Origin of the sequence: Mycobacterium sp. E3198 (genome assembly GCF_001667015.1) — a bacterium.
Classification (GTDB): domain Bacteria; phylum Actinomycetota; class Actinomycetes; order Mycobacteriales; family Mycobacteriaceae; genus Mycobacterium.
Map to the genome: position 1 here is coordinate 1 of NZ_LZIS01000012.1, position 56803 is coordinate 56803.

General features: G+C 69.1%; 54 protein-coding genes and 2 pseudogenes (1 of these 56 cut by a window edge). 34 read left to right on the forward strand and 22 right to left on the reverse strand.

Features of this window, described 5'->3' with window-relative positions; all coding sequences use genetic code 11:
* Positions 1-45: 45 nt before the first annotated feature.
* Positions 46-1470 (reverse strand): annotated as a pseudogene (locus tag A5673_RS01915) (ATP-dependent DNA ligase); the annotation flags it as partial.
* A 111-nt stretch (positions 1471-1581) separates the two neighbouring features.
* Here A5673_RS01915 and A5673_RS01920 point away from each other — a divergent pair.
* Together A5673_RS01920 and A5673_RS01925 are read left to right on the forward strand one after the other, a co-directional pair.
* Positions 1582-2340, forward strand: a complete 759-nt coding sequence (locus A5673_RS01920) for an SDR family NAD(P)-dependent oxidoreductase (protein ID WP_068226811.1) — start codon at positions 1582-1584, stop codon at positions 2338-2340.
* A gap of 115 nt (positions 2341-2455) precedes the next feature.
* Positions 2456-4621 (forward strand): acyl-CoA dehydrogenase, encoded by a 2166-nt coding sequence (locus A5673_RS01925; protein WP_068226812.1) that lies wholly within the window; start codon positions 2456-2458, stop codon positions 4619-4621.
* A gap of 73 nt (positions 4622-4694) precedes the next feature.
* On the opposite strand, the gene A5673_RS01930 is transcribed toward A5673_RS01925, so the two are convergent.
* Positions 4695-5027, reverse strand: a complete 333-nt coding sequence (locus A5673_RS01930) for a Zn-ribbon domain-containing OB-fold protein (protein ID WP_156747766.1) — start codon at positions 5025-5027, stop codon at positions 4695-4697.
* A 63-nt stretch (positions 5028-5090) separates the two neighbouring features.
* On the opposite strand from A5673_RS01930, the gene A5673_RS01935 reads away from it, so the two are divergent.
* The 4 genes from A5673_RS01935 (at position 5091) to A5673_RS01950 (ending at position 10117) form a co-directional block, all read left to right on the forward strand.
* Complete coding sequence (locus A5673_RS01935; RefSeq protein WP_068226814.1) at positions 5091-6284, forward strand: thiolase family protein; 1194 nt, start codon at positions 5091-5093, stop codon at positions 6282-6284.
* 8 nt (positions 6285-6292) lie between these two features.
* Entirely contained in the window at positions 6293-7735 is a 1443-nt protein-coding gene (locus A5673_RS01940; protein ID WP_068226815.1) for a FadR/GntR family transcriptional regulator, read from the forward strand.
* Positions 7736-7842: 107 nt separating this feature from the next.
* Complete coding sequence (locus tag A5673_RS01945) at positions 7843-8847, forward strand: anti-sigma factor RsbA family regulatory protein (RefSeq protein ID WP_369806453.1); 1005 nt, start codon at positions 7843-7845, stop codon at positions 8845-8847.
* 766 nt (positions 8848-9613) lie between these two features.
* Positions 9614-10117 (forward strand): homocitrate synthase, encoded by a 504-nt coding sequence (locus A5673_RS01950; RefSeq protein ID WP_068226817.1) that lies wholly within the window; start codon positions 9614-9616, stop codon positions 10115-10117.
* Positions 10118-10124: 7 nt separating this feature from the next.
* Here A5673_RS01950 and A5673_RS01955 read toward each other — a convergent pair whose 3' ends face one another.
* Entirely contained in the window at positions 10125-11606 is a 1482-nt protein-coding gene (locus A5673_RS01955; protein WP_068226818.1) for a cytochrome P450, read from the reverse strand.
* Between the two features lie 203 nt (positions 11607-11809).
* Here A5673_RS01955 and A5673_RS01960 point away from each other — a divergent pair, with 203 nt between their 5' ends.
* Positions 11810-12379 carry a TetR/AcrR family transcriptional regulator gene (locus A5673_RS01960; protein ID WP_082958502.1) on the forward strand — a complete coding sequence of 190 codons (570 nt, stop codon included), beginning with the start codon at positions 11810-11812 and terminating at the stop codon, positions 12377-12379.
* An 18-nt stretch (positions 12380-12397) separates the two neighbouring features.
* Entirely contained in the window at positions 12398-13303 is a 906-nt protein-coding gene (locus A5673_RS01965; RefSeq protein ID WP_068226820.1) for an SDR family oxidoreductase, read from the forward strand.
* Here A5673_RS01965 and A5673_RS01970 read toward each other — a convergent pair.
* Together A5673_RS01970 and A5673_RS01975 are read right to left on the reverse strand one after the other, a co-directional pair.
* Positions 13265-14305 carry a DNA polymerase IV gene (locus A5673_RS01970; RefSeq protein WP_231970798.1) on the reverse strand — a complete coding sequence of 347 codons (1041 nt, stop codon included), beginning with the start codon at positions 14303-14305 and terminating at the stop codon, positions 13265-13267. The two genes, A5673_RS01965 and A5673_RS01970, sit on opposite strands and share 39 nt — an antisense overlap.
* Positions 14293-14895 carry a TetR/AcrR family transcriptional regulator gene (locus A5673_RS01975; RefSeq protein ID WP_068226821.1) on the reverse strand — a complete coding sequence of 201 codons (603 nt, stop codon included), beginning with the start codon at positions 14893-14895 and terminating at the stop codon, positions 14293-14295. The genes A5673_RS01970 and A5673_RS01975 overlap by 13 nt, the downstream gene beginning before the upstream one ends.
* 90 nt (positions 14896-14985) lie before the next feature.
* Between A5673_RS01975 and A5673_RS01980 the strand changes: the two genes are divergently transcribed.
* From A5673_RS01980 to A5673_RS02015, 8 genes are all read left to right on the forward strand, one after another.
* Positions 14986-15543: an NAD(P)H-dependent oxidoreductase gene (locus A5673_RS01980; protein WP_369806454.1), complete on the forward strand. Its 558-nt coding sequence runs from the start codon at positions 14986-14988 to the stop codon at positions 15541-15543.
* 531 nt (positions 15544-16074) lie between these two features.
* Complete coding sequence (nrdH, locus tag A5673_RS01985; protein WP_068226823.1) at positions 16075-16314, forward strand: glutaredoxin-like protein NrdH; 240 nt, start codon at positions 16075-16077, stop codon at positions 16312-16314.
* A 33-nt stretch (positions 16315-16347) separates the two neighbouring features.
* Entirely contained in the window at positions 16348-16800 is a 453-nt protein-coding gene (nrdI, locus tag A5673_RS01990) for a class Ib ribonucleoside-diphosphate reductase assembly flavoprotein NrdI (RefSeq protein ID WP_068226824.1), read from the forward strand.
* Positions 16770-18935: a class 1b ribonucleoside-diphosphate reductase subunit alpha gene (gene nrdE, locus A5673_RS01995; protein ID WP_082958498.1), complete on the forward strand. Its 2166-nt coding sequence runs from the start codon at positions 16770-16772 to the stop codon at positions 18933-18935. The genes nrdI and nrdE overlap by 31 nt, the downstream gene beginning before the upstream one ends.
* A gap of 129 nt (positions 18936-19064) precedes the next feature.
* A complete protein-coding gene (locus A5673_RS02000; protein WP_156747768.1) occupies positions 19065-19796 on the forward strand; it encodes a TetR/AcrR family transcriptional regulator in 732 nt (243 codons plus the stop codon).
* Between the two features lie 117 nt (positions 19797-19913).
* Positions 19914-21452 (forward strand): NAD(P)/FAD-dependent oxidoreductase, encoded by a 1539-nt coding sequence (locus A5673_RS02005; protein WP_082958499.1) that lies wholly within the window; start codon positions 19914-19916, stop codon positions 21450-21452.
* Positions 21453-21496: 44 nt separating this feature from the next.
* On the forward strand, positions 21497-21955 hold the full coding sequence (locus A5673_RS02010; protein ID WP_068226827.1) for a universal stress protein: 459 nt from the start codon (positions 21497-21499) through the stop codon (positions 21953-21955).
* Positions 21956-22080: 125 nt separating this feature from the next.
* Positions 22081-23382 (forward strand): threonine/serine exporter family protein, encoded by a 1302-nt coding sequence (locus A5673_RS02015; protein WP_068226828.1) that lies wholly within the window; start codon positions 22081-22083, stop codon positions 23380-23382.
* A gap of 10 nt (positions 23383-23392) precedes the next feature.
* On the opposite strand, the gene A5673_RS02020 is transcribed toward A5673_RS02015, so the two are convergent.
* Genes A5673_RS02020 through A5673_RS02030 form a run of 3 tightly spaced genes read right to left on the reverse strand, consistent with a single transcriptional unit; the run spans position 23393 to position 25997 of the window.
* The gene (locus A5673_RS02020; protein ID WP_068226829.1) at positions 23393-23941 is read right to left on the reverse strand and encodes a TetR/AcrR family transcriptional regulator; all 549 of its coding nucleotides are present in this window, start codon (positions 23939-23941) and stop codon (positions 23393-23395) included.
* Positions 23925-24371, reverse strand: coding sequence for an SRPBCC family protein (locus A5673_RS02025; RefSeq protein WP_068226830.1), 447 nt, complete (start codon positions 24369-24371; stop codon positions 23925-23927). Before A5673_RS02025 ends, A5673_RS02020 begins: the two co-directional genes overlap by 17 nt.
* 33 nt (positions 24372-24404) lie before the next feature.
* Positions 24405-25997, reverse strand: a complete 1593-nt coding sequence (locus tag A5673_RS02030) for an NAD(P)/FAD-dependent oxidoreductase (RefSeq protein ID WP_068226831.1) — start codon at positions 25995-25997, stop codon at positions 24405-24407.
* A 125-nt stretch (positions 25998-26122) separates the two neighbouring features.
* Here A5673_RS02030 and A5673_RS02035 point away from each other — a divergent pair, with 125 nt between their 5' ends.
* The 4 genes from A5673_RS02035 (at position 26123) to A5673_RS02050 (ending at position 29803) form a co-directional block, all read left to right on the forward strand.
* On the forward strand, positions 26123-26731 hold the full coding sequence (locus tag A5673_RS02035) for a TetR/AcrR family transcriptional regulator (RefSeq protein ID WP_068226832.1): 609 nt from the start codon (positions 26123-26125) through the stop codon (positions 26729-26731).
* Positions 26732-26844: 113 nt separating this feature from the next.
* A complete protein-coding gene (gene nrdF, locus A5673_RS02040) occupies positions 26845-27819 on the forward strand; it encodes a class 1b ribonucleoside-diphosphate reductase subunit beta (RefSeq protein WP_197518263.1) in 975 nt (324 codons plus the stop codon).
* 176 nt (positions 27820-27995) lie between these two features.
* Positions 27996-29078 (forward strand): pentapeptide repeat-containing protein, encoded by a 1083-nt coding sequence (locus tag A5673_RS02045; RefSeq protein WP_082958500.1) that lies wholly within the window; start codon positions 27996-27998, stop codon positions 29076-29078.
* 311 nt (positions 29079-29389) lie between these two features.
* Positions 29390-29803, forward strand: coding sequence for a DUF3349 domain-containing protein (locus tag A5673_RS02050; RefSeq protein ID WP_068226834.1), 414 nt, complete (start codon positions 29390-29392; stop codon positions 29801-29803).
* Here the strand turns inward: A5673_RS02050 and A5673_RS02055 are convergent.
* Together A5673_RS02055 and A5673_RS02060 are read right to left on the reverse strand one after the other, a co-directional pair.
* Positions 29798-30838 (reverse strand): NAD(P)-dependent alcohol dehydrogenase, encoded by a 1041-nt coding sequence (locus tag A5673_RS02055; RefSeq protein WP_068226835.1) that lies wholly within the window; start codon positions 30836-30838, stop codon positions 29798-29800. The two genes, A5673_RS02050 and A5673_RS02055, sit on opposite strands and share 6 nt — an antisense overlap.
* A gap of 94 nt (positions 30839-30932) precedes the next feature.
* Positions 30933-31997 carry an iron-siderophore ABC transporter substrate-binding protein gene (locus A5673_RS02060; RefSeq protein WP_068226836.1) on the reverse strand — a complete coding sequence of 355 codons (1065 nt, stop codon included), beginning with the start codon at positions 31995-31997 and terminating at the stop codon, positions 30933-30935.
* A 162-nt stretch (positions 31998-32159) separates the two neighbouring features.
* Here A5673_RS02060 and ctaD point away from each other — a divergent pair, with 162 nt between their 5' ends.
* The 8 genes and pseudogenes from ctaD (at position 32160) to A5673_RS02100 (ending at position 40480) form a co-directional block, all read left to right on the forward strand.
* Positions 32160-33920, forward strand: coding sequence for a cytochrome c oxidase subunit I (ctaD, locus tag A5673_RS02065; RefSeq protein WP_068226878.1), 1761 nt, complete (start codon positions 32160-32162; stop codon positions 33918-33920).
* Between the two features lie 15 nt (positions 33921-33935).
* On the forward strand, positions 33936-35171 hold the full coding sequence (serB, locus tag A5673_RS02070) for a phosphoserine phosphatase SerB (RefSeq protein ID WP_068226837.1): 1236 nt from the start codon (positions 33936-33938) through the stop codon (positions 35169-35171).
* Positions 35172-35176: 5 nt separating this feature from the next.
* The gene (locus A5673_RS02075; RefSeq protein ID WP_197518265.1) at positions 35177-36043 is read left to right on the forward strand and encodes an ABC transporter ATP-binding protein; all 867 of its coding nucleotides are present in this window, start codon (positions 35177-35179) and stop codon (positions 36041-36043) included.
* A complete protein-coding gene (locus tag A5673_RS02080; protein WP_068226838.1) occupies positions 36040-36861 on the forward strand; it encodes an NUDIX hydrolase in 822 nt (273 codons plus the stop codon). The genes A5673_RS02075 and A5673_RS02080 overlap by 4 nt, the downstream gene beginning before the upstream one ends.
* A pseudogene (locus tag A5673_RS02085) lies at positions 36858-37529 on the forward strand (enoyl-CoA hydratase); the annotation flags it as partial. The gene A5673_RS02080 and the pseudogene A5673_RS02085, both read left to right, overlap by 4 nt.
* 22 nt (positions 37530-37551) lie before the next feature.
* Positions 37552-38526 (forward strand): class I SAM-dependent methyltransferase, encoded by a 975-nt coding sequence (locus A5673_RS02090; RefSeq protein ID WP_068226839.1) that lies wholly within the window; start codon positions 37552-37554, stop codon positions 38524-38526.
* A complete protein-coding gene (locus tag A5673_RS02095) occupies positions 38523-39716 on the forward strand; it encodes a class I SAM-dependent methyltransferase (protein WP_197518266.1) in 1194 nt (397 codons plus the stop codon). Before A5673_RS02090 ends, A5673_RS02095 begins: the two co-directional genes overlap by 4 nt.
* A gap of 68 nt (positions 39717-39784) precedes the next feature.
* Complete coding sequence (locus A5673_RS02100) at positions 39785-40480, forward strand: esterase (protein WP_068226840.1); 696 nt, start codon at positions 39785-39787, stop codon at positions 40478-40480.
* Positions 40481-40595: 115 nt separating this feature from the next.
* On the opposite strand, the gene A5673_RS02105 is transcribed toward A5673_RS02100, so the two are convergent.
* Positions 40596-40931 (reverse strand): hypothetical protein, encoded by a 336-nt coding sequence (locus A5673_RS02105; protein WP_068226841.1) that lies wholly within the window; start codon positions 40929-40931, stop codon positions 40596-40598.
* Entirely contained in the window at positions 40928-42232 is a 1305-nt protein-coding gene (locus A5673_RS02110; protein WP_369806455.1) for a PQQ-binding-like beta-propeller repeat protein, read from the reverse strand. Before A5673_RS02110 ends, A5673_RS02105 begins: the two co-directional genes overlap by 4 nt.
* A 103-nt stretch (positions 42233-42335) precedes the next feature.
* Between A5673_RS02110 and A5673_RS02115 the strand changes: the two genes are divergently transcribed.
* Positions 42336-43073 carry an acyltransferase gene (locus A5673_RS02115; protein ID WP_068226842.1) on the forward strand — a complete coding sequence of 246 codons (738 nt, stop codon included), beginning with the start codon at positions 42336-42338 and terminating at the stop codon, positions 43071-43073.
* A gap of 6 nt (positions 43074-43079) precedes the next feature.
* Here the strand turns inward: A5673_RS02115 and A5673_RS02120 are convergent, their stop codons facing one another.
* From A5673_RS02120 to A5673_RS02135, 4 genes are all read right to left on the reverse strand, one after another.
* Entirely contained in the window at positions 43080-43622 is a 543-nt protein-coding gene (locus A5673_RS02120; protein ID WP_068226843.1) for a DUF4333 domain-containing protein, read from the reverse strand.
* A 79-nt stretch (positions 43623-43701) separates the two neighbouring features.
* Positions 43702-45033 (reverse strand): deoxyribodipyrimidine photo-lyase, encoded by a 1332-nt coding sequence (locus tag A5673_RS02125; protein WP_068226844.1) that lies wholly within the window; start codon positions 45031-45033, stop codon positions 43702-43704.
* Between the two features lie 3 nt (positions 45034-45036).
* On the reverse strand, positions 45037-45516 hold the full coding sequence (locus A5673_RS02130) for a TspO/MBR family protein (protein ID WP_068226845.1): 480 nt from the start codon (positions 45514-45516) through the stop codon (positions 45037-45039).
* Positions 45513-47585 (reverse strand): MMPL family transporter, encoded by a 2073-nt coding sequence (locus tag A5673_RS02135; protein WP_068226846.1) that lies wholly within the window; start codon positions 47583-47585, stop codon positions 45513-45515. Before A5673_RS02135 ends, A5673_RS02130 begins: the two co-directional genes overlap by 4 nt.
* 63 nt (positions 47586-47648) lie before the next feature.
* Between A5673_RS02135 and A5673_RS02140 the strand changes: the two genes are divergently transcribed.
* On the forward strand, positions 47649-48131 hold the full coding sequence (locus A5673_RS02140) for a MarR family winged helix-turn-helix transcriptional regulator (protein WP_068226847.1): 483 nt from the start codon (positions 47649-47651) through the stop codon (positions 48129-48131).
* On the opposite strand, the gene A5673_RS02145 is transcribed toward A5673_RS02140, so the two are convergent.
* Positions 48082-50316 (reverse strand): MMPL family transporter, encoded by a 2235-nt coding sequence (locus A5673_RS02145; RefSeq protein WP_068226848.1) that lies wholly within the window; start codon positions 50314-50316, stop codon positions 48082-48084. The two genes, A5673_RS02140 and A5673_RS02145, sit on opposite strands and share 50 nt — an antisense overlap.
* Before the next feature lie 195 nt (positions 50317-50511).
* Between A5673_RS02145 and A5673_RS02150 the strand changes: the two genes are divergently transcribed.
* Genes A5673_RS02150 through A5673_RS02165 form a run of 4 tightly spaced genes read left to right on the forward strand, consistent with a single transcriptional unit; the run spans position 50512 to position 53914 of the window.
* Positions 50512-51102: a heme-binding protein gene (locus A5673_RS02150; protein WP_156747777.1), complete on the forward strand. Its 591-nt coding sequence runs from the start codon at positions 50512-50514 to the stop codon at positions 51100-51102.
* A 2-nt stretch (positions 51103-51104) separates the two neighbouring features.
* Positions 51105-51608: a TspO/MBR family protein gene (locus tag A5673_RS02155; RefSeq protein ID WP_068226849.1), complete on the forward strand. Its 504-nt coding sequence runs from the start codon at positions 51105-51107 to the stop codon at positions 51606-51608.
* The gene (gene fni / locus A5673_RS02160) at positions 51605-52651 is read left to right on the forward strand and encodes a type 2 isopentenyl-diphosphate Delta-isomerase (RefSeq protein ID WP_068226850.1); all 1047 of its coding nucleotides are present in this window, start codon (positions 51605-51607) and stop codon (positions 52649-52651) included. Before A5673_RS02155 ends, fni begins: the two co-directional genes overlap by 4 nt.
* A 15-nt stretch (positions 52652-52666) precedes the next feature.
* On the forward strand, positions 52667-53914 hold the full coding sequence (locus tag A5673_RS02165) for a glycosyltransferase (protein ID WP_068226851.1): 1248 nt from the start codon (positions 52667-52669) through the stop codon (positions 53912-53914).
* Here the strand turns inward: A5673_RS02165 and A5673_RS02170 are convergent.
* The 5 genes from A5673_RS02170 to A5673_RS02190 all read right to left on the reverse strand — a co-directional run.
* Positions 53879-54379, reverse strand: a complete 501-nt coding sequence (locus tag A5673_RS02170) for a MarR family winged helix-turn-helix transcriptional regulator (protein ID WP_068226852.1) — start codon at positions 54377-54379, stop codon at positions 53879-53881. The two genes, A5673_RS02165 and A5673_RS02170, sit on opposite strands and share 36 nt — an antisense overlap.
* Before the next feature lie 170 nt (positions 54380-54549).
* Positions 54550-54771: a DUF2945 domain-containing protein gene (locus tag A5673_RS02175; RefSeq protein WP_068226853.1), complete on the reverse strand. Its 222-nt coding sequence runs from the start codon at positions 54769-54771 to the stop codon at positions 54550-54552.
* A 73-nt stretch (positions 54772-54844) separates the two neighbouring features.
* Complete coding sequence (locus A5673_RS02180) at positions 54845-55216, reverse strand: DUF2784 domain-containing protein (RefSeq protein WP_068226854.1); 372 nt, start codon at positions 55214-55216, stop codon at positions 54845-54847.
* Between the two features lie 47 nt (positions 55217-55263).
* A complete protein-coding gene (locus tag A5673_RS02185; protein ID WP_068226855.1) occupies positions 55264-56256 on the reverse strand; it encodes a DUF5914 domain-containing protein in 993 nt (330 codons plus the stop codon).
* On the reverse strand, positions 56253-56803 hold the 3' portion of the coding sequence (locus A5673_RS02190) for an FAD-dependent oxidoreductase (RefSeq protein ID WP_068226856.1). The gene runs 970 nt beyond the window's last position; only the last 551 of its 1521 coding nucleotides appear in the window; its start codon lies off the right edge, out of view — the gene reads right to left on this strand; the stop codon is at positions 56253-56255. The genes A5673_RS02185 and A5673_RS02190 overlap by 4 nt, the downstream gene beginning before the upstream one ends.

Genomic DNA, 56803 nt, shown 5'->3' on the forward strand with positions numbered 1-56803 from the left:
GTACCCGGGCGGACTGGCGCTGCGGTTCGCCCGCGTGGTGCGCTACCGCGACGACTTCTGCACGCCGTCGAGGGCGATCTCGACCACCTGTTCGGGCCGCACGTTTACCACATACCCGTCGGTGCCGCCGACAGCGAGCTCGCTGAACCGGGCGGTCTGCCAGTCCAGCATGGCGTCGGTCATACCCTTGAAAGTCTTTCCCACCATGACGAATTCGCCGGTGGCGGGATCCCGGGCGCCCAGGTGGATGTTGGAGAGCTTGCCGCGCCGCCGCCCGGAACCCCACTCCACGGCGAGCACCACCAAATCCAGCGTGTGCACCGGCTTGACCTTGAGCCAGCCCGCCCCGCGCCGGCCCGCGAGGTACGACGCGCCCGGCGCCTTGGCCATCACCCCCTCGTGGCCGGCGGCCAGCGTGGCGTCCAGGAAGCCGGCGGCCTCCGCGGGATCCGACGTCATCAACCGGTCCACCCGGTGCGCGGGCGGCACCAGCGCGTCCAGGGCGGCCAGCCGGTCGGTGGTCGGCGTGTCCAGCAGGTCGGAGCCGTCGCGGTGCAGCACGTCGAAAAAGAACACCGAAAGCCGCTGCGCGGCAACCGCGGCCGCCACATCGACCGACCGGCCGAACCGCGAGGCGGTGACCTGGAAGCGGTGCGGTCGGTTGTCGGGCCGCAGCGCGATCGCCTCGGCGTCGGCGATCAGGTCGGTGACCGGCAGCGCCAGCGTCGCCTCGACGACCTCGGGGAGCCGGGCCGTGACGTCGTCGAGGCTGCGGGTGTACACCGTGACCTCGTCGCCGGCCCGGTGGATCTGGACGCGCGCGCCGTCCAGCTTCGCTTCGAAAATCGTTGTGCCGTCGTGGCGTTCGATCGCGTCGGCGACACCCGTCGCGGTTTGGGCCAGCATCGGGCTGACCGGCCGGCCCACCCGCAGGGTGAATGCGTCCAGGGCCGCGGCGTCCCCCGACAAAACGGCCGCGGCCACCGCAGGCAGGTCGCCGCCCAGCATTGCGGCGCGCTGCACCGCCGCGACCGGGATTCCGGCGGCCCTGGCGACCGCGTCGGCCATGATCCCGGCCAGCGCCCCCTGGCGCAGCTCGCCGCCGAGCAGCCGCAGCAGGAAGGCCTGCTCCGTTTCGGTCGCCGCGGCGAACAACGCGTTCAGGAGTTCGGCCCGCCGCGCCTGCGACCCCTTTCCGGACACCGCCCCGATCTCGGAGAACGTGGCGTCGACTCCCGTCACCGTCAGCGCCGGGTCGGACGCCGGCGGCGGCCGGGAGCGCAACGACGCCCAGCCGACGCCGATCTGGCGCTGGCGCAGCTCGCCGGAGAGCCACGAGACGACGATCGCCACCGCCTGCGGGTCGGTGGCGGCGCGGCGCAGCAGCTCGGCGATGTGGCCGATCTTCGTCAGCCGCGACGACGTGCCGCCGACGTTAAGCGACGTGCTTGCGACGTCGAGGAGGAGCACGCAACTCAGCTTGGCATGGCTCGCCGACAACCCCGCCGGGCGGACACGCTAGCGTGCCTAGGAAACGTTACAAATTTCATGGATTCTGACAAGCCTAACGAGGAGGTCCGGATGGAGATCAACGGGAAGAAGGTCGTCGTCATCGGCGGCGCGTCGGGGATGGGTCGCGCCAGCGCCGAATTGCTGCACGAACGTGGCGCGGACGTCGCCATCCTCGACCGCGAGGGCTCCGACGGCAAGACCGTCGCCGAGGCCGTCGGCGGGTCGTTCTACCCGGTCGACGTCACCGACTTCGCCGGCACCGAGGAGACGCTGCAGACCGCGGTCGACAAGCTCGGCGGCCTGCACGTCGTCATCACGACCGCCGGCGGCGGCATCGCCAAGCGGACGATGACCAAGTCCGGCCCGCACGACCTGGAGTCCTTCCAGTCCGTCATCGATCTCAACCTCATCGCCACCTTCAACATCAGCCGGCTGGCGGCCGCCCACATGGCCAAGAACGAGCCCGAGGACGAAGAGCGCGGCGTCATCATCAACACGGCGTCGATCGCGGCGTTCGAGGGCCAGATCGGCCAGGTCGCCTACACCGCCGCCAAGGCGGGCATCGCGGGCATGTGCCTGACCATGGCGCGTGACCTGGGTTCGCTGGGCATCCGGGTGCTGGCGATCGCGCCGAGCCTGTTCGCCACCGGGTTGACCCAGGGCATCCCGGACGAATTTGCCGCGGCGCTCACCAAGGACGCGGCCTTCCCGAAGCGCCTGGGCCGGCCCGAGGAGTACGCGAAGCTGGTGGCGGCCATCGTGGACAACCCGATGCTCAACGGCCAGTGCCTGCGGCTGGACGCCGGGCAGCGGTTCGCGCCGAAGTAGGGCACCCCGGGCGGAGGCCCAGGCCGGGAATGAGTACACTCTTTAGGCAGCCGCCCCGCTCCCCCTCGGAGCGGGGCAGGCAATCACCCCCGGCAGCGGCGCGAGGAGGTCCCTCATGGGTATCGCACTGACCGACGACCACCGCGAACTCGCCGAGGTGGCCCGCGCGTTCCTGACCGCACAAAAGGCGCGCTGGGCGGCCCGATCGCTGCTCGACGCGGCCGAGGAATCCCGGCCTCCGTTCTGGCACAACCTGGTGGAGCTCGGCTGGCTCGGCCTGCACGTCGGCGAAGAATACGGCGGCTCGGGCTACGGGCTGCCCGAACTTGTCGTCGTCGTCGAGGAACTCGGCCGGGCGGTGGCGCCGGGACCGTTCTTGCCGACCGTGATCGCGTCGGCGGTGCTCGCGAAAGACGGGGCGCCCGAGCAGAAGTCGCGGCTGCTGCCCGGGCTGATCGACGGCACCGTCACCGCGGGGATCGGCCTGGGCGGCGAGGTCCGGGTCTCCGACGGCGTAGCGAACGGCAACGCCGGGATCGTGCTCGGTGCCGGGCTGGCCGACCTGCTGGTGGTCGCCGCCGGTGACGACCTGCTGCTGCTGGACCGCGGCCGGTCCGGCGTCTCGGTGGACGTGCCCGACAACCTCGATCCGACCCGGCGCTCCGGACGCGTCCGCCTGGACAACGTCAGCATCGGTTCCGACGACATCGTGCCGGGGGCGCGGGAATCGGCGCTGGCCCGCGCGCGCACCCTGCTGGCCGCCGAGGCGGTGGGCGGGGCCTCCGACTGCGTGGAGGCCGCCGTCGACTACGCCAAGGTCCGCGAGCAATTCGGCCGCACCATCGCGACTTTCCAAGCCGTCAAGCATCATTGCGCGAACATGCTGGTGTCCTCGGAGTCGGCGACCGCCGCGGTGTGGGACGCCTCGCGCGCGGCGGCGGAGGACGAGGATCAGTTCCGCCTGATCGCCGCCGTGGCCGCCGCGCTGGCGTTCCCGGCGTACGCCCGCAACGCCGAACTGAACATTCAGGTGCACGGCGGCATCGGCTTCACCTGGGAGCACGACGCGCATCTGCACCTGCGCCGGTCGCTGGTGACCGCCGCGCTGTTCGGCGGGGACGCCCCGGCCGCCGACGTCTTCGACCGCACCGCGGCCGGCGCCGTGCGCGAGAACAGCCTGGACCTGCCGCCCGAGGCCGAAGAGCTGCGCACCCGGATCCATGCCGACGCCGCCGACATCGCCGCCCTGGACAAGCAGGCGCAGCGCGACAAGCTGATCGAGACCGGCTACGGGATGCCGCACTGGCCCCAGCCCTGGGGCCGCGGGGCCGACGCGGTGGAGCAGCTCGTGATCGAGGAGGAGTTCCGCACCGCGGACATCAAGCGGCCCGACTACGGGATCACCGGGTGGGTGATCCTGACCCTGATCCAGCACGGAACCCCTTGGCAGATAGAACGATTCGTGGAGAAGGCGCTGCGCAAAGACGAAATCTGGTGCCAGCTGTTCTCCGAGCCGGATGCGGGATCGGACGCGGCGTCCATCAAGACCCGAGCCACCCGTGTCGACGGTGGCTGGAAGATCAACGGGCAGAAGGTGTGGACCAGCGGGGCGCACTATTGCGCGCGGGGGCTGGCCACCGTCCGCACCGACCCGGAGGCCCCCAAGCATGCCGGGATCACCACGGTGATCGTCGACATGAAGGCGCCGGAGGTCGAGGTTCGTCCGTTGCGGCAGATCACCGGCGGCTCCGATTTCAACGAGGTGTTCTTCAACGACCTGTTCGTGCCCGACGAGGACGTCGTCGGCGAGCCCAACACCGGCTGGACGGTCGCCCGCGCCACGCTCGGCAACGAGCGCGTCAGCATCGGCGGCAGCGGGTCGTTCTACGAGGGCCTGGCGGACATGCTGATCGAACTCGTCAGGCAGCGGCCGGACCAGTTGGCGGGGGCCAAGATCCGCGTGGGCAACTACCTGGCCGACGATCACGCGCTGCGGCTGCTGAACCTGCGCCGCGTCGCGCGCAGCGTCGAAGGGGCGGGCCCGGGCCCGGAGGGCAACGTCACCAAGCTGAAGTTGGCCGAACACATGGTGGACGGCGCCGCGATCTCGGCGGCGCTGCTGGGGCCCGAGGTCGCGCTCGGCGACGGGCAGGGCGCGCTGGCGAGTCGCATGATCATGGGGGCGCGCGGCATGTCGATCGCCGGCGGCACCTCGGAGGTCACCCGCAACCAGATCGCCGAGCGGATCCTCGGCATGCCGCGCGACCCGCTGATCAACTAGCCGCGAGCGTGCGTGTTTGTACGGAGACACGCCGCGCAGGCCGGCATTCTGCACACGCTCGGCGTGAAAAGAATTAAGCCGGGGCGAATTGGGGGGCGCCGCCGCTGCCCTGCTCGGGCTGGATAGCGACGGGCATCCCGCACGTCACCGAATCCGGGTCGCAGCCAACGATATTGGCCGCCACCCGCAGCCCGTTCTGTTCGGCCAGCTCGACGATGGCGATCACGTACGGGGTCGGGATGTCGGGGTTGTACGGGTGGTGATTGACCGTGTAGGTGAACACGGTGCCGCGGCCGGATACCGGTCGCGCCACCAGTGCGGCCCCGCAGTCGCGGCATTCGCCGGCCGCCGGGTGAACCCAGCGCGCGCACTTCTCGCAGTGTTCGATGAGCAGCTGGCCGGACACGCCCAATACAGTACACTCTATTGATTCGATGCGGGTGGCGGTTCGGGTGGACGGGCGGTGCGTATGACCTATTTCGAAAAGGACGCGATCTTGTGCGGCGTCGGCATCTCGCGGATAGGCCGTCGCACCGGGATTGCAGGCCTGGAGCTGACCATGGAGGCGGTGCGGGCGGCCATCGCCGATGCCGGCCTGGCGCCCGCGGACATCGACGGGATCGCGACCCTCGGCGACACGCCTGCCGCGGACGTCAACGCCCAACTGCGCATCGAGGCGGCCGACTGCGGGGCCGGCTTCGGCACCGGCGGACTGCTGAGCCCGGTGATGTCGGCGTGCCGCGCGGTCGCCGAGCGGCGCGCCCGCCATGTGGTCGTGTACCGCACGATCCAGATGCTCGGCGGCACGGTGCCGGTCAAGCGGGAGGAAAACGCGCCCGCCCAGCCGCTGGCGCGCATGTTCGAAACACCCGAAGGGGAACCGCGCCCGGCCGTCGGAGCGATGGACGACGTCAACGATCTTGTTGCGGCGCACGCCTATTCGGCGGCGAACTGGCTGGCGCTGAACTGCCGGCGGCACATGGAGCTGTACGGGACCACCAAGGAACAGCTGGGCTGGCTGGCGCTCAACGGCAGGCGCAACGCCGCGCTGAATCCGCTTGCGGTCTACCGCGAACCGATGACCATGGCCGACTACCTGGGAGCGCGCGCGGTGTCCACCCCGTTCGGCCTGCTGGATTGCGATGTCCCGATCGACGGCTCGATCGCGGTGGTGGTGTCGCACGCGGAGTACGCGCGCGACTGCCCGCACCGCGCGGTGGCGGTCGAGGCGATCGGCGGATCCGACGGTGCCGGCGGCTGGTTCCACCGCGCCGACTACCCGAAGATGGCGATGTCGGACGCGACCGCCCAGATGTGGTCGCGCACGCAGCTGACGCCGGCCGACCTCGACGTGGCCGAGTTGTACGACGGTTTCACGTATCTCACCCTCGCCTGGCTGGAGGCCCTGGGGGTGTGCGGGGACGGCGAGGGCGGGCCGTTCGTGGAGGGCGGCGCGCGGATCGCCCGCGACGGCCAGCTGCCGCTGAACACCTACGGCGGCCAGCTGTCGGCCGGGCGCATGCACGGCTACTGGGCCCTGCACGAAGGGTGCCTCCAGCTGCGCGGCGAGGCGGGGGAGCGCCAGGTATCGAAACGCCCGGAGGTCGGCGTGGTCTCCGTGGGCGGCGGGCCCGTCGCCGGATGCATGCTGCTGACATGCTGAGATAACCTGTGGCACAGCGCGATTCCGGGCCCGCGGACAAACTCGCCGCACAAATTGCCCGCCGCATCGAAGCGGACATCGTTCGGCGCGGCTGGCCGGTCGGCGAATCCCTGGGCTCCGAACAGGCGCTGCGGCAGCGTTACGGCGTCAGCCGATCGGTGCTGCGGGAGGCCGTTCGCCTCGTCGAACATCACCGGGTGGCCCGGATGCGCCGCGGACCGGGCGGCGGGCTGCTGATCTGCGAGCCGGACGCCGGCCCCGCGACCCGCGCGGTCGTCATCTATCTCGAGAACGCGGGCACCACGCTCGTCGACCTGCTCAACGCGCGCCTGGTGCTGGAGCCCTTGGCGGCCTCGCTGGCCGCGGAGCGGATCGACGAGGCCGGCATCGACCGCCTGCGCGCCGTGTTGCGCGCCGAGCAGCGCTGGCGGCCCGGCCAGCCGGCGCCGCGCGACGAGTTCCACATCGCGCTGGCGGGCCAATCCAAGAGCCCGGTGCTGCAACTGTTCATCGACATCCTGATCAGGCTCACCACCCGATACGCCCTTGCGTCACGGACCGACTCGGCAACCGAGGCCATCGAGGCGGTCGATCACATGCACAAGCACCACGCCGAGATCGTCGCCGCCGTCAACCCCGGCGACGCGGCGCGCGCCAGGTCGCTGTCCGAGCGGCACGTCGAAGCGGTGACCGCATGGCTGCAGCGCCATCACCCCGGCGGCACGGGCCGCCCGCGCGCGCCCCGCCGCCGGCTCGACGGCGATGCCCCGCAGGGCAAGCTCGCCGAGATGCTGGCGGCCGCGATCGGCGACGAGATCGCCGACGGCGGCTGGCAGGCCGGTTCGGTCTTCGGCACCGAGACCGCTTTGGTGGAGCGCTACGGGGTGAGCCGGGCGGTGTTCCGGGAAGCGGTGCGGCTGCTCGAATATCACTCCGTCGCGCAGATGCGCCGCGGGCCCGGCGGCGGGCTGATCGTCGCACGCCCGCAGGCCGAGGCGAGCATCGACACCATCGCCCTGTACCTGCAGTACCGCAAGCCCAGCGGCGAGGACCTGCGCAGCGTCCGCGATGCCATCGAGATCGACAACGTCGCCAGAGTCGTCAAGCGGCGCACCGATGCGGAGGTGGCGGCCTTCGTGGCGGCGCATCGGGGCGCCCCGGAGGGCGGCGTGGGCGAGGCCCCCGCGGCCCTGGCCGACGAGGTCCGGTTCCACCTCGGCCTGGCGCAACTGGCCGGCAATGCGCTGCTCGACCTGTTCCTACGGATCATCATCGAGCTGTTTCGCCGGCACTGGTCCAGCACGGAGCAGGCGGAGCCGACGTGGGACGACGTGGCCGCCGTCGAGCACGCCCATGTGCGGATCCTGGAGGCGATCAAGGCCGGCGACGACAGCCTCGCCCGTCTCCGCATCCGTCGCCATCTGGACGCCGCGGCCTCGTGGTGGTTGTAGGGGCCGCCGCGCCGTGCTAATCCGTTCCGTTCGTCTGCATACCGAAGGTCCTAATCGGGTATGGGGTGGGGGAATGTAGACGGCCGGTCCAGCAGGGGGTTGGCGTAGTGATCGACAGCGACAGCGCTGGAATGCCCGGGGGCTTGAAGGGCACGCGCGCCGGCCACTCCGGCTTCGTCCATGCGGCGCTCCTTTACCGTTCGCAGCAGGAGTATTTGGAATCCGTGTCGCGCTTCGTGCTCGACGGTCTGACGGCCGACGAGGCGGTTCTGGTGGCGGTGCCCGACGACAAGCTGGCCCTCGTGCACGACGCCTTGGCCGGCTCGGTCTCCGGATTCACGGCCGAATTGCGCATGGCCGACATCGCCGAGCTCGGCCGCAACCCGAGCCGGTTCATGGCCGCGGAGGGTTCCTTCGTCGACGACCACCCGGACCGGCGGGTGCGGATCGTGAGCCAGCTGGCCTGGCCGGGACGCAGCGACGACGAGTTCGTCGCGTGTGTGGAGCACGAGGCGCTAGTCAACGAAGCGCTCGACGGCTACCCGATGACGAAGTTGTGCCTCTACGACGCGAGCCGGCTCGATGACGAGTTGCTGGCGGACGCCCGTGCGACCCACCCCTTGCTGTGGAGCGGCGGCGCGCTGCGGCGCAGCGCCGAATACGCGCCCGAGGCCGCCCTGGAGCGCTGCAACCGGCCACTACACGTGAAGCCGGGGGCCGTCACGTACATGGTCAGGAAGTCCGCAGACCTCAGCCCGGCCCGGTCCTTCGCCGTCGACTACGCCGGCTGGGTGGGCATGTCCCAGGACGGGATCGACGATCTGCAGCTGATCGCGACGGAGCTGGCCACCAACAGCCTGATGTATACCGACGGGGCCTGCCGGCTGGCGTTCTGGCGCCAAGACGACCATCTGGTGTGCGAGGCGCGCGATACCGGACGGTTCGACGACCCGCTGGTCGGCCGCCTGGACCCGGGCCCGACCGGGCCCGCCAGCCGCGGCCTGTACCTGGTCAACGCGATATCGGACCTGGTGCGCACGCACACCACGTCGGCCGGGACGACGATCCAGGCCTATCTTCGGTTCGAACAGGCGCCGGGGCCGAACGGCTGACCCACGGGGCTATTGAGTGGTGACCGTCCCGCCCCCGCGGGGGAGTGGGACCGGGTGTAATGACGCTGCGCAGCCCGTTGCCGTCACGGCGAAGACGGCGATCAGCGCCCCCGCCACGGCTATTCGGGCCCTGTTTCTGCTTTTCGCGGTCACGGCCGTGCCTTTCCTTTACCAGTAGGCGAAGTTTGGTTTGCTGAGCCCACTGCCGTCAGATGCTATCGCAATTGCGGGCGGTTAATTTGGGACCAAAATTGCGCGCGGGGCGGTTATCGGTTGCCGGGTGGCAGGCTCACCGGCGCCGGCACGAACGTGCCGGGGTTGTGCGTCGCGCAGCCCGCCACCGAGACCGCGGATAGCGCGGCCAACGCAGCGGCGAACACCCGAACAGGGTGAATTGTGCGGCTAGTTTGCGTTGCGTTCATCCGTGGCGCCTTTCGTTTGCTGGAAGTCCGTGATTCGCGGACACCACTGCCCTCAGATGTTATCGCTGTCGCCGCGCTACCGATACATTTTGCGTTATTGGTGAACGACGGCATGGGCATCGTCGTGGCCGCCCGCGAAAGCGCTTGCCGGCAAGGGCGCACTCGGCCGCGCGAAATGAATTTGCGTTGCCGCCACGCGGGCGTCTATCGTCGCGCTCGTGCGTCTTCTTCAGCGTGCCGTAGTAGCCAGCACCCGCAGCGGGGTCTGATCCCAGACCGACCCCCCGCTGTGGGTCGGAAGCTACTACCGTCGGTCGCCCTCTCGATCAGAGAAGACCGAAACCATGGCTTTATCCCAATCCCGATTCACTTCGGTCCGCGACTGCCCGGCGGCCGCGTGGTTCGCCCACCACTTCGGCGCCGACCTGCCGCGCGGTCTGCGGGAGGAGGCCGAGGCGATGTCCTGGGAGACCTTCCTCGCCACCTACGGTCACAGCGCCGGCCCCGTCCGGCTGGGGCACTTCGCCTGCACCGACGCCGAGCGGCCGGCCGGGCGGCTCGGACCGCAAGCCCGCAATTATCGGGCCACGATCGCCGTCGGCGATCAGCTCGCTACCTGCACGGCCGCCGCCAGCGGTCCGATCGCCGCGCTCACCGCGATGCTGCACGAGCGCGCGATCACGGTGGAGACGCTGAGGTTTCACCAGCTGCGCTCGGGCGTCATCACCACCACATTCATCCACGGCAGCAACGGGATTCGCGCGCAGTGGGCGATGGGCGCCGCGGAGGACCCGACCCAGGCCGCGTTGCGCGCGGTGATCGCGTGCGCCAACCGGCTGGTGATCTGAACGGCCGTCAGAGCGGGCGCAGCATGATCGGCATGCCGTCCTTCGGCACCGGCATGCCGCCGTAGTCCCACTCGGCCTGGTATCCCGGGCGGGGCAACTCGAGTCGATACTTGCGCAGCAGGCGGTGCAGGATCGTCTTGATCTCCAACTGCCCGAACACCATCCCGATGCACTTGTGCGCGCCGCCGCCGAACGGCGTGAACGCGTAGCGGTGTCGCTTGTGCTCGTTGCGCGGCTCGGTGAACCGCTCCGGATCGAATTTCAGTGGGTCTGTCCACAATTCGGGCAGCCGGTGGTTCATGCCCGGGTAGGCGATCACGTTGGTGCCCTTGGGGATGTAGTAGCCCAGCAGGTCCGTGTCGCGCACCGTCTGGCGCATGGCCCACTGCACCGGCGTCACCAGCCGGATCGACTCGTTCATCACCAGGTCGAGCGACTCCAGCTTCTCGAGCGAGTCGATGTCGAGCGGCCCGTCGCCGAGCCGGTCGGATTCCTCGCGGCAGCGCTGCTGCCACTGCGGGTGCGCGGCCAGCTGGTAGGCCATCGTGGTGACCGTCGACGTCGACGTGTCGTGCGCGGCCATCATCAAAAAGATCATGTGGTTGACGATGTCCTCGTCGGAGAACGTGTTGCCGTCCTCGTCCTCGGTCTCGCACAACACGGACAACAGGTCGGTGCCGGGGTTCGCGCGCTGTTCCTTGACCCGCTCGCGGAAGTAGTTCTCCAGCAGCTCGCGTGCCTTGAGGCCCCGCCACCAGGTGAACGGCGGCACGGGAGTGCGGATGATCGCGTTGCCCGCGCGCGTGGTGATCGCGAACGCCTTGTTGACCTTGGTCACCAGTTCGTGGTCGGTGCCCGGCTCGTGGCCCATGAACACCATCGACGCGATGTCGAGCGTCAGCTCCTTCATCGCCGGGTAGAGCAAAAACCGCGCGTCGTTGGCCACCCAGTCGTTGGCGATCGTCTGGGAGACCACCTTGTCCATCTGCTCGACGTAGCTGACCAGGCGGGACCGCACGAACGCCTCCTGCATGATCCGCCGGTGAAACAGGTGCTCCTCGAAGTCCAGCAGCATCAGCCCGCGGTGGAAGAACGGCCCGATCACCGGCACCCAGCCCTGCTGCGAGTAGTCCTTGTTGCGGTTGGAGTAGATGACCTGAGCGGCGTCCGGGCCCAGGGCGGCGATGCCCGGCAGCACGGGCGAGTCCCCGAAGATCACCGGCCCCTTGGTCTGGTACATGTGCAGCAGATAGTCCGGTCCGCCGCGCAGCATCTCGATGATGTGGCCGATGACCGGCAGGCCCGCGTCGCCGACGGCCGCCTTGAGACCACTGCCCGGCGGCGGCTCGGCGAGGGTGCGCTCCGGGAACTGGGTGTTCAGCAGCCTGCGCTCGACGATCCCCATGCCGGGAAAGTTGTTGATCGACGGGGTGAACCGGCGCCGCGCCTGGTCGAGCAGGTAGTGCGGGGTGCTGATGGTGGCGGCCATTGAGGCTCCTTTGCGCTCCTGTGCAGGCCCGGGGGACGGGTGACAGCGGTCACTGATCCACATCCTTCGGGAAAAACTTGACGGCTGTCAAGTTTGCTTTTCCGACGGCGTGGTGCAAGGTCGTGGGGGTGAGCAGCGCCGCCAATCCGCAGCCGGGCGAACCGGGCGCGCGCCGGCGGGGTGACAAGCACCGGCAGGCGATCATGCAGGCGGTGCGCGACCTGCTCGAGGAAAAGCCGTTCGCGGAGCTGTCGGTCAGCACCATCAGCGAGCGGGCCGGGGTGGCCCGGTCCGGCTTCTACTTCTACTTCGACTCCAAGTACTCCGTGCTGGCCCAGATCGTGGCCGACGCGACCGAGGAGCTCGAGGAGCTCACCCAGTACTTCGCCCCCCGCCAGCCGGGCGAGTCGCCCGAGCAATTCGCCACGCGGATGGTCCGCAGCGCCGCCGCGGTGTACGCGCACAACGACCCGGTGATGACGGCCTGCAACGTCGCCCGCTACACCGACATCGAGATCCGCGACATTCTCGAGCGGCAGTTCGAGGTGGTGCTCCGCCAGATCGCGGATGTCGTCGACGCCGAGATGAAGGCCGGCACCGCCAACCCGATCAGCGACGACATCCCCACCCTGGTGCGCACTTTGGCCGGCACCACCTCGCTGATGCTGACGGGCGACTCCATCCTGGTCGGCCCCGAGGACGACGCGGAGCGTCGGGTCCGCGTGCTCGAGCAGTTGTGGCTGCATTCGCTGTGGGGCGGGGGCCAGACGTAAGGCGGTAGGGTCACGGCCATGGCGTCCAAGCCTTCTGGGGGATATTTCACGGGTAAGCGGTGTCTGGTCACGGGTGCGGCCAGCGGCATCGGGCGCGCGACGGCCCTGCGGCTGGCCGCCGACGGCGCCGAGCTCTATCTCACCGACCGCAACGCGGACGGCCTCGAGTCGACCGTGGCCGACGCCCGGGCGCTCGGCGCGCGGGTGCCCGTTCACCGCGCGCTCGACATCTCCGACTACGGCCAGGTGGCGGCGTTCGCCGCCGACATCCACGCCGCGCACCCGAGCATGGACGTGGTGCTCAACATCGCCGGCGTGTCGGCGTGGGGCACCGTCGACCGCCTGACCCACGAGCAGTGGAGCAAGATGATCGCGATCAACCTGATGGGTCCGATCCACGTCATCGAGACGTTCGTCCCGCCGATGGTGGCGGCCCGGCGCGGCGGGCGTTTGGTGAACGTGTCGTCGGCGGCCGGGCTGGTCGCGTTGCCGTGGCACGCCGCCTACAGCGCCAGCAAGTTCGGGCTGCGCGGGCTGTCCGAGGTGCTGCGTTTCGACCTGGCGCGCCAGGGCATCGGGGTGTCGGTCGTGGTACCGGGCGCGGTGAAGACGCCGTTGGTGGACACCGTCGAGATTGCCGGCGTCGACCGCGAGGACCCGGGCGTCGCCCGCTGGGTGGACCGCTTCAGCGGTCACGCGGTTTCCCCGGAACGGGCGGCCGAGAAGATCCTGGCCGGCGTCGCGAAGAACCGGTACCTCATCTACACGTCGCCGGACATCCGCGCGCTGTACGCGTTCAAGCGGCTGGCGTGGTGGCCCTACAGCGTGGCGATGCGTCAGGTCAACGTGATCTTCACACGGGCGCTCAAGCCCGCCCCGGCTCCGCTAGCCGGGCATCACCAACTCGAGGCGCACCCCGAGTAGCCGAACCGGGCGGTCCAGCTCGAAGAGGTCCAGGACGCGCAGGGCGGCGTCGGTGATCGTCCGCGCGTCGGTGGTGGGCGCGGCCAGCTTGCGGATCTTCGTGCGGGTGTAAAACGTGGCGGTCCGCACGGTGACGGCGACGCGGGTGACGACGCGCCCGGCGGCCAGCACGTCGTCCAGGGCCTGGCGCGCCAATGCCGTTACCGCAGCGTCCATTTCGGCGCGATCGGTCAGGTCGCGCGGAAAGGTGATGACGTGGCTGCGGGAGCGCGGGACCCACGGCTCGGCGCTGACCTCGGTGTCGCCACCGCCCTTGGCCAGCAGCAGCAGCCACAGCCCGGTGCGCGGGCCGAACGTGGACGTCAGCAGCTCCGCGTCGCTGTGCGCGAGTTCCCGTACCGAGGTGATACCAAGGGCCGCAAGCCTTTTCGACGTCTTCGGGCCGACGCCCCACAGCGCGTCGACCGGGCGCTCGGCCATCACCGTCATCCAGTTCGTGTCGGTGAGCGTGAAGATGCCGGCCGGTTTCGCGAATCCGGTGGCGACCTTGGCGCGCTGCTTGTTGTCGCTGATGCCGACCGAGCACGACAGCCCGGTTTGCGACGAGATGACCGCGCGGATCTGTTCGGCGACCCCGGTGGGGTCGGCGGCCGTCACGCCGACATACGCCTCGTCCCAGCCCCATACCTCGACCGGGTGCCCCAGGTCGCGCAACAGCCCCATCACCTCGTCGGACGCGGCGTCGTACGCGGCCGGATCCGACGGCAGGAAGGTGGCGTCCGGGCAGCGGCGCGCGGCCGCGCGCAGCGGCATGCCCGCGTGCACCCCGAATTCCCGGGCCTCATACGAGGCGCAGGTAACGACCTTGCGGGGTTCGGCCGGATCGCCGCTGCCGCCGACGATGACGGGCAGCCCGGCCAGTTCCGGGTGGCGGCGCAGCTCGACCGACGCCAGAAACTGGTCGAGGTCGACGTGCAGGATCCAGCTCGTCACCGCCCGCACAGCTTGCGCGCCAGGCTTTCCCACGCCTCCCCCAACGTCTCCAAAGTGTGGCCGCCCTCGTTGAGCCGATGCTCCACGTAGTCCGGGTCGAGCAGGGCCAGCAGCGCGTCGGTCTGCACGCCGAGATTGCCGGTCGTGCGCGCCGACGCCAGCAGCAGCCTTACGTGGGTGCGCAACACCGTGGCCGGCGCGTTGTAGCGGTTGTGCGGATCGCGGTTGGCCTCCGACAGCAGCGCGTGGTGGGTGTGCACGAAGCGGATCCGCTCCCGCCCGAACGCCAGCAGGCGATCCAGCGGCGGCGCGTCGGGACCCAGCGGCGGCGGGCCGAAAAGGAAGGCCTGCTGGCTGGCGCGTTCGTCCTCGTCGAGCAACACCATCATCAGGCCGGCGCGGCTGCCGAACCGGCGGAACAGGGTCCCTTTGCCGACGCCCGCGGCCGCGGCGACGTCGTCCATGGTGACGGCGTCGGCGCCGCGCTCGGCGACCAGGGTGCGGGCGGCCTGCAGTAACAGGGCGCGGTTGCGCGCCGCATCGCCGCGCTCCTGCGGCGCGGACACTCCCAACTCGCCCAACGGCTCGACGGCGCTCACTCCTGCACTTTAACGCCGCCGGAATAAACCGGACCACGGTCCGGTTGGAGCGTGCAAGGATGGGGACCAACGACCGAAGGGAACGAAACAGTGGCAGGGATCAAAGTCTTGGCGTTAGTGGGCAGCCTGCGGGCGGCGTCGATCAACCGTCAGATCGCCGAGCTGGCCGGCTCCGTCGCCCCGGACGACGTCACCGTCACGATCTTCGAAGGGCTGCACGAGCTGCCGTTCTACAACGAGGAGATCGACGACGCCATGAACGCCGACGCCCCGCCGCTGGCCCCGGTGGCCGCGCTGCGCGCCGCGGCGGCCGAGGCCGATGCCGCCCTGGTGGTCACGCCGGAGTACAACGGCAGCATCCCCGCGGTCATCAAGAACGCGATCGACTGGCTGTCCCGCCCGTTCGGTGACGGAGCGCTGAAGGGCAAGCCGCTGGCCGTGATCGGTGGGGGCTTCGGCCGCTACGGCGGGGTGTGGGCGCACGACGAGACCCGCAAGTCGTTCGGGATCGCGGGCGCCCGGGTGGTCGACTCGATCAAACTCTCCGCGCAGTTCGCCAAGCTGGACGGCAAGGCGCCAGCCGATGACGCCGAGCTGACCGCGGGCGTGCGCGATGCCGTCGGCAAGCTCGCCGCCGAAGTGGGCTGAATTTAGCGATACCAAACAAGCCGCTCGCCGCCCACCAGCGCCGTTCCGATCGCCGGATGGCCGAAGCCGCCAGCGCGCGCCGGCGACTTTGCTGGCGGGCCGGTGACGGGCGGCCGCGGGATGTCGAACACACCGGCGCTGTCGGTGGCCGATGCTATACCTGTGCGCGTGGAGCTCCTCGATCGCGATGTGACCTGCGACACGCCGGGCGCGTGCCGGGCGGAGGGCTTACGACCAGCGAATTTCAAAATTGTTATTCAGAACATCTTGTATCTGGACAACTTGTCGGCCACTAGGTGTAGTGTTTCGAGCACCGGCAGACCCCAGGATCCCCAGGCTGACCGGGCTTGGGGAACCTCCCCAAATCGGCTCGAAGATGTCGAAGCACGCTGCTCCGACGCGGACGGCCGCACGACGGGAATGTGGGGCCCTGACGGGCCGCTGAACACAGCGAAGACAGAGTTTGTCGCAGTACCGCAGTTAGTTGCCAGTCCGTACCACGTCCCCACCTTCCGCAAAGGAGCGGCATCCATGACCATCACCGTGTACACCAAGCCGGCATGCGTCCAGTGCAGCGCCACCTTCAAGGCCCTGGACAAGCAGGGCGTCGCCTACCAGAAGGTGGACATCACGCTGGACGCGGAGTCGCGGGACTACGTGATGGCGCTGGGTTACCTGCAGGCCCCCGTGGTGGTGGCCGGCAACGACCACTGGTCGGGCTTCCGGCCGGATCGCATCAAGGCGCTCTCGGAGTCGGCGCTCAGCGCGTAGGCAAGACGTTTAGGTAAGGAAGGTTGCGGTGCCATGGACATCACGGGGCGCAACCTGGTCTATTTCTCCTCCGTGTCGGAGAACACCCACCGCTTCGTGCAGAAGCTGGGTGTTCCCGCCACGCGGATACCGCTGCACGGGCACATCGAGGTCGATGAGCCCTACGTCCTGATCCTGCCGACCTACGGTGGCGGCCGGGCCACGCCGGACCTCAACGCGGGGGGCTACGTCCCCAAGCAGGTCATCGCTTTCTTGAACAACGAACACAACCGGTCGTTGATCCGCGGCGTCATCGCCGCGGGCAACAACAACTTCGGGGCCGAATTCGCCTACGCGGGCAACGTCATCTCCCGCAAGTGCGACGTTCCCTACCTTTACCGCTTCGAACTGATGGGGACCCCGGACGACGTGGATGCCGTCCGCGCCGGTCTCGCCGAATTCTGGAAGGAACAGACGTGCCACCAACCGTCACTGCAGAGCCTGTAGCCGCCGGCACGCATGCGTCGCCCGAGGAGACGGACTACCACGCGCTGAACGCGATGCTGAACCTGTACGACGCGGACGGCAGGATTCAGTTCGACAAGGACGTTCTCGCGGCGCGCCAGTACTTCCTCGAACACGTCAACCAGAACACGGTCTTCTTCCACAATCAAGACGAGAAGCTCGACTACCTGATCCGCGAAAACTATTACGAGCGTGAGGTTCTCGACCAGTACTCGCGCAACTTCGTCAAGGAGCTGCTGGACCGCGCCTACGCCAAGAAGTTCCGGTTCCCGACGTTTCTGGGCGCGTTCAAGTACTACACCTCCTACACGCTGAAGACGTTCGACGGGAAGCGCTACCTCGAGCGCTTCGAGGACCGGGTCGTCATGGTTTCCCTCACGCTGGCCGCCGGCGACACCGCGCTGGCCGAGAAACTGGTCGACGAGATCATCGACGGACGCTTCCAGCCGGCCACCCCGACGTTTTTGAACTCGGGCAAAAAGCAACGGGGAGAGCCGGTTTCATGTTTTTTGCTTCGCATCGAGGATAATATGGAGTCGATCGGGCGGTCGATCAACTCCGCGCTGCAGCTGTCCAAGCGCGGCGGGGGAGTCGCGTTGCTGCTGAGCAACATCCGCGAGCACGGCGCGCCGATCAAGAACATCGAGAACCAGTCCTCGGGCGTCATCCCCATCATGAAGTTGCTCGAGGACTCGTTCTCCTACGCCAATCAGCTGGGGGCGCGCCAGGGCGCGGGCGCGGTGTATCTGCACGCGCATCACCCCGACATCTACCGCTTCCTGGACACCAAGCGGGAGAACGCCGACGAGAAGATCCGGATCAAGACGCTGAGCCTGGGCGTGGTGATCCCCGACATCACCTTCGAGCTGGCCAAGCGCAACGAGGACATGTACCTGTTCTCGCCGTACGACGTCGAACGCGTCTACGGCGTGCCGTTCGCCGACATCTCGGTGACCGAGAAGTACTACGAGATGGTCGACGACGCGCGCATCCGCAAGACGAAGATCAAGGCGCGCGAGTTCTTCCAGACGCTGGCGGAGCTGCAGTTCGAGTCCGGCTACCCGTACATCATGTTCGAGGACACGGTGAACCGGGCCAATCCCATCGAGGGCAAGATCACCCACTCGAACCTGTGCTCGGAGATCCTGCAGGTGTCCACGCCGTCGCTGTTCAACGACGACCTGTCGTATGCCAAGGTAGGCAAGGACATTTCGTGCAACCTCGGTTCGCTGAACATCGCCAAGACGATGGACTCGCCGGACTTCGCCCAGACGATCGAGGTGGCCATCCGGGCGCTGACCGCGGTGAGCGACCAGACCCACATCACGTCGGTGCCGTCAATCGAGCAGGGCAACAACGATTCCCACGCGATCGGGCTGGGGCAGATGAACCTGCACGGCTACCTGGCGCGGGAGGGCATCTTCTACGGCTCCGAGGAAGGCGTCGACTTCACCAACATCTACTTCTACACGGTGCTGTATCACGCGCTGCGCGCGTCGAACCGCATCGCGATCGAACGCGGCACCCACTTCAAGGGTTTCGAGAAGTCCAAGTACGCCTCGGGGGAGTTCTTCGACCGCTACACCGAGCAGGTGTGGGAGCCCGCGACCGACAAGGTGCGGCAGCTGTTCGCGGACGCCGACATTCGCATCCCGACGCAGGACGACTGGAAGCGGTTGAAGGAGTCGGTCCAGGCGAACGGCATCTACAACCAGAACCTGCAGGCGGTGCCGCCGACCGGGTCGATCTCCTACATCAACCACTCGACGAGCTCGATCCACCCCATCGTGTCGAAGGTCGAGATCCGCAAGGAGGGCAAGATCGGGCGGGTCTACTACCCGGCGCCGTATATGACCAACGACAACCTGGAGTACTACCAGGACGCCTACGAGATCGGTTACGAGAAGATCATCGACACCTACGCCGCGGCCACCCAGCACGTGGACCAGGGGCTGAGCCTGACGCTGTTCTTCAAGGACACCGCCACCACCCGCGACGTGAACAAGGCGCAGATCTACGCCTGGCGCAAGGGGATCAAGACGCTGTACTACATCCGGTTGCGGCAGATGGCGCTGGAGGGCACTGAGGTGGAGGGTTGCGTCTCCTGCATGCTGTGACGCCGCATCGAACGTGAAGCTGTTGCGACTTTTCGGCCCGATTTTCGCAACCAGTGCACGCTCGGCGACGGCGAGCCCGCGGCGGCAGTCTGCCCTGGTCAGCGCCCAGAGCGCGGTATGGTGCTTGATGTGGTGAGAATTCCCCGACCGCCGCACCCCAGCGTGAAGCCCGGGGTCAAGGTCGACGCGCGCAGCGAACGGTGGCGCGAACACCGCAAGAAGGTGCGCGGCGAGATCGTCGAGGCGGCGTTCCGCGCCATCGACCGCCTGGGGCCCGAGCTGAGCGTGCGGGAGATCGCCGAGGAGGCCGGCACCGCCAAGCCGAAGATCTACCGCCACTTCCACGACAAGTCCGACCTGTTCCAGGCGATCGGGGAGCGCCTGCGGGACATGCTGTGGGGGGCGATCTTCCCCTCGATCGACCTGAAGACCGACTCGGCGCGCGAGGTGATCCACCGCGCCGTCGAGGAGTACGTCATCCTCGTCGACAAACACCCGAACGTGCTGCGGGTCTTCATCCAGGGTCGCTCCGCGGCGAGTCCCAAGATCCTCGAGGAGGGCCGCGGCATCACCCTGGCCGTGGCCGACATGTTCGACAACGAGCTGCAGGACATGGAGCTGGACCACGCGGCGGTGGAGCTGGCGGGGCATGCGGCGTTCGGCTCGGCCGCATCGGCCACCGACTGGTGGTTGGGCCCCGACGCCGACAGCCCGCGGCGCATGCCGCGCGAGCAATTCGTCGCTCACCTGACGACGATCATGATGGGCGTCATCCTCGGCACCGCCGAGGTGCTCGGCATCTCGATGGATCCTGACCAGCCGATACACAGCGTGGTGCCCAGCAAGCCCGCCGCGAGCTGAGGACTTTCGGCACGTTGACATCGGTCCGCCGATCGTCAACACTCGTGCCATCCGATACCCTGGGTACTGGGTATTTGCGGGAGCCAACAGGAAGAACGATCTACCGTGACCGATGCCATGACACACGTCGAGCCGACTCAGGCACGCGAACCGGTGCACACCCGCGCCCTGATCATCGGGACCGGCTTCTCCGGTCTCGGCATGGCGATCGCGCTGCAGAAGCAGGGCGTGGACTTCGTCATCCTGGAGAAGGCCGGCGACATCGGGGGCACCTGGCGAGACAACAGCTACCCCGGCTGCGCCTGCGACATCCCGTCACACCTGTACTCGTTTTCGTTCGAACCGAAGCCGGACTGGCGCAACCCGTTCTCCTACCAGCCTGAGATCCAGGAATACCTCCAGGGCGTCACCGACAAGTACGGGCTGCGCCGCTACATCGTGTTCGACTCCCTGGTGGATCGCGGCCACTGGGACGACGACGAGAACCGGTGGCACGTGTTCACCGCCGACGGCCGCGAGTACGTGGCCCAGTTCCTGATTTCCGGTGCGGGCGCGCTGCACATCCCGTCGTTCCCCGACATCGAGGGTCGCGACGAATTCGCCGGTCCCGCTTTCCATTCCGCGCAGTGGGACCACTCCGTCGACCTGACCGGCAAGCGCGTGGCGATCATCGGAACCGGCGCCAGCGCGATCCAGATCGTGCCCGAGATCGTCGGGCAGGTCGCCGAACTGCAGCTCTACCAGCGCACCCCGCCGTGGGTGGTACCGCGGTCCAACCCGGATCTGCCGCCGGCCCTGCGGCGGGCCATGGAGAACGTCCCCGGGCTGCGCGCGCTGACGCGGCTGGGGATCTACTGGGCGCAGGAGGCGCTGGCCTTCGGCATGACGCAGCGGCCCAACGCGCTGAAGTTCATCGAGGCCTACGCCAAATACAACATCCGCCGCTCGGTGAAGGACCGCGAGCTGCGCCGCAAACTGACGCCGCACTACCGCATCGGGTGCAAGCGAATCCTGAACTCCTCCACCTATTACGGCGCCGTCGCGGACCCCAAGACCCAACTGATCACCGATCCCATCCGCCGCATCACGACCGACGGGATCGTCACCGCCGACGGCCGGGAGCACAAGGCGGACGTGATCGTCTATGCCACCGGCTTCCACGTCACCGACTCCTACACCTACGTCCAGATCAAGGGGCGGCACGGGGAGGACCTGGTCGACCGCTGGAACCGGGAGGGCATCGGCGCGCATCGCGGCATCACCGTCGCCGACGTGCCCAACCTGTTCTTCCTGCTGGGACCCAACACGGGGCTCGGGCACAACTCGGTGGTGTTCATGATCGAATCGCAGATCCGCTACGTCGCCGACGCGATCAAGACCTGCGACAAGAAGGGCGCGCAGGCGCTCGCGCCCACCCGCGCGGCGCAGGACGCCTTCAACGACGAGTTGCAGCGCAAGCTGTCGCACTCGGTGTGGAACAGCGGCGGCTGCAGCAGTTGGTATTTGGACGAGCACGGCAAGAACACCGTGCTGTGGGGCGGCTACACCTGGCAGTACTGGCGGGCGACCCGCGGGGTCAAGCCGGAGGAGTACCGGTTCTTTGGCATGCGCCGGACCCGCGGTGAGAAGGACCTGAGCGCCACCGGGCAGGCATAAAAGTTCGGGCTCCCTAAGCCGTCCGGCTTTACACTGGGAGGGCAATGAGCGCCTATCAGACCGTCGTGGTCGGCACCGATGGCTCGGATTCGTCGCTGCGTGCGGTGGAGCGCGCAGCCGCGATCGCCGCGCAGCACGGCGCGAAACTGGTCGTCGCGACCGCGCATACTCCCGTCCCCGTGGAGAAGGGCCGCTACGCCATCCCGCCGGGCAGCGACCACGGTCAGGACTACCGGACGGTGGGCGAGGCCCCTTTCTACGCGATCCTGCAGAACGCCAGGGAGCGGGCCCATCAAGCCGGGGCCAAGAACGTGGAGGAGAGGCCGATCGTCGGTGCCCCCATCAACGCGCTGGTGCAGCTCGCCGAGGAGATCGCTGCCGACCTGCTCGTCGTCGGCAACGTCGGGCTCAGCAGCGTCGCCGGGCGGCTGCTGGGATCAGTGCCATCCGAGGTCTCCCGCAGGGCCAAGACCGACGTGCTGATCGTCTACACCACCGGCTGATGCATGCGTCACCCGCCACCCGTCGGGCCGTGTCCGCGTAGCACCCGCGCAAACTGACCGCTTCGCCCGTCGTCCGGGGCGTCGGGCCGCACACCGAGGCGCCGGTGCGACACAATCAGAGCGCTATGTGGACACGTCAGGCCATCCGGGCGAGGCTCGCGCGTCGCGAAGAACCGCCCCCGCCGGTCGCCCCGCCCGACACCTTCGACGATGGCGAGATCGCGGCGATGCTGCGCGAACTCGGGCTCGCGATGATCGAGATGATGCACCCGACGCATCTGGTGCGGGGGCGCCTGCAGCGCATCATCGCCCGCTACACCACCAAAGACGTGCGGATCGTCGTGTTACCGACCGTCATGCTGATCCAGTTGGGCAACGAGAGTTACGAGATCGACGTGACCAGGCCGGCGGGTTTCCGATTGGACCTGGCCGGACGCATCGACGAGATCACCCGCCTGGCCACCCTCGGCGCCATCGCCCCCGCGGACGCGATGGCGGCGCTGGCCGAGGCCCGCGCGATGCCACCGCGCTTCAATCCGTTGCTGACGGTGGTCGGTTACGTGATCACCACGCTGGGCTTCGGCATGATCATCAACCCGACGTGGGCGTCGCTGTGGGGACACGCGTTTCTCGGGGCGGTTGTCGGAGTGATTCTCCTTGCGGCACGGTCGATTCCGGCGTTGAACGCCATCGCGCCGACCCTGGCCGCGATGCTGGTGACGGTGTTGGCGACCTGGTTCGTCGCCGACGCCGCCAACGACGGCCTGATGCGGGTGATCGCGCCCTCGCTGGTGGCGATGCTGCCCGGGCTGGCGTTGACGGTCGGTGCGATGGAGCTGGCGGGATCGGAGATCATCGCCGGCGCGAGCCGCCTCATCTACGGCGTCGTCCAGTTGATGCTGCTGGTGTTCGGGGTGGCGCTCGGCATGGCGCTGGCGGGCAAAGTCGCCCCCCAGCAGCCCTCGCCGCAGATCGGTCCCTGGGGCTTCTATGTGGCGATCCTGGTCATCGGCGTGGGGCTGTACGTCTATCTGTCCGCGCCGCGCGGATCGCTGGTCTGGCTGACCGTGGCGGTCGCGGCGGCGCTGGTCGGGCAGAAGCTCGGCAGTGTGTTTCTGACCCCCGCGCACGCGGGCGCGCTCGGGGCCGCGCTCGTCCTCCCCGTTGCGCTGATCGCCGCACGCCTCAAACACGCGCCGCCGGCCCTGGTGATGGTGCTGGCGGCGTTTTGGTCGCTGGTGCCCGGCGCGCTGAGCTTCGAGACGCTGTCGCAAGCCGCCACCGGCGGACCCGCCGACCTGTCAACGTTGATCAGCGCGGTCGCGACCGTGTTCTCGATCTCGCTGGGCACCCTGATCAGCTGGAGTGTCGTCAACTCCGTCGTACTGGGGCGACGCAGTGCGCGGTCCGGGGCGCAAACTTTGTGAGCGGCGTGCTTTAGGGCCGGCGCGCCAACAGGTCGGTGAAGGCCTTCGCGGCCGCGTCCACGCCGGCCACGTCGTTGGTGGCGACGAGGTCGAGCAGCAGGCCGCGGGTGACGGCCAAGCCGAGCCTGGCCATCGCGCCGTCGTAGGCAACTCCGGCGGTGGCCGACTCGACCTCGCTCAGCCAGCCGTCGACGGCGCCGGGAATCATTCGCGTGAACGGCTTTTCGCCCTGGGCCGCGCGCGAATAGCACTCGAAGAACAGGCGCTCCAGCTGGCGCAGCTCGGGGCGGCGCAGGTCGGCCCACATCGCGGCGAAGCCGTCGGCCGGGTCCGCCGGCAAGCCGGGGACGAGGGCCATCTGGCGGCGCTCGGCCTCCTCGACGATCGCGATCAGCAGGTCTTCTCGAGAACCGAAGTGGTGCAACAGCATCCGGTGGCTGGTGCCGACCGCGGCGGCGACGTCGCGGAGCGAACGGTTGCCGATGCCGTTCGCGGCGAACTCGCCGAACAGCGCGTTCAGTAGTTCGCGGCGTCGCTCGGTGTCAGGCGTGCGGGCCATGGGCGCGGCTGAGCTGCTCAGACCGGGCCTTGAGGCCTTCGGCCTCGAGTTTGAGGTAGCGCTTGGTCCGCTTGACCGTCAACCGGCCGACCAGCGCGCCGAGCGCGCCGCGCTGGTCGAGTTCCTGGCGCACCAGGGTCCGCCCGCCCGGCAGGGCCGTGACGAAATGGCGGGCGGTCACCAGCACGCCGGGCGAGCGGCACACCCACGTCCAGGAGGTGCCGGGGTCGAGCTCGGCGACGGTCCAGATCAGCTTCTGCAGGCCGGGTTGCTTGATCGCGAACCGCCTGCCGACGGCGAGGGTGGATCCGTCCTGCCCGGTCAGCGACGTCACCGACGCCGTCCACTCCGGCCAGCCTTCGACGTCGCTGAAGACGTCCCACACCAGCTGCGGCGGCGCGTCTATCTCGATACTGTCCTCGTTGAACATGTACCAAATGGTACATAAAACGCCGGGCCCTGCCTAGGAAGTCGAAGCGACCCGCGCGTTGAGGTGCTTCAGGGCCGCCTCGGCGCCGTTCCACCCCGGGATGCCGGTCACCCCCGGGCCCGGATGGGTGCACTGCCCGCACAGGAACAGCCCGTCGACCGGCGTGGCGAACTTGTCGGCGCCCTCGACGACGCGGCCCGTCCACAGCTGGTTGGGCTGCAGCAGGCCGTGCGAGTAGTCGCCGGCGTGTGCGCTGAAGGTGCTGCCGAAGTAGCGGTTGGAGAACACGACGCGGTTGGTGACGGAGTCGGCGAAGCCGGGCGCGAACGTGTCGAAGATGCGCACGCAGGTGTCGGCGTATTGCTCCTTCCAGCTTCGGTTTTCGTCGGCGTCCAGGCCGGTGGGGAAGTACGGCGTGAAAATCGTTGCGCTGTGCTTGCCTTCGGGCGCCAGCGACGAGTCGACCATGCTGGGTATGTACAGATAGGTGGGCGGAGCGTCGGGAAGCTGGCCCTTGCGGTATTGCTCCCACGCGTCGCTGATGTATTCGGGTGACGGCGCGTAGGCGACGGTCGGGCACCATTGGCCGTTGTCGTGCATGAAGGGCTGCAGCCGCTCGATCCATTGCGGCGCTTGGTCGATGGTCAAGTGGGCCTGGATGTACCCGAGATTGAAATTGATTTCCTTGACCTTGCGGATGTAGTCGGGCGGAAAGTTCTGCGCACCGGCCAGATTCACGAAGGTGGTGTAGGGGTCGAGCGAAGAGAGCACCACATCGGCCGAAATCGTTGTGCCGTCGCGGAGTTGGACGCCGGTGGCGCGCCCGTCGGTGACCAGGACCCGCTTCACGTGCTGCTTCAGTTGCACCTCGGCGCCCAACGCTTCGGCGCGGCGGCACAGCGCGGCGCTCAGGGCGCCGATGCCGCCGCGGGGCATGATGTATTCGACGTTGCCGCCGCCGATCAGGTAGTGGTACAGCGTCGAGGCATTCGAGCCCGGGGTCCAGGGGCCGCCGTCGAAGGCGTCGATGGACATCGCCGCCAGCGAACCCTGGATGCAGCGGGCCTGGTCGGGCGCCAGGAAGCGCCGGACCGTGTCCATCGTGCTGCCGTACCACATCTGGGCGAAATCGTGGCGGTCTTCCGCTGTGGGCTGGGAGGCGATCACCTCGATGATGTCCAGCGGCGGCCCGAACGCCGAGTCGACGAAATACGGTGCGAATCGGCCGATGTGGGCGAACAGGCCGCCCAGGGCCGCCGCGGTGTCGGCGCCGTGGTCGTCGAGCAGGTGGCGCGCCATGCGTTCCAGGTCGTTGTACATCACGAACGGGGTGTCGGCGGCCTCAGTGCCGGGGCCGAACGTGCACGTCGACGTCCACTGATCCATCAGCTCGAAGCCCCACTTGGTGAGCTCCAGCCGTTCGGTCATCTCCTGACGCCAGATCAACACCGCCCACGCGCCGACGCTGTGCTTGTAGCCGTCGAAGAGTTCGCGGGTGGCGGCCATTCCGCCGAGGAAGTTAGCCCGTTCGAGGACAAGGACTTTCGCGCCGCCCTTGGCCAGCACGTTCGCGGCGACCAGGCCGTTGTGACCCGCCCCGATGATGATCGCGTCGTAGTCCGCCATGGCGACTCCTTCGGTGTGATCCCCCGGCTGACCCGCACAATGTCATAACTGACATTGTTGCGTCAATAGTGACATTCCGTCATCCTGGAGCCCGTGAGAAGCCCCTGTGCGGCTGGCGTGGTCGCATGCTCGAGATGAGCCGCGCCGCGCGCACGCGTCAGGCGTTGCACAAGGCGGCGATGCGCCGCTTCGTCGCCGACGGCGTCAACGAGACGAGCGTCGCCGACATCGCCGCGGACGTCGGGGTCACCGAGCGGACTTTCTACCGGCACTTCCTGTCCAAACACGCGGTGCTCTTCGCCGACTACGACATCGGGTTCGAATGGTTCGCGCGCGCCCTGGCGCTGCGCCCGCACGGGGAACCCATCACCCAGTCGGTGCGAAAGGCCGTGGACGCCTTCCCCTTTGACTTCCGGATGGTCCAAGACGCCGCCACCATTCGGTCGCGCGACCTTGACCAGGAGATCATCACCGGGCACATCCGGCGGCTCCGCGATCAGCTCGCCGCCGAGATCCAGCGCTTCATCAGGCGGCGATCCTCGCCCACCGCCGACGGCGAGATGATCGCCGACATCGCGGCGCACAGCCTGGCCACCGCGGTGTTCGTCGCGCTGGAGACCTGGATGGCCAAGGGCGTGCAGGACACCGACGAGCTGAGCCGGCTGACCGACATGGCGCTGAGCGCGTTGGAAGACGGCCTCACCGAGACGCTGCGCCACGCCGGGCTGGATTGACGGGGCGACACGGCAAACACAACCTCTTGTGTTGCCGCGGGTTGTCGTACCCCAGGGGTAGTGTTTGTGGCCTAGACAGTGAAGTCAAAACCGGCTGGTGAAGTGGGGTTCTGGTGACCGAAAACATGAAGCTGATCGACCGGACCTCGGCGATCAACTGGAACCGGCTGCAAGACGACAAGGACGCCGAGGTCTGGGACCGGCTGACGGGCAACTTCTGGCTGCCCGAGAAGGTTCCGGTGTCCAACGACCTCCCGTCGTGGGGCACGCTGACCGCCGGCGAGAAGCAGCTGACCATGCGGGTGTTCACCGGGCTGACGCTGCTGGACACCATCCAGGGCACGGTCGGGGCCGTCAGCCTGATCCCCGACGCGCTCACCCCGCACGAACAAGCCGTCTACACCAACATCGCGTTCATGGAGTCGGTGCACGCCAAGAGCTACAGCTCGATCTTCTCCACGCTGTGCTCGACGGCCGAGATCGACGACGCCTTCCGCTGGTCGGAGGAGAACCCCAACCTGCAGCGCAAGGCCGAGATCGTCATGCAGTACTACCGCGGTGACGAGCCGCTGAAGCGCAAGGTCGCCTCCACACTGCTGGAGAGCTTCCTCTTCTACTCCGGGTTCTATCTGCCGATGTACTGGTCGAGCCGGGCCAAGCTGACCAACACCGCCGACATGATCCGGCTCATCATCCGCGACGAGGCCGTGCACGGCTACTACATCGGCTACAAGTTCCAGCGCGGCCTGGCGTTGGTCGACGACGCCAAGCGCGCCGAGCTCAAGGACTACACCTACGAGCTGCTCTTCGAGCTCTACGACAACGAGGTGGAGTACACCCAGGACCTCTACGACGAGGTCGGGCTGACCGAGGACGTCAAGAAGTTCCTGCGCTACAACGCCAACAAGGCGCTGATGAACCTCGGCTACGAGGCGCTGTTCCCGCGCGACGAGACCGACGTCAACCCGGCGATCCTGTCGGCGCTGTCGCCCAACGCCGACGAGAACCACGACTTCTTCTCCGGCTCCGGCTCGTCGTACGTGATCGGCAAGGCCGTCGTCACCGAAGACGAGGACTGGGACTTCTAAGTCGCTGGTCAGAGGTCGAAATAGTTGCGGAACCCGACCCCTGACGCGCGACCACCCGAGGGTCACCACCTCTTTACGCGGGGGTGAAAAATGAGCGCGAAAGCTTTAGTGTGTTGCCTGGTTGCATTTCAATTCTTGCGTAGATCTGCCGCGTAGCTCTGCGAAAAGAGGTTGACATGGCAGGAAGCACCCCTCCCGCATCCCCGCCGCCGCAATCCCGGGCAATTTGGTGGGTCTACGTGGCCCTCGGCGTGATCGCTATTACTTTCGTGTCGATGGCCGGCTTGGCAGTCTTGGCCGCGAGGCTCAAATGGGACGGATTTTGGATCCATGCCGGACAACCTTTTGCGACTGTAATCGCCGGGATGGCCGCACTCGGTGCGGGCGGTCTAGCTTTCTATAACGGAGAACGTCAGCGCCTTGCTGAATCCGTGCAGTGGCGCGACGAACAGCGGCGCGAGACCGAGAAAGATATCAATGCCCGGTTCATCGCCGCCGCGGGGCAACTGGCCGACGACCACCCGTCCACGCGCAGCTTCGGTGTATACGTTCTTGCCGGCATTGCCGACGACTGGTACGCCTTGGGCAATCAGACCGAATATCAAGTCTGTATTGATGTGCTCACTGGGTACCTTTTAAATCCTAATCCCGACTATGTCGATCCCACGCTGACCACCGCGGCGAGCGCGGGGGGAGACGGCACTGTCCGGGCGACGATTGTGCGTGCATTGGCCCGGCGGGCAGCCGAGGACGATGACGCCACGCGGGCACCTTTAAGGTATGCGGTCCGGGGTGCAGACTTGCGCGCTGTGCGGTTGGACGGCGCAAACCTTGCATGCGCCGACTTACGCGAAGCGGATCTGTCCGGTGCGATGCTGAGAAGTACAGACCTGCAGAAGGCCAACCTACAAGGTGCCAACCTGTCGGGCGTGGATCTCAGGGGCAGTAAATTGCAGAAGGCCAATCTTGAGATGTCGAAGTTGTCCGACACAATTCTGTATGGGGCACACCTGACTGAGGCCAACTTAGGTGGTAGTGAACGCACTTTATTTGCCGAATTCTTCGGTATCAGGATAGGCAAAGGGACGAAGCTGCAAAATGTGCATCTTGACAAGGTCGACCTGCGTGGCCTTGACCTTCAACAAGTTCAGGAATTTGTGAATATCGACCTGACGGGCTCCCTATTCAATGAAGACACAAAATGGCCGGCTGGATTCACCCCACCCGTACAGGATCTGCCGAAAGAGTCGGCGGTCTAAATCGGCCGAGCCGCCACCTCTGCTCGAGTGGCTGCGAGCGAAGACGGTCCTGCGCGTTGGCCTTTAGCGTGTGCGGAGTGTCGTACCGCCTCTACGCCCAAGCTCTCCGTCGACCACGCCAACGGCTCCAGCCTCTGATCAGCTCGCCTCCACCGCGCAGGGACTCGAGATGCAGCAGTGGCGCTATCGTCCCAGGCGCCTGTCATCGTTGCCCGTCGGGCCTGGCGGTCGAGGTGTTCGGGTCGTGAACGGCGCATGAATTGTGGGTCCGCCGCGACGCCCCGCGAGCGCGCCGACGTGAGACTTAGGACGTGACTTCAACCCACGATTCGCACAGGCACGCCAAGTTTCTCAAGTCGGTGATCCGTTGGCTGGACGTCGGGTACCCCCAGGGCGTCCCCGGGCCGGATCAGGTCGCGTTGTTCGCCCTGCTCAAGAGCACGCCGCTGACCCAGGATCAGCTCGAAGAAGTGGTGCACAACATCATCTCGAAGCACAAGGCCGAGGGCGACGGCGCGGTGGGCCGCGACGAGATCGAGGAGTTCGTCTCGCAGACCACCCACCGCGAACCCGGCCGGGACGACATCATCCGGGTGGCGGCCACGCTGGCGGCTGCGGGCTGGCCGCTGGCCGGCATCGACGTCAGTGAGGTCATTCCGGGAGACGACCACGCCGAGGCGGCCGAAGAGGTTGCGTACCAAGGCGTGTCGAAAACCCCGTCATAGCTTGGAGATGTCGATCACGAAGCGGTAGCGCACGTCGCTGGCGAGGACGCGCTCGTAGGCCTCGTTGATGTAGTCGGGCTCGATGAGCTCGATCTCGGGCGTCACGTCGTGCTCGGCGCAGAAATCCAGCATCTCCTGCGTCTCGGCGATGCCGCCGATGTTGGACCCCGACAGGCTGCGCCGCGCCAGGGCCAGCGGGAAAGCGTGCACCTGCATGGGGTGCTCGGGGATGCCCAGCTCGACGAGGGTGCCGTCGACGTCGAGCAGGCTCACGTAGTCGTCGAGGGGCAGGTTCGCCGAGACCGTGTTGAGGATCAGGTCGAAGCTGCCGCGCAACTTCTTGAAGGTGTCCGGGTCGGCCGTCGCGTAGTAGTTGCTGGCGCCCAGCCGCAGCCCGTCCTCCATCTTCTTCAGCGACTGCGACAGCACGGTGACCGGCGCGCCCATCGCGGCGCCCAGCTTCACCCCCATGTGCCCCAGGCCGCCCAGGCCGATGATCGCCAGCCGCGTGTCCGGCCCGGCCTTCCAGTGCCGCAGCGGGGAGAACAGCGTGATGCCGGCGCACAGCAGCGGTGCCGCCTTGTCCAGCGGCAGGGAGTCGGGGATGCGCAGGACGAAGTTCTCGTCGACGACGATCGCCTGGCTGTACCCGCCCTGCGTCGGCGTGCCGTCCTTGTCGATGGCGTTGTAGGTGAATGTCGCGCCCGGCTTGCAGTACTGCTCGAGCCCGGCCTTGCAGCTGCTGCATTCGCCGCAGGAGTTCACCATGCAGCCGACGCCGACGTGGTCGCCCACCTTGTACTTGGTGACCTCTGACCCGACGGCGGAGACGACGCCGGCGATCTCGTGGCCGACGACCACGGGGTAATGCGGGGTGCCCCATTCGCCTTTGGCGGTGTGGATGTCGGAGTGGCAGATCCCGGCGAACTTGATGTCGATCGCGACGTCGCGCGGGCCGGGGTCGCGACGTTCGATGGTGGTCTTGGTCAGCGGTGCCGTCGGCGAAGTGGCGGCGTACGCCGAAACTGTGCTCATGAAGTATCCCTCTTTGATGTCGATGCGTCCTCAAGAAGTTTAGCTAAGGTAATGTTCTCGGGCCACTTGGCGGGGTCGCGGACCGCTCGCGCGGCTAGTTTATCGGGGCGTTGACCAGGCGCAGGTCGTCGACGATGCCGCGGGCCGCGATCACGCCTTCGCCGGTCTGCCACACCTCGTCGTTGACGACGTACACCCGGTTGTCGCGATTGGCGGACAGCTTGCGCCACGGGTTGCTGTCCAGCACGGCGGCGGCGCGGTCGGCGGCGGCCGGGGTGGCGCACGACACGTACACCACGTCGGCGTCGGCGGCCGAGAGGTCCGGGTTCTTGGCGAGATCGGCGTCGGTGGCCGGAATCTCGACGTAGGGCTTGTCGGTGAACCGCTGGGCGGCCGGGCGGTCCACTCCGACCGCGCCGAGCACGCTCGCCGGGAAGTTGTTGGCCCCGTAGACCCGGATGGCGCTGGTGGTCAGCTGCACGATCGACGCCTGGTAATGGGACGCGTCGTGGCGGCTGCCGATCTGGGTGGCCCGCTGGGTGAAGCCGTTGATCAGCGCGTCGGTCGCGGCGGTGCGCGCCGTCGCCGCGCCCACGCCCCGCACGTTGTCCTGCCAGGCGGCGCCGGGCGCCGCGGTGAACACCGTGGGGGCGATCGCGGCGAGCTGCGGGTAGAGCCTGGGGGTCAACCCCTGCGACCCCAGGATCAGGTCGGGGTGGGCCGCCGCGATGCCGCCCACGTCGGGGTTGCTGCGGGTGCCGACGCCGGGCAGGCCGTGCACCGCGCTGCCCAGGTAGGCGGGCTGGCTCGAGGCGCCGTCCGGCAGCGCGGCCGCGACCACCCGCGACTGCAGGCCGAGCGCGCACAGGGCGTCGAGCTGGTCCCCGGAGAGCACCACGATGCGCCGCGGCTCGGCGGGAACCGCCACCGTGTCGGGGGTGACGCCCGCCGCGTTGCGGGCCTGGCGCGTCGGCGGCCCGGGATCGGCCGCGGCGGCATCGCGCGCGCACGACTCGTCGGGCCGGCGATCGTTGCCCAGCACGCCCGCCCCCGCGATCTGGGTGGTGGGCGTGACCAGCGACCGGGACGACGCCGTGGAGCCCCCCGAACCGCATCCCGCGCACGCCGCCACGACTGCCGCCAGAGCGGCCGCCGTCATGATCGATCGCCTCCCCAGCACGCGTTTCACGCTAACATTCGGCGACTTTGGGCCCATTTACGACAGTTTGTAGGACTGCCCCTGACGGCGAGTTCTTCGGCGGCTAAGATTCGAAGTCAATACTGGGTTCGGGCCCTGTCCGACGATGTTTTGGAGGAGCTGTTGACAGCCGAAGCCCCCCCGCTGGGAGAACTCGAGGCCGTCCGTCCGTACCCGGCCCGGACCGGTCCCAAAGGGAACCTTGTCTACAAACTGATCACCACGACCGATCACAAGCTGATCGGCATCATGTACTGCGTCGCCTGCTTCATCTTCTTCTTCCTGGGTGGGCTGCTGGCGCTGTTCATGCGCACCGAACTGGCGGCGCCGGGACTGCAGTTCCTGTCGAACGAACAGTTCAACCAGCTGTTCACCATGCACGGCACGATCATGCTGCTGTTCTATGCCACCCCGATCGTGTTCGGCTTCGCGAACCTGGTGCTGCCGCTTCAGATCGGCGCGCCGGACGTCGCCTTCCCGCGGCTGAACGCCTTCTCGTTCTGGCTGTTCCTGTTCGGCGCCACGATGGGCGCCGCCGGCTTCATCACGCCGGGTGGGGCCGCCGACTTCGGCTGGACCGCCTACACGCCGCTGACCGACGCCATCCACTCGCCCGGCCCCGGCGGGGACCTGTGGATCATGGGCCTGATCGTGGCCGGTCTGGGCACCATCCTGGGCGCGGTCAACATGATCACCACCGTGGTCTGCATGCGCGCGCCCGGCATGACGATGTTCCGGATGCCGATCTTCACGTGGAACATTCTGGTGACGTCCATCCTGGTGCTGATCGCGTTCCCGTTGCTCACCGCGGCGCTGTTCGGCCTGGCCGCCGACCGGCACCTGGGCGCCCACGTCTACGACGCCGCTAACGGCGGAGTCCTGTTGTGGCAGCACCTGTTCTGGTTCTTCGGCCACCCCGAGGTGTACATCATCGCGCTGCCGTTCTTCGGGATCGTCACCGAGATCTTCCCGGTGTTCTCCCGCAAGCCGATCTTCGGTTACACCACGCTGGTGTACGCGACCCTGTCGATCGCCGCGCTGTCGGTCGCGGTGTGGGCGCACCACATGTTCGCCACCGGAGCCGTTCTGCTGCCGTTCTTTTCGTTCATGACGTATTTGATCGCGGTGCCGACGGGGATCAAGTTCTTCAACTGGATCGGCACGATGTGGAAGGGCCAGTTGACGTTTGAGACGCCCATGCTGTTCTCGGTGGGCTTCGCGGTCACCTTCCTGCTGGGCGGCCTGACCGGCGTGCTGCTGGCCAGCCCGCCGCTGGACTTCCACGTGACTGACACCTACTTCGTCGTCGCGCACTTCCACTACGTGCTGTTCGGCACGATCGTGTTCTCCACGTTCGCCGGCATCTACTTCTGGTTCCCGAAGATGACCGGGCGGCTGCTGGACGAGCGGCTGGGCAAGCTGCACTTCTGGCTGACCTTCATCGGCTTCCACACCACGTTCCTGGTGCAGCACTGGCTGGGCGATATGGGCATGCCACGCCGCTACGCCGACTACCTGCCCACCGACGGGTTCCAGCCGCTCAACGTCGTCTCGACCATCGGCGCGTTCATCCTCGGGGCCTCGATGTTCCCGTTCGTGTGGAACGTGTTCAAGAGCTGGCGCTACGGCGAGGTGGTGACCGTCGACGACCCGTGGGGCTACGGCAACTCGCTGGAGTGGGCGACCAGCTGCCCGCCGCCGCGGCACAACTTCACCGAGCTGCCCCGGATCCGTTCGGAACGACCGGCTTTCGAGTTGCACTACCCGCATATGGTGGAACGGCTGCGCGCCGAGGCGCACGTCGGGCGGCATGCCACGGCGCTCGAGTCGCCGAAGGGGTTCGGGCCGCGGACCGAAGCGGATCGCTCCACCGCCGAGCAGTAGCGGCGGCAGCCGGGAGTGAACTCTCCAGCCAAGGTGTCGGTGCTGATCACCGTCACCGGCGTGGATCAGCCGGGCGTCACGTCGGCGCTCTTCGAGGTGCTGTCGCGGCACGGCGTCGAACTGCTCAACGTCGAACAGGTGGTGATCCGCGGGCGCCTGACGCTGGGCGTGCTGCTGTGCTGTCCGCCGGAGGTCGCCGACGGCGGCGTGTTGCGCGGTGACGTCGAATCCGCCGTCCGCGGGATGGGCCTGGACGTCAGCATCGAGCGCAGCGACGACGTGCCGGTCATCCGGGACCCGTCCACTCACACCGTCTTCGTGCTCGGGCGGCCGATCACGGCGCACGCGTTCGGCGCGGTGGCCCGGGAACTCGCGGCGCTGGGGGTCAACATCGACCTCATCCGCGGCGTCTCGGACTATCCCGTCACCGGCCTGGAGCTGCGGGTGTCCGCGCCGCCGCTGGCCGACGGCGCGCTGCGCAACGCGCTGACCCGGGTGGCCGCCGACGAGGGCGTCGACGTCGCGGTCGAGGAGTACAGCCTGGAGCGGCGCGCCAAGAGGCTCGTCGTGTTCGACGTCGATTCCACCCTGGTGCAGGGCGAGGTCATCGAGATGTTGGCCGCCCGCGCGGGGGCCCAGGGTGCGGTCGCCGCGATCACCGAGGCCGCGATGCGCGGCGAGCTGGATTTCGCGCAGTCGCTGCTGCAGCGGGTCGCGACGCTGCGGGGCCTGCCGGCCACCGTGATCGACGAGGTCGCCGAGCAGCTCGAGCTGATGCCCGGCGCGCGGACCACGATACGAACTTTGCGGCGCTTGGGTTTTCACTGCGGCGTGGTCTCCGGAGGGTTCCGGCGGATCATCGAGCCGTTGGCGAAGGAGCTGATGCTGGACTACGTCGCCGCCAACGAGCTGGAGATCGTCGACGGGACGCTGACCGGCCGGGTCGTGGGGCCGATCGTCGATCGGGCCGGCAAGGCGGCCGCGCTGCGGGAATTCGCGGAGCAGGCGGGGGTGCCGATGGCGCAGACCGTGGCGGTCGGCGACGGCGCCAACGACATCGACATGCTGGCCGCGGCGGGGCTCGGCGTGGCGTTCAACGCCAAGCCGGCGCTGCGTGCGGTCGCCGACGCGTCGCTGAGCCACCCCTACCTGGACACGGTCCTGTTCCTGCTGGGCGTGACGCGCGGCGAGATCGAGGCCGCCGACGCTGTGGACGGCCAGCTGCGCCGGGTGGAGATCCCGCCCGATTAGTGGCCATCGCGGTACGGCACGATGGTCGGGTGCCCGAAAACGGAAGTGAGGCAGCCGACCCCGATCTGCTGATCGACTTCAGGAACGTGTCGCTGCAACGCGGCGGACGCGTCCTGGTCGGGCCGCTGGATTGGGCGGTGGAACTCGACGAACGCTGGGTGATCATCGGGCCCAACGGCGCCGGCAAGACGTCGTTGCTGCGCATCGCCGCCGCCAGCGAGCACCCGTCGTCGGGCCTGGCGTTCGTGCTCGGCGAGCGGCTGGGCCGGGTCGACGTGTCGGAGCTGCGGTCGCGCATCGGGCTGAGCTCCTCGGCCCTGGCGCAGCGGATTCCGACCGATGAACTGGTGCGCGACCTCGTCGTGTCGGCGGGCTACGCGGTGTTGGGCCGGTGGCGGGAGCGCTACGAGGACGTCGACTACCAACGGGCGATCGACATGCTGGAAAGCCTTGGCGCCGAACACCTCGCGGACCGCACCTACGGCACGCTGTCAGAGGGGGAGCGCAAGCGCGTGCTCATCGCCCGCGCGCTGATGACCGACCCCGAACTGCTGCTGCTCGACGAGCCCGCCGCCGGACTGGACCTGGGCGGCCGGGAGGAGCTGGTGGCCCGGCTGGCCGATCTGGCGGCCGACCCCGACGCGCCCGCGCTGGTGCTCGTCACGCATCACGTGGAGGAGGTTCCGCCCGGTTTCAGCCACTGCATGCTGCTGTCGGAGGCCAAGGTGGTGGCAGCGGGCCTGCTGCCCGACGTGCTGACCGCCGAGAACCTGTCGGCCGCGTTCGGCCAGTCCATCGCCCTCGACGTCGCCGACGGGCGGTATTTCGCCCGCCGCGTCCGCACCCGCGCAGCCCACCGGAGGCCACTATGACTTCACCGCAGGACCCGCCGCCCCTGGTGCCCCGGCCGGCCGCGACCGTGATGCTGGTCCGCGATGACCCCGACGGCATCGCGGTGTTCCTGATGCGCCGGCACGCCCGGATGGAGTTCGCCGCGGGGACCATGGTGTTTCCCGGCGGCGGCGTCGACGACCGGGACCGCAACGCCGACATCGCCTGGGCGGGGCCGCCGCCGGTGTGGTGGGCGCAGCGGTTCGGCATCGAACCCGACCTGGCCGAGGCGCTGGTCTGCGCCGCCGCCCGGGAGACCTTCGAGGAATCGGGGGTGCTCTTCGCCGGGCCGGCCGGTGACCCGGACGGGATCGTCGGCGATGCCTCGGTGTACGCCGACGCCCGGCGGGCGCTGGCCGACGGGACGCTGTCGTTCGCGGATTTCCTGCGCCGCGAAAACCTGGAACTGCGCTCCGACCTGCTGCGGCCGTGGGCCAATTGGGTCACCCCGGAGGCCGAGCGCACCCGCCGCTACGACACCTATTTCTTTGTGGGGGCGCTGCCGGAGGGGCAGCGGGCCGACGGGCACAACACCGAGTCCGACCGCGCCGGCTGGACGACGCCGCAGGCCGCCATCGACGACTTCGCGGCCGGCCGGTGCTTTTTGCTGCCGCCGACCTGGACACAGCTGGACTCGCTGGCGGGCCGCACCGTCGCCGACGTGCTGGCCGTCGAGCGCCAGATCGTCACGGTGCAGCCGCACCTCGAAATCCAGGGTGAAAACTGGGTTTTCGAGTTCTTCGACTCCGACCGCTACCACCGGGCCCGCGAGGCGGGCGGGATGGGGTGGCGGCATTGAGGGAGTTCGTCAGCGTCGTCGTCAGCGACGGGACCCGGGACGCCGGCCTGGCCATGCTGCTCGTCTCGCGGCCACCCACGAACGCGATGACCCGGCAGGTCTACCGCGAGATCGTGTCCGCGGCCGACGAGCTGGGCCGCCGCGACGACGTCACCGCCGTGATCCTCTTCGGCGGCCACGAAATCTTCTCCGCGGGCGACGACGCGTCCGAGCTCGAGACGCTGACCGCGCCGGAGGCCGACGCCGCGGACCGGGTGCGCCGGCAGGCCATCGACGCCGTGGCCGCGATCCCGAAGCCGACGGTGGCCGCGATCACCGGGTACGCGCTGGGCGCCGGCCTCACGCTGGCGCTGGCCGCCGACTGGCGGGTCAGCGGCGACAACGTGCGCTTCGGCGCGACCGAGATCCTGGCCCACCGAGCCCCGGGCGGCGGGGGAATGGCGCGGCTGGCCCGCGCCGCCGGGGCGAGCAGGGCCAAGGAGCTGGTGTTCAGCGGGCGGTTCTTCGACGCCGAGGAAGCCCTGACGCTGGGCCTGATCGACGAGATGGTGGCCCCCGACGACGTCTACGACGCCGCCGCGGCGTGGGCGCGCCGCTTCTTGGCGGGGCCGCGGCACGCGCTGGCCGCCGCCAAGGCGGGAATCAATGCCGTTTTCGGCCCGCCGCCCCACGCCGATTAGGCTGCCCTGCATGACGACGAGTTCGACCGACGCCGTTCCCAACCCGCACGCCACCGCCGAGCAGGTGGAGGCCGCGCGGCACGACAGCAAGCTCGCCCAGGTGCTCTACCACGACTGGGAGGCCGAGACCTACGACGAGAAGTGGTCGATCTCCTACGATCAGCGCTGCGTCGACTACGCGCGGGACTGCTTCGACGGCGTCGTGCCCGACGAGGTGCTCGGCGAGCTGCCGTATGACCGCGCACTCGAATTGGGTTGCGGGACCGGGTTTTTCCTGCTCAACCTGATCCAGTCCGGGGTTGCCCGGCGTGGGTCGGTCACCGACCTGTCGCCCGGCATGGTCAAGGTCGCCACCCGCAACGGCCAGTCGCTGGGGCTCGACATCGACGGCCGCGTCGCCGACGCCGAGGGCATCCCGTACGACGACAACACCTTCGATCTGGTGGTGGGGCACGCGGTGCTGCACCACATCCCCGACGTCGAGCTGTCGCTGCGCGAGGTGGTCCGGGTGCTGCGCCCCGGCGGCCGGTTCGTGTTCGCCGGCGAGCCGAGCAACGCCGGCGAGGTCTACGCGCGGGCTCTCTCGACGCTGACCTGGCGGGTCGTCACCAACGTCACCCGGTTGCCCGGCCTGACCGGCTGGCGACGCCCGCAGACCGAGCTCGACGAGTCCTCGCGCGCGGCCGCCCTCGAGGCCCTCGTCGACCTGCACACCTTCACCCCCGCCGACCTGGAGCGCATGGCGGCGGGCGCCGGCGCGGTCGACGTGCGGACCGCCACCGTGGAGTTCACCGCCGCGATGCTGGGCTGGCCGCTGCGCACGTTCGAATGCGCGGTGCCGCCGGGGCGGCTGGGCTGGGGCTGGGCGCACTTTGCGTTCAACAGCTGGAAGGCGCTGAGCTGGCTGGATGCCAACGTGGCGCGGCACCTGGTGCCGAAGGGCTGGTTCTACAACGTGATGGTCACCGGGGTCAAACCCTCCTGAGTGCGGGGCTGTCCTTCGACACCGACGACGTCCGTTACCTGCGTTCCGAGGCCGGTGCCGCGGCGCTGGCCTTCGTCGGCGCACTCGAGCTGACGGAGGCGACCCGGATCGCCGACGTCGCCGCGGCGCGCGCCCGGTTTGGCGACCGGGCGCCAGCGCTGGTGGAGACGACGCTGCTGCGCCGTCGCGCGGTGGACAAGCTCGGCGAGCTCGGTGACGCGTCGAACTGGCTGTTCACCGACGAAGCGCTGCAGCAGGCCACCGCCGCTCCGGTGGCGCTGCACCGGGCCGGCCGGCTCGCGGGGGCGGATGCGCCGGTGCACGACGCGACCTGCTCGATCGGCACCGAATTGGCCGCGCTGCGCGGCGCGGGGATCCGGGCCGTCGGCAGCGACATCGACCCGGTGCGCCTCGCGATGGCCCGCCACAACCTGGGGCCGGCCGCCGATCTCTGCCGCGCCGACGCGCTGCGGCCGGTCACCCGCGACGCCGTCGTCGTTGCCGACCCGGGGCGCCGGCACGGTGGGCGACGGCGCTTCCGCATCGACGATTACCAGCCCGGCCTCGGTGCGTTGCTCGACACCTACCGCGACCGCGAGTTCGCCATAAAGTGTTCCCCCGGAATCGATTTCGATGAGGTGCGCCGCCGCGGCTTCGGCGGCGAGATCGAGGTGACGTCTTATGGCGGGTCGGTCCGGGAAGCCTGCCTGTGGTCGGGCGGGCTGTCGGGGCCGGGTGTGCGCCGGCGGGCCAGCGTGCTGGACCGCGGCGAGCAGATCACCGACACGGAACCCGACGAGTGCGGTGTGCGGCCGGCCGGGCGATGGATCGTCGACCCCGACGGCGCCGTGGTCCGGGCCGGCCTGGTGCGCCACTACGGGGCGTGCCACGGGCTGTGGCAACTCGACCCCGCGATCGCGTATTTGTCCGGGGATCGGTTGCCGGCGGGCGTGCGCGGCTTCGAGGTGCTCGAGCAGGTGGCGTTCGACGAGCGCAGGCTGCGGCGGGCGCTGGCGGCGCTGGGGTGCGGGGCGCTGGAGATCCTGGTCCGGGGGGTGCGTGTCGACCCCGACGCGCTGCGCGGACGGCTGCGCCCGCGCGGCGACCGCCCGCTGTCGGTCGTCATCACCCGCATCGGCTCCGGGGCCGGCGGCCGCGCGACGGCCTTCGTCTGCCGAGCCTCGCGATAGCCCGCGGGTAGGCTGGCGGCGGTCACTGTGTAGGCGCCCCGCCCTAAATCTGCGAGGACAATTCGACGATGCGTTACCCGATAGCGGCCGCGGCGCTGTTAGCCGCGGTCATGCTGGCCTGGCCGGCGACCGGCCGCTCGGCCGCCGAGCCGCCGTCGTGCGCCGGCGTGGGCGGCACCATCGAGGCCGGCCAGATGTGCCGCGTGCACGCCACCGGCCCCATGTACACGCTCAACATGACGTTCCCCGCCGACTATCCGGACGAGCAGGCGCTGATCGACTACATCACGCAGAACCGCGACGGGTTCATCAACGTCGCGCAGGGCTCCGGGCCGCGCGACCAGGTCTACCAGATGGAAGCCACCACCGAGCAGCACACCGCGGGCCAGCCGCCGCACAACACCCGCAGCGTGGTGCTGAAGTTCTTCCAGGACGTCGGCGGGTCGCGCACGTCCACCTGGTACAAGGCCTTCAACTACAACCTCGGTGCCAAGCAGCCCATCACCTTCGACAACCTGTTCCCGCCGGGCACGACGCCGCTGGACAGCATCTTCCCGATCGTGCAGCGCGACCTGAACCGCCAAAACCCGTTCGGGGCGGCGATCTTGCCGTCGACCGGGCTTGACCCGTCGCGCTATCAGAACTTCGCCATCACCGACGACCAGCTGATCTTCTATTTCGCCCCGGGTGAGATGCTCCCGGCGTTCGCCGGCCCGGCCCAGGCCCTGGTGCCGCGCAACGCGATTCCGCCGCTGGCGATCTAGCTGTACTCGTGTGCGGCCAGGGATTTCCGTGTGAGTCCTGGGCGGCGACACGCCGACGAGCTACGCCCTGGCCGCACAGTCGAAGCCGGGGATTCACCTTCGATGCTTCCCGGACTTAGACGGGACCGGCCTGCCACTCCAGCGCCGCGGCGCCGACGGCCAGCGCGACCTGCGCCACGCAGCCGATGATCGGCACGAAGAAGGCCGTGCGGCGCCGGGCGAGCAGGTACACGGCGACCGCGAGATCGGCGATCAGGACGGCGACGCCGCCCCACACACCCAGCGTCCTGGCGCGGTCGATCCACGCGGGATCGCCGCAGCGCACCGAGCCGCACGGATCGGTGACCATGACCAGGAGGCCCAGCAGCACCACCGTCGCCCCCAGCAACGACCCGTGCATGATGAGCAGGACGATCGTCGCGGCGACGTCGGCCGGACGGCGCGTGCTCATGCCGGCGCGAAGCTGTAGACCTGGCCGTCGCTGGTGGTGGCGACCACCCGGCGATCGTTGCCGACCGCCACGCCGACGGGATAGCCGGTCGCCGCGGGCAGGGGATAGCTGCCCAGGGTGTGACCGTTGGCGGGGTCGAAGACCAGCACCGACATGCCCGGCGCACCGTCGGCGGCCGGACCGCCGACGATCACGTAGCCCACACCGCCGCCCGCCAGGCCCGACGACGACAGTGGCGTCACGTCGTCGCGGCGCCAGGCCGGGTCGGCGTGATCGCCGGCGTCCTTGAACGCCGCCAGCCGGGTGTCGGGGCCGCCGCCGGACACGATCAGCCCCTGCGGGGTGACCGCCGGGGGCGTCTGCGCCAAAAAGCCCAGCGGCGCCGACCACTTCGCCTTCCCGTCGGCGGCACGCAGCGCCCACAGCCGCTGGTCGCGGCCGTTGACGTAGACGGTCGAGCCGTCGGCGGACAACACCGGGCTGGCGATGACGCCGGCGCCCACGGCGTCGCTGGTCCAGTCCCGGCTCAGCAGCGGGGACTGGCCCGCGTGGTACTTCAGCCCGACCAGCCCCGCCGCCGGCGCGCCCGGCTGCCACACGCCCAGCACCACGATCCCGTTGCGCGCCGAGTAGGCCGGCGCGCCCGCGACCGGGCAGCCCTGCCGGGCCGGCGCGCAATCGGCCAACCCGCGGGTGGCGTCCGTGGGATCGACGCCGTCCACCAGGTCGAGCGGGCTGCCGACCACCTCGCCGCGGTGGGAATCGAAAACCAGCACCTGCCCCAGGTGCGTCGCGACGAGCAACTGGCCGTTGCCGAGAAACCTTGGGGTGGTAGGCATTCCGATCACCGGTTGCCGCCACCGCGTCCACTGGGTCACCGGAAACGACAGGAAGGCCCCCGGTTGGCCGACGTAGAGGTTGTCGAAGCCGTCGAACAACGGGCCGGCGAAACCGCCGCCCTGGGCCAGCCGGACGCACCAGCGCTGGCGGCCGTTGTCGTCGTTCTGCCACTCCATCAGCGAACACCCGGCCGGGGTCTGGGCGTTCAGCGCGAGATAGCTGCGGGCGCTCAGCGCCGGCCCGGCCGCCAGGCTGCCCTTGACCGATCGCGTCCACTGCAGCGACAGCTTGGTCGCGCCGCCCGTCGCGGTGTAGCTGCTGTTGGCGGCGTCGCCGTATGGCGCGGGCCAGCCCTGCGCCGCCGAGGCGTCGACCCACGAGTCGGTGTTGCCGCAGCCCCCGAGCCCGATGGCGAGCGCGGCCGCCAGCGCCGCACACGACGAACGCCGAAGCCCACGCAGGAGATGTCGGGCAAGCACCTCGGGTTTCCAACTCCTTGTCGAGCGGTCGGCGATGGCGTACACGTGAGGGTAACCCGTGCCGGCTCCGATAGGCTTTCCGGCCATGACGAGCATGTGGAATGCTCCGCTTCATCGCCGCTGGCGTGGATCGAACCTGCGGGACCCTCGCCAGGCCAAGTTCCTCACGCTGGCCTCGCTGAAGTGGGTGCTGGCCAACCGCGCCTACACCCCGTGGTACCTGGTGCGCTACTGGCGGCTGCTGAAGTTCAAGCTGGCCAACCCGCACATCATCACCCGCGGGATGGTGTTTTTGGGCAAGGGCGTCGAGATCCACGCGACACCCGAACTGTCCGAGCTGGAGATCGGCCGCTGGGTGCACATCGGGGACAAGAACACCATCCGCGCCCACGAGGGCTCGCTGCGGTTCGGTGACAAGGTCGTGCTCGGCCGCGACAACGTCATCAACACCTATCTCGACATCGAGCTCGGCGACTCGGTGTTGATGGCCGACTGGTGCTACGTCTGCGATTTCGACCACCGCATGGACGACATCAACCTGCCGATCAAGGACCAGGGCATCGTCAAGTCACCCGTCCGGATCGGCCCCGACACCTGGGTCGGGGTCAAGGTCACGGTGCTGCGCGGCACGTCCATCGGGCGCGGCTGCGTGCTCGGGTCGCACGCGGTGGTCCGCGGCGTCGTCCCCGACTACTCGATCGCGGTCGGCGCGCCGGCCAAGGTGGTCAAGAACCGGCAGCTGTCGTGGGAGAGCTCGGCCGCGCAGCGCGCCGAACTCGCGGCCGCCCTGGCCGATATCGAACGCAAGAAGGCGGCCCGCTAGCCCGCGTTATGCGGCGTGGTCGTCGACCTTGTAGTCGAAGCTGACGTCGCCGGCGTCGACGCTGGTGACGGTCACCGCGATCCCGTACTTCTCGCCGGAGTCGGCGAGTTCGCACCGCAGCGTGGCGCCCACGACCCCCTTCAGGTTGTCCGGGCAGGTCACCGAATCCGGCTTGCGGCCCACCTGTTGGGTCAGCTTCTTGCTGAGGATGCTGGCCACCTGGTTCTTGTCGACCGTCTCCACCATGTCGAACTTGACGTCGTTGCCGTTGACGCTGGTGACGGTGACGTTCACGTTGAAGGTCTGGTCCTTGACCTTCATCGTGCAGTTCAGCTGCGCCCCGACCTTGGCGGCCAGGTCGTCGGGGCACGTCACCGAATCGGGCTTGTTACCGGCGCCGTCGGTCATCTTGGCGGTGATCTGGCCGGCGACGTCGCTCTTGCTCACGGCGTGTTTCGACGTGACCGAACACGAACAGGCGCCGACGCCGGCCATCAGCCCCGTGACGGCACCGGCAACCAACAACGTCCGGACGATCGAGTGAGCCATAGCGCCTCCCGAGGGCGAATCGACAACTGTGAGTCGGCTGATAATTGCATGCCAACTAGCTTCAAGTTGCAGAAATCGCTCAGATGCTCTGGTATCGGCGCAGCGCCTCGGCGCGCTCGGCGCCATGGTCGACGATCGGCGCCGGGTAGCCCCGCGGCCGTTCCCCCTTCCGCAGGTGCGCGTCGTCGACCGCGCGCAACTCCGGCACCCAGCGCCGGATGTAATCGCCCGACGGGTCGAACCGTGCGCCCTGCGTGACCGGGTTGAACACGCGGAAATACGGCGCGGCGTCGGTGCCGGACCCGGCGCACCACTGCCAGCCGTGCTGATTGTTGGCCATGTCGCCGTCGACGAGCTGATCCAAAAACCATGCGGCGCCCCACTGCCACGGCAGGTGAAGGTCCTTGACCAGAAACGACGCCACGATCATCCGCACCCGGTTGTGCATGAAGCCGGTCTGGTGAAGCTGACGCATCCCGGCGTCGACGAACGGAAACCCGGTCTGGCCGGCCTTCCAGGCCTGCAAGCGGCGCTCGGCTTCGGGTCCCTCGTCGGTCTGGATGCCGTCGAACTGGTTGTTCCAGTTGTGCCAGGCGCTGGCCGGCCAGTGGTGCAGCACGTCGGCGTAGAAATCGCGAAAGGCCAACTCCCGCAGGAAGGCTTGCGCCCCCGCGCCGCGCAGGTCGAGGTCGGCGGCCAGGGTGCGGGGATGGATGGACCCGAACTTCAAATGCGCCGACATCCTGCTGGTTCCCGCCACGTCGGGTCGGTCACGCTCATCGGAATACCGGTGTAATGCGTTGTCCACGAACGCCTTCCACTGCTTGCGGGCCGCCGCCTCACCGGCGGTCACGTCGAGCGCCGCGCCGGGATCGGGTATCTCGCAACGCGGGATAGCCAGCCGCGCCGGGTCGAGCCAGCGCGCGACGGCGGCACCCGATTTCGCCGGCGCCCGCCAGCCGACCTCGCGCCACGCGCGCAGGAAGGGGGTGAACACCCGGTAGGGGGAGCCGTCCTTCTTGACCACCCGCCCGGGGGAGACCAGGTACGGCGAGCCCGTCGCCACCAACCGCACGGAATCCAGTGCCGCGCGGACCCTTTCGTCGCGGCGCATCCCGTACGGTGCGAAGTCCTCCGAGACGTGCACCGCCGACGCGCCGATCTCGGTGGCGATGCGCGGGATCTGCACCTCGGGCCGCCCGCGCGTCACCAGCAGCCGGCCGTCCAGGTCGTCGCGTAGCCGGCGCAGCGAGTCACCCAGGAATTGCAGCCGGCGCCGGCCCGAGGAGGCCTCCAGCCGCGGATCGACGACGAAGCAGGCGAGCACGTCCCCGTCGTCCCGGGCGGCCGCGGCCAGGGCGGGATGGTCGTGCAACCGCAGATCGCGGCGAAACCACAACAGCGTAGGCATGATTCAGCGGTTGAGCCGCCACACGTGGGTGGCCAGGACGGTGGCGAACGCGCACCACAACGCGTAGGGCGACAGCGCCGCACCGGCCCGTCGGTCGGCCCGTGCGGCGCGGCGCGCGAGGTCGGCGCTGCTCGCGGTCAGTGCCGCGGCGCCGAGCGCGGAAGCGCCGAGCCGGTGATACCGGAAGAACAGCCAGCTCCAGCCGGCGTTCAGCGTTAGGTTCGCCCCGAGCGCCGCGGCGTAGCGGCGCGCCTCGCCGTCACGTCCGGTGGCGCGGAATCGGTCGATGACCACGGCGGACGTTGCCGCGATGTCGCCGTAGAGGGTGGTCCACACCAGGGGGAACGCGGCGCCGGGCGGCTGGTACGGCGGCTTGCGAAGCTTTGAGTACCACACGGGCACTCGCGCCGGGCTGGCGATGCTGCCGGTGCCGGCGGCCGCCACGACGGCGGCGGTGGTTGCGGCGAGCGTCGAGGGTTTCACGTTGTGCTTCCTTCCGGTTGGGTCGGGTCGGTGGGCCACCAGATCCGGTCGCCCACAAGGGCGAACAGCGCGGGGATCACCAGAGTCCGCACGACGAAGGTGTCGAGGAGGATGCCCAGGCCCACGATGATGCCCAGCTGCGTCAGCACGATCAGGGGCAGCACACCCAGCACGCAGAACACGGCCGCCAGGACGATGCCCGCGCTGGTGATGACGCCGCCGGTGGCCGACACCGCGCGGACCATGCCGTCCCGTGCGCCATGCCGCGTGGCCTCCTCACGGGCGCGGGTGACCAGGAAGATGGTGTAGTCCACGCCGAGGGCGGCCAGGAACAGGAACGCGAACAGCGGGGTGCTGTTGTCCAAGGCCGGGAAGCCGAAGGCGTGGGTGCTGGCCCAGCCGCCGAGGCCCAGCGCGGCCAGCGCCCCGAGGATCGTTGCGCCGAGCAGGACCGGCGGCGCCAGGGCCGAGCGCAGTAGCACAAACAGCACGGCCAGGATCACCGCCAGGATCGCCGGGATCAGCACCAGCCGATCGTGCGCGGCGCCGTCGCGGATGTCGAGTGCCTGCGCGTCGGGGCCGCCGACCAGCGCGCCGGGGGCGGCGGCCTTGGTCGAATTCCGCAGCGCCGCAATCGTCGTGAACGCCGCATCGGAGGAAGGTGGGGCGTCGATCACGACAGACCAGTTCGTCAGTCCCGTCGCCGACCGGCTCGTCTCAGTCGCCGAGACCACGCCCGGGGTGGCACGGATCGCCCGCTGCACCTGGGGCGCCTCGGCGGAGGGGGCGACCACCACGGTGGGGCCGGCCAGGCCGCCCGGAAAATGCGCGGCCACAATGTCGTAGCCGGCCACCGAATCCGCGCGGACCCGGAACTGCTCGGTCTGCGACAAGCCGATTCGGGTCCCCAGCAGGCCGGTCGCCAGGACCACCAGCAGCGCGATGGCGACCGCAGCCACCGCGGCAGGGTGCCGCGCCACCCGCTCGGCCACCCGGTACCAGGGCCCCGACTCGACTGCGGCCCCGTCGGCGCGGGGGACGAAGGGCCAGAACAACCGCCGCCCGCACAGCGCCAGCACCGGCGGCAGCGCCACCAGCACGGACACCGCCGCGACGACGAGTCCGCACGCGGCCAGGGCGCCCAGGCTGCGGGTGCTCGGGGTCGAGGCGAACAGCAGCGTCAGCAGCGCCAGCACCACGGTGGCGTTGCTGGCCACGATGGTCGGCGCGGCCCTGCGCACGGCCCGACGCAGGGCCTCGCGATGCTCGGGGCAACGCGAAAGTTCTTGGCGGTAACGGGAAATCAGCAGCAGCGCGTAGTTGGTGCCCGCGCCGAACACCAGGACGCTGGTGATCCCGGACGTGGCGCCGTCGAAGCTCAGCCCGGTCAGGCCCGCCACCGCCGTGCCCACCGCGGCCGCGACCCGGTCGGCGAACCCGATCACCAGCAGCGGCACCAGCCACAGCACCGGCGAGCGGTAGGTCGCGACCAGCAGCAGCGCCACCACCGCCGCCGTCACCGCGAGCAGGGTGAGGTTGGCGTCGGTGAACGCGTTGGCTATGTCGGCGCCGAACGCCGGGCCCCCGGTGACGTGGGCCCGCAGGGCCGCGGGCAGTCCATCATTGGCGGCGGCGCGCAGGGACGTGACCGCGCCGCTCAGGGCCAGCCCCGACAGGCCGGCGTCCACGGAGACCATGCCGATGGCCGCGCGGGCGTCGGCCGAGACCGTCACGGGTGCCGGGGCGGCGTCGTGCGTGAGCCCGAGCACCCGGTCGCGGGCCGCTTGCGCGGCGGCGACGTCCGTCGGAGCGAGCGCCGCCCCGTCGGCCCGGCTGACCACGACGATCAGCGGAGCCCGGTCGCCGCGCGGGAACTCACCGGCCAGGGCGTCCGCCCTGGCGGAATCGGAGGCCGGGGGCACCGACACCGGAGCCCGGCTCGCCGCCGCGTTCCCGCCGATGACCACCATGAGGCCAATACCCAGCAGGACCGCGGCTAATCCGGGCAGCCACGACCGCCGGCCCGTCACGGCGGCGGCAGCAGCGTCCCAGATCACGCATCCAAGCATTTCAGTCACTTAACCATTAATCAAGTTAACAATCCGGATTCGGCGCGGTATGCTGCGATTCTGATGGAAGCCACCACCGAACGGGTGCGGCTCGAAGCTCTGATCGCAGCCGATGCGCGTGCCCTCACCGCCGAGTCCGACCAGTTGGGTCGCGTTTTCGCCGCGGTGCATCGGTTGGGCCCGAGCGACTTTCGCGCCCTGCTGCATATCCTGGTGGCTGAGACGGCGGGCGCTCCGCTGACGTCGGGGGAGTTGCGCCAGAGGATGGGCCTGTCAGCGGCAGCGATCACCTACCTCGTCGAGCGGATGATCAACTCCGGCCATATCCGGCGCGACACCCACGCCGAGGACCGGCGAAAGGTCATCCTGCGTTACTCGGATCCCGGGCTGGACACCGCGCGCTCGTTCTTCACCCCGCTGGGAACGCACACCCGCGCCGCGCTCGACGACTTGTCCGACGCCGATTTGGCCGCGGCGCACCGGGTCTTCACTGCGCTTATCGCCGCAATGCGCCACTTCCAGGGCGAATTGGGCTCGCCCCACTGAAAATTCGTTGGTGCCATCTCGCCAACGGATCGGGCGCCCACCAGTTCAGGCCGCCGAGCACGTGCATGAAGGCCGGCACCAGCAGCATGCGCACCACGGTCGCGTCCACCAACACGGCGACGGTCAGGCCCAACCCGAACATGCGCATGAACGACACCCCGGCGGAAATCAGGGCCGCGAACGAGATCGACATCAGCAGCGCCGCGGCCGTGATCACCCTGCCCGTGCGGGCGAGGCCCAGCGCGATGCTTTCGTCGTTGGCTGCGCCGGTTCGTGGCGAATCCAGCCAGTATTCGCGGATCCGGGCGAGCAGGAAAACCTCGTAGTCCATCGACAATCCGAAAGCGATGCAAAACATCAGAACCGGGACGTTGGCCGCCAGCGTGCCGGTTGACGTGGTTCCCGCCGCGCCGAGGTGGCCGTCTTGGAAGATCCACACCAGAGCGCCGAACACGGCGGTAAGCGACACGACATTGAGCAGTACCGCCTTGATCGGAAGCACCACGCTGCCGGTGAGGAGGAAAAGCAGCACCAAGGTCACTGCCGCGATGAAACCGAACACGAACGGCAACCGCGACGTAATGCCGTTCACGCAATCACGATTCGTTTGCGCCATCCCGGTGAACAGCGCCGGTCGGTGCCCCGGCGGCGCGACCGCATGCAGGCGGGCCAATTGGGCCTCGGACGCCTGGCTGTACAGGGGGGCGGTGGTCTCAATGGTCAGGTAGGCGCTGCCGGCCGCCATAGCGCCCGGAGCCGACGACGGCCCGCTGAGGTGACCCGCGACGAAGGCGCCGGTGGGCGCGGACACCGCCGCCACGTCGGCGACCAGCGACAGCCGCCTGGCGTAGTCATCCAGGTCCGCGGTGGTGAGGCCGGTCGCGCCGGGCAGGACGACCTTGGCCTCGGAGGCCGTGCGGAATTCGCTGCGGATCCGGTCGCTCACGGCCCGCGCGGACGCCGACGTCGGCAGCACCCGGTCGTCGGGATAGCCCCATCTGACACCGAGGAACGGCGCGCCCAGCGCAAGCAGGAAAGCGCTGAGCGCCAAGCCAACCGGGACCGCGTGCCGCATCACCAGCTTCGCCGTCCGGTACCAGAAATTACGTTCCAACGGTCGCTGCGGCGGCGCGGGGCGGCCCCGCAGCCGACGGCCCAGTTTCCGGATGTCGAGGGCATCGAGCCGGTCTCCGCTCAGCGCGAGCGCGGCCGGCGCCACCACCACCGCCGCCAGGGCGGCGAACGCCACCACCGCCGTCCCGGCGTAGGCGAAGGACTTGAGGAAGTACATCGGAAACAGTGCCGTCGCGGCCAGCGCGAGGGCCACCGTGACCGCCGAAAACAGCACGGTGCGGCCCGCGGTCGTCACGGTTGTCAGCAGCGCCTCGTCGCGGCCGGACCCCGCGGACACTTCGTCGCGGTACCGGCTGATGATCAGCAACGTGTAGTCGACGGCCAGGGCGAATCCCAACGCCACGGTCACGTTGAGGGCGAAGATCGACACGTTGGTGAACAGCGCGACCCCGCGCAACACCGCGAGCGAGCCCAGGATCGCGACGCCACCGACCGCCACGGGCAGGGCGGCCGCCAGCAGCCCGCCGAACACCCACACCAGCGCGAGGAAGCTCAGCGGTATCGCGATGATTTCCATTCGCAGCAGGTCTGTTTCGGTCTGCCGGTTCACTTGTTCGTAGACCAGCGCCGAGCCGCCGGCTTCCACCGTGACGCCCTGGTGGTCGTGCGCGAACCGCTCCGCCAGTGCCCGGGCGTGCCCGGGCGCGCTGCGTTCGTCGCCTTTGAGTGCGGCGAGAATCATCGCGGTCTTGCCGTCGGAGCTGAACAATCCGGGAGTGGGTTGCGCGCCCCAGGGTGACGTCACCTTCGAGACAAACGGTGATTCGGAAAGCTGTTGGGCGATGTCGGTGCCGACGGCTTGCGCGCGTGCGTCGTCGGCGTCGGTTGCCGAACTGACCAGCAGCACCAGATCCATGTCGCCCTGGTTGAACTTGTCGGCGAGCGTCGCGGCGGCGCGGGCCGACTCGGAGGCCGGGTCGAGGAATCCGCCGGGCGACAGCTTGCTCGCGGCGGGTATGCCGAACACGGCGGCAACAATCACGAACAGGATCGTGATTCCGACGATCCATCGCGGCGTGGTGACGGCCAGCCGGGCCATTCGCGCTAACATGCACCGCCCTCTGCAGTGATCCGCGGCAGCGATGGCGACGCCCAGCAGCGCTTTGGGCGGTCCGCGCGCCACCTCGAGAGTAGGTTAAGTTTCTTAACCATTCAAGTAATTAACTAAATCTCAAAATTCCGCTAGGCTGACGGTTGTCCGGTGGCAGGCGGGGTACCACCCAACGACGAAGAAACGAGGTGGCAAGTGTTCGGATCGATCGGAGCCGTGCTGGGCCAGGCCATCGATGCGGCGGGCACGGTGGTGGGTTATCGGCACGGCACCAAGGAGCCGGGCTACAGCGCCGAGAAGCTGAGCCGCGACGTCGAGATCCGCCGCTACGGCGCCCGGGTCGCCGCGGAGACGACCGTCACCGCGGGCGAAGAGGCTGCGCGCAATACCGGCTTTCGCCGCCTCGCCCGCTACATCTTCGGCGGCAACCGCGTGCACGAGAAGATCGCGATGACGGCGCCGGTGGCGCAAGAGGCGGCGGCCGACCGCCAGTGGGTGATCCGGTTCTTCATGCCGGCCGACAAGACGCTGCAGTCCTTACCCGAGCCCGACGACGGCGACGTCAGGCTGGTGGACGTGCCGCCGGAGACGATTGCGGTGCACCGCTTCACGGGCAGCCGCAGCCGCCGCGCCATCGCCGCGCACACCGCCGAATTGATGACCGCGTTGCGCGAGACCGGTTTCGAGCCCGTCGATACGCCGGAGGCCTGGTTCTACGATCCGCCCTGGACGGTTCCGGCGCTGCGCCGCAACGAGATTGCGGTGCCGGTAGCGCCGGTTTCATAACCATGGGCACAACCACACTCGTCGCCAGCGCCGCGGCGGTGGTCGCGACGGCAACGGCGGGTGGTCTTGCTACCCGGCCGGCCGGTCAGTCGGTGTGGTACCGGCAACTGCGCAAACCCGCCTATCAGCCGCCGCGGTCGGCGTTTCCCGTCGTCTGGCCGGTGTTGTACGCCGACATCGCGGCGGTATCCGGCGCCACCTTCGACCGGTTGCACCAGGCAGGCAACGCGCCGGCGGCCCGCTCCTACCTGCGCGCCCTGGCGGTCAATCTGCTGCTGAATGCCGGCTGGTCGTGGGTGTTCTTCAATCGGCGCGATTTGGCGGCAGCGGTCGCGGTGAACGCCGCGCTGACCGCGAGCAGCGCCGACTTGGCCCGGCGCGCCATCGCGGTCGGCGGTAGGCGGGCCGCGTGGCTGGGCCTGTATCCCGCCTGGTGCGCGTTCGCTTTCGTGCTGTCGACCCACATCTGGTTGCTGAATCGCCGCGTTAGGATTGACGTGCCATGACGGCCGACCGTGGCGAAATGACCACCCGCAAGCGCCGCCACATCGACGTGTGTCTCGACGGCGATGTGGGCTATCAGGGTGTGACGACGGGCTTGGAGCGTTACACGCTGCCCTACGACGCCCTGACCCAGACCAACCTGGACGACATCGACCTTGGCACCGAATTTCTCGGCGCGCGGTTGCAAGCGCCCGTTCTGATCGGCGCGATGACCGGCGGAGCGGAGTTGTCCGGGACCATCAACCGGAATCTGGCCGCCGCCGCGCAACGCCTCGGCATCGGAATGATGTTGGGGTCACAGCGGGTGATGCTCGACAGCGTCCTGGGCGAGCAGGCCGCGCCCAGCTTCACCGTGCGCGACGTGGCGCCCGACGTGCTGTTGTTCGGCAACATCGGCCTGTCCCAGTTGACCAAGGATGCGGTGCCGGACATCGTCGCGGCGCTCGACCGGGTGGGCGCGAACGCGCTTGCGGTGCACACGAATCCGCTCCAGGAGGCCGTCCAGCACCATGGCGACACCGACTTCGCCGGGTCGCTGGACCGGCTGCATGACCTGGCCGGCACGCTGGGCTACCCGGTGCTGCTGAAGGAGGTCGGGCACGGGATCGGCGCCGCCGCGATCGGCGAATTGCTGCGGCTGTCGGGGGAGCCGCCGGTGGCGGCCATCGACGTGGCCGGAGCCGGCGGAACCTCGTGGTCGCGTGTCGAGCAGTTGGTCCGCTACGGCGAACTGCGCTACCCGGACCTGGCGGACTGGGGCATCCCGACCGCGCAGGCGATCGGGGAGGTGCGCGCGGCGCTGCCGGACATCCCGCTGGTCGCCTCGGGGGGGATCCGCACCGGCATGGACGCGGCCAAGGCGCTGGCCCTGGGCGCCGACGTGGTGGCCGTGGCGCGGCCGCTGTTAGCGGCGGCGATCGAGTCGGCTGAGGCCGCGACGGCCTGGCTGCAGCGATTCGTCGACGAGCTCCGCATCTGCCTGCACGGGTGTGGGGTGGCCGACCTGCCGGCCCTGCGGGACCTTGGCGTGACGCCCATCTCGTAAGAGCGGCGACGGCGCATGGCTGTGATCCTGGCCTACGGGTCGCCCGCGCTGGGGCACCTGTATCCCCTGGCCGCGTTGCTGCGGGAACTCGGTGAGCGCGGCCACCGGGTGCACCTTTGCACCCTGGCCGGCGGGGTGCCCGCCGTGCGCGCGGCCGGCGTCCTCGCCGAGGCGGTCGACCCGCGGATCGAGGCCATCGCCGGCCGGGATTGGCTTGCGCCCAACGCGTTGGGGGTCCTCAAGGAGACGATCGACGTGTTGTGCCGGCGCGCGGTGTTCGAGGTGGACGACCTGCGAGGCGCGCTGGCACGCGTCCGGCCCGACGCGGTCATCGTCGACGCGAACTGCTGGGGGGCGATCTCGGCGGCCGAGGCCAGCGATGTTCCCTGGCTGGTCTTTTCGCCGTTCACGCCCTACCTGAGGTCTCGCGCGGCGCCGCCGTTCGGCCCCGGCCTGCGGCCGCTGCCCGGCCCGATCGGAACGGTCCGCGACGCGTCGATGCGGCCCTTCGTGAGCTGGCTCTTCGATCGCCGGATCGTGCCACGGGTCAACGACCTGCGCGCGCGACTGGATGTGCCGCCGGTCAGGTCGGTGGACGGGCTCATGCGCCGCGCGCCGCTCTTGTTGGCCGTCGGCGGGGAGCCCTTCGAGTACCCGCATCCGGATTGGCGCGACGTGCATTTCATCGGGGCGTGTGAGTTCGAGGCGGGCCCCGCCGTCGTCCCGGATCGGATCGCCGCCGTCGACCGGCCCATCGTGTTGGTCAGCACGTCCTCCCTCGCGCAGGCCGACGCCCGGCTCGGCCGAATCGCCTTGCAGGCGTTGGCCGATGAACCCGTCCATGTTGTCGCGACGTTTCCGGCGGGCGTGCCCCCCGGGCTGCCGCGGAACCCCAACGCGACGGTGTGCCGGTTCCTGAACCATGGTGCGGTGCTCGACCGTGCGATCTGCGCCGTCACCCACGGCGGGATGGGCACCACGGTCAAGGCGTTGGCCCGCGGTGTCCCGGTCTGTGCGGTGCCCTTTGCCCGCGATCAGGCCGAAGTCGCGCGGCGCGTGCAGGTGGCCCGCTGCGGCACCCGGCTGCCGGCCAAGCGGCTCACCGCGGCGCGCCTGCGCGCCGCCGTGCGCGAGGCGATGACCATGGCCGAGGGGGCCCGCCGGGTGGCCGCCGGTTTCGCGGCGACCGGCGGCGTGGGCCGCGGCGCCGACCTGATCGAGGAGCGCCTAGCGGGGAGATTCAAGCTCATCCTCGAACGCTGACATCGCCGCGATCATCGCCGAGAAAACGCGATGAGCGGCGAGCAGGTCCTTGTCGCTCAGCTCCGCCATGGCCTTGCTGAGATGAATGCCGAGCGGCCTGAAGAAAGCGTGCGCCAACGTCATCCCGCTCTCCTCGTAGCGCAGCAACCACTTGCGCCGGTCGCCGGGATCGGGTTCGCGCCGAATGTGGCCGGCGTCGATCATCCGATCGACGAGATAGGTGATCGCCGCGGGCGACACGTCCATGCGTTGCCGCAGTTGGGCCAGGGTCAACGGCTTTCCCGCCGTTTCGCTGACCATGATGTGCAGGAGGGCGTGGAAATCGCTGCTGCCGACCTCGTTCGTGCGCGCGAAGTGACGGCCGATACGGTCCGATTGCGCGGTGATCGCCCGCATGTCGGCCGACAGCTGCCTCTCCAGCTCGTCCCGGCCGGGCGGTGGATCCGGTGCGCGGCGCTTGCTCATCAGACCCACCAGCGTATCCGTGCGCCGCGCCGGGGCCTAGCGTGACCTGCCGGAGCGGTAACTCATCGGTGCCAGATCCGATTCGGGTCGCGCCCCGGGCCTCGTGATTGCGCTGTCTCGGGCCACTTCTCGAGTTCAGAGGCACTCATGTTCACGGTCGTGCCAGGTGGCTATCGGTCGTGGTGGCGCCGCAGCGCGCTCGGCTTGTGGACGGCGTCGGCGCCGGTCTTGTCGCTGCGGACCTGATATTGCGGATCTTCTTTCGACGCCCGGACGGTACGGCCGGCCGCCTGGGTGTCCGAGGTGATCTCGCGTTGTACGGTTCCTGTGACGGTGGTGCCGTGGCTTCGCCATTCGACCTTGTCGCCCTTGCGGAACTTCCTGTCGGTCAAGTCTCTTCGCTTTCCTCGTCGCGGGTGTTCGTTGCCGGGTACCCCGCGCGGGGCCGGGTGACCCGTTGAGCCGCTACTTTGCCCGCCGGCTGGCCAGCGCGACCCAGGAGACGGCGGCCGCGAGGAAGGCGAGCGCCTGCGCGGCGCCGGTTCGGCCCGGCGGATAGAGAACACCTTCGACGTACCGGTCGACGAACCCCGTGGATGGCAGCGGCCGCATGCCGGCTCGCGTGCGAGCCCAGTCTTCCAGCGAAGTCAGCGGGCACGGCACCGGCAGCGTCACGACCACCACGCCCCAGCACACGCTCGCCAGGTGCAGCCAGACGGTGCGCGGCCAGCGCAGCGCCAGGAAGCCGCCACTGGGCAGGTAGAGGAGGTAGGCGAAGTGCGCACCCACGCTGGCGATCGCGAGGCTTCTAAAGAAGGCGAATCGCGCCTTTTTCATCGCTGGTTCGTACTTCCGGTGGTGGCACGTGCTGCGGCACGTCCATGTTAGCCACCCGCGCGTCTTCGGTAGCGGCGCTCCGCGTAGGCCAGGTCGTCACGCCACAACCGGGTGGCGGCATAGCGCATCAGCGGGGTGATCAGCGGGCCCGCGCGGCGGGCGGCGGTGAAACCGGGGCGCTGCGACGTCGCGACGGTGGCCTCGACGACGGCAACGCTGGGTCGGCCGTCGGACCCCAAACCGATTGGCGTCGCATGGGTTTCGACGACGCTGCCGGTTCCCTCGCCCTCGATGATGCGCATCACGACGGTGCGCGCCTCGGGGGCGGTGAACTCGGCGATGACGGGCACGCCGAAGCGGCCCATCCGGAAGGTGACCGAGACCAAAAACCGGTCGTCCTCCTCGGTCGGGGTGGTGAGCACGTCGAGCCGGGTGAACGAGTAAGGGTGGAACCACGCCCCGTGCCAGGGGTCGAGCCGGTTGGCGACGATGTCGGCCGGTTCGCAGCGGCCGACCAGGCGGGTGACCGCCGTCAGGGTGCCCTTCGAGGGCCTCGGCGCAATGACCGGCTCGTCGAGCGGGGCTTCGCCGCCCACGGAGTCGAGGCGCACCCACGCCAGCACGCCGTCGTCGTGACTGGGGAAAGGCCGCCAACGCAATTCGCACCTCTCGCCGTCGAGGGCCAGCCCGTGCCATCGGCAGTACAGGATGCCATCGCGCACCAGCCCCGTCGCGAGGTCGGCGCCCAGGTGCGGGCAGCTTGCGGGACCGACCCGCAGCCGGCGGTGCCTGTCCCGCCAGGCGACCAGGTCGACGCCCGCGACGCGCGCTCCGTGGGGGTGACCGGCGCGCACGTCACGGCTGGCGGCGAACGCATACCAGTTCCCGGTCGGCCGCCGCTGGGAGCGTTCCAGCGCGGCGTCGATGATCGCCGGCTGCGCCTCTCGATAGGTCGGGCGCTGCTGTGTCCAAGCGGCGCGCGGGATCACACCGACGGGCCAGTCCTTCGACCGCCGGCGCAAGCGGTCGACGAGGCTCATCGCCGCCGCCCCTGCCGCTCGGCGAGCGCGCGCAGCAGCGGCGACCGCCCGCGGGTGGGAACCGTGCACAGTTCGTGGCCGGCCAGGCCCCACGACCCCAGCAGCCGGTTGGCGGCCGACCACCCGGTGGTGGCCGCGCGTTCCATCAACGCCACCGGCAGGTCGATGCGGATCCCGTCGCCGGCCAGCACCAGCCCGGGGTGCGGCGTGGCGACCGTCGGGCGTTGCGGGTACATGCCGGGCGCGAACAGCGGGCAATCGCTGCGGCGCAGTTCGCGTTCGTAAACTATGCGCGCCGAGGCGGTTTCGGGATACAGCGCGTGCAGCCGCCCGATCGCCGCCCCGGCGGGCAGGTCGGCAGCTGCGGCGTACGAGTGCAATTCGACGACGGATCCACCGTGGTGCCGTGCCCACGCGGCGGCCTCGCGTTCGTAGCGCTCGAGGACGCTGATGTTGTCGAGCGGCTCGTGACCGGCGGTGCCGAGGAAGGCGGGCCGGCGCGACTCGACCGGCCGGTCGAGCCAGAGCCGGTGCACCACGAACGACG

Coding starts and splice junctions, on each gene's coding strand:
- A5673_RS01920 (WP_068226811.1), top strand. CDS start 1,582: ATGGAGATCAACGGGAAGAAGGTCGTCGTCATCGGCGGCGCGTCGGGG.
- A5673_RS01925 (WP_068226812.1), top strand. CDS start 2,456: ATGGGTATCGCACTGACCGACGACCACCGCGAACTCGCCGAGGTGGCC.
- A5673_RS01935 (WP_068226814.1), top strand. CDS start 5,091: ATGACCTATTTCGAAAAGGACGCGATCTTGTGCGGCGTCGGCATCTCG.
- A5673_RS01950 (WP_068226817.1), top strand. CDS start 9,614: ATGGCTTTATCCCAATCCCGATTCACTTCGGTCCGCGACTGCCCGGCG.
- A5673_RS01955 (WP_068226818.1), bottom strand. CDS start 11,606: ATGGCCGCCACCATCAGCACCCCGCACTACCTGCTCGACCAGGCGCGG.
- A5673_RS01960 (WP_082958502.1), top strand. CDS start 11,810: ATGCAGGCGGTGCGCGACCTGCTCGAGGAAAAGCCGTTCGCGGAGCTG.
- A5673_RS01965 (WP_068226820.1), top strand. CDS start 12,398: ATGGCGTCCAAGCCTTCTGGGGGATATTTCACGGGTAAGCGGTGTCTG.
- nrdH (WP_068226823.1), top strand. CDS start 16,075: ATGACCATCACCGTGTACACCAAGCCGGCATGCGTCCAGTGCAGCGCC.
- nrdI (WP_068226824.1), top strand. CDS start 16,348: ATGGACATCACGGGGCGCAACCTGGTCTATTTCTCCTCCGTGTCGGAG.
- A5673_RS02005 (WP_082958499.1), top strand. CDS start 19,914: ATGACACACGTCGAGCCGACTCAGGCACGCGAACCGGTGCACACCCGC.
- A5673_RS02010 (WP_068226827.1), top strand. CDS start 21,497: ATGAGCGCCTATCAGACCGTCGTGGTCGGCACCGATGGCTCGGATTCG.
- A5673_RS02015 (WP_068226828.1), top strand. CDS start 22,081: ATGTGGACACGTCAGGCCATCCGGGCGAGGCTCGCGCGTCGCGAAGAA.
- A5673_RS02020 (WP_068226829.1), bottom strand. CDS start 23,941: ATGGCCCGCACGCCTGACACCGAGCGACGCCGCGAACTACTGAACGCG.
- A5673_RS02025 (WP_068226830.1), bottom strand. CDS start 24,371: ATGTTCAACGAGGACAGTATCGAGATAGACGCGCCGCCGCAGCTGGTG.
- A5673_RS02030 (WP_068226831.1), bottom strand. CDS start 25,997: ATGGCGGACTACGACGCGATCATCATCGGGGCGGGTCACAACGGCCTG.
- A5673_RS02035 (WP_068226832.1), top strand. CDS start 26,123: ATGCTCGAGATGAGCCGCGCCGCGCGCACGCGTCAGGCGTTGCACAAG.
- A5673_RS02045 (WP_082958500.1), top strand. CDS start 27,996: ATGGCAGGAAGCACCCCTCCCGCATCCCCGCCGCCGCAATCCCGGGCA.
- A5673_RS02055 (WP_068226835.1), bottom strand. CDS start 30,838: ATGAGCACAGTTTCGGCGTACGCCGCCACTTCGCCGACGGCACCGCTG.
- A5673_RS02060 (WP_068226836.1), bottom strand. CDS start 31,997: ATGACGGCGGCCGCTCTGGCGGCAGTCGTGGCGGCGTGCGCGGGATGC.
- A5673_RS02080 (WP_068226838.1), top strand. CDS start 36,040: ATGACTTCACCGCAGGACCCGCCGCCCCTGGTGCCCCGGCCGGCCGCG.
- A5673_RS02090 (WP_068226839.1), top strand. CDS start 37,552: ATGACGACGAGTTCGACCGACGCCGTTCCCAACCCGCACGCCACCGCC.
- A5673_RS02100 (WP_068226840.1), top strand. CDS start 39,785: ATGCGTTACCCGATAGCGGCCGCGGCGCTGTTAGCCGCGGTCATGCTG.
- A5673_RS02105 (WP_068226841.1), bottom strand. CDS start 40,931: ATGAGCACGCGCCGTCCGGCCGACGTCGCCGCGACGATCGTCCTGCTC.
- A5673_RS02115 (WP_068226842.1), top strand. CDS start 42,336: ATGACGAGCATGTGGAATGCTCCGCTTCATCGCCGCTGGCGTGGATCG.
- A5673_RS02120 (WP_068226843.1), bottom strand. CDS start 43,622: ATGGCTCACTCGATCGTCCGGACGTTGTTGGTTGCCGGTGCCGTCACG.
- A5673_RS02125 (WP_068226844.1), bottom strand. CDS start 45,033: ATGCCTACGCTGTTGTGGTTTCGCCGCGATCTGCGGTTGCACGACCAT.
- A5673_RS02135 (WP_068226846.1), bottom strand. CDS start 47,585: ATGCTTGGATGCGTGATCTGGGACGCTGCTGCCGCCGCCGTGACGGGC.
- A5673_RS02140 (WP_068226847.1), top strand. CDS start 47,649: ATGGAAGCCACCACCGAACGGGTGCGGCTCGAAGCTCTGATCGCAGCC.
- A5673_RS02145 (WP_068226848.1), bottom strand. CDS start 50,316: ATGTTAGCGCGAATGGCCCGGCTGGCCGTCACCACGCCGCGATGGATC.
- A5673_RS02155 (WP_068226849.1), top strand. CDS start 51,105: ATGGGCACAACCACACTCGTCGCCAGCGCCGCGGCGGTGGTCGCGACG.
- fni (WP_068226850.1), top strand. CDS start 51,605: ATGACGGCCGACCGTGGCGAAATGACCACCCGCAAGCGCCGCCACATC.
- A5673_RS02165 (WP_068226851.1), top strand. CDS start 52,667: ATGGCTGTGATCCTGGCCTACGGGTCGCCCGCGCTGGGGCACCTGTAT.
- A5673_RS02170 (WP_068226852.1), bottom strand. CDS start 54,379: ATGAGCAAGCGCCGCGCACCGGATCCACCGCCCGGCCGGGACGAGCTG.
- A5673_RS02180 (WP_068226854.1), bottom strand. CDS start 55,216: ATGAAAAAGGCGCGATTCGCCTTCTTTAGAAGCCTCGCGATCGCCAGC.
- A5673_RS02185 (WP_068226855.1), bottom strand. CDS start 56,256: ATGAGCCTCGTCGACCGCTTGCGCCGGCGGTCGAAGGACTGGCCCGTC.